The organism is Exilispira thermophila (genome assembly GCF_055389015.1).
This window is the reverse complement of record NZ_AP042476.1, coordinates 2,998,911-3,056,581: the sequence shown is the minus strand read 5'-3', so window position 1 is coordinate 3,056,581 and position 57,671 is coordinate 2,998,911. Positions and strand designations below refer to the sequence as shown.

The 57,671-nt window shown below is 23.7% G+C and carries 45 protein-coding genes (2 of these 45 cut by a window edge); 12 read left to right on the top strand and 33 right to left on the bottom strand.

The features are described 5' to 3' along the window. From ACZ5EC_RS12970 to ACZ5EC_RS12940, 7 genes are all read right to left on the bottom strand, one after another. Positions 1-372, bottom strand: the 5' end (the start) of a protein-coding gene (locus ACZ5EC_RS12970) for a hypothetical protein (protein WP_464302906.1). Its footprint begins 390 nt before the window's first position; only the first 372 of its 762 coding nucleotides appear in the window; the start codon lies at positions 370-372; its stop codon lies off the left edge, out of view. Positions 373-495: 123 nt separating this feature from the next. After that, entirely contained in the window at positions 496-1,563 is a 1,068-nt protein-coding gene (locus tag ACZ5EC_RS12965; RefSeq protein ID WP_464302905.1) for a DUF4097 family beta strand repeat-containing protein, read from the bottom strand. A 14-nt stretch (positions 1,564-1,577) separates the two neighbouring features. Then, positions 1,578-2,423, bottom strand: coding sequence for an ABC transporter ATP-binding protein (locus ACZ5EC_RS12960; protein ID WP_464302904.1), 846 nt, complete (start codon positions 2,421-2,423; stop codon positions 1,578-1,580). Between the two features lie 360 nt (positions 2,424-2,783). After that, complete coding sequence (locus tag ACZ5EC_RS12955; RefSeq protein ID WP_464302903.1) at positions 2,784-6,086, bottom strand: two-component regulator propeller domain-containing protein; 3,303 nt, start codon at positions 6,084-6,086, stop codon at positions 2,784-2,786. A 186-nt stretch (positions 6,087-6,272) separates the two neighbouring features. After that, complete coding sequence (locus ACZ5EC_RS12950) at positions 6,273-7,340, bottom strand: dipeptidase (protein WP_464302902.1); 1,068 nt, start codon at positions 7,338-7,340, stop codon at positions 6,273-6,275. An 83-nt stretch (positions 7,341-7,423) separates the two neighbouring features. Beyond that, positions 7,424-7,990 (bottom strand): transposase, encoded by a 567-nt coding sequence (locus tag ACZ5EC_RS12945; protein WP_464302901.1) that lies wholly within the window; start codon positions 7,988-7,990, stop codon positions 7,424-7,426. Between the two features lie 61 nt (positions 7,991-8,051). Beyond that, complete coding sequence (locus ACZ5EC_RS12940; protein ID WP_464301763.1) at positions 8,052-9,125, bottom strand: IS110 family RNA-guided transposase; 1,074 nt, start codon at positions 9,123-9,125, stop codon at positions 8,052-8,054. Positions 9,126-9,876: 751 nt separating this feature from the next. Between ACZ5EC_RS12940 and ACZ5EC_RS12935 the strand changes: the two genes are divergently transcribed. From ACZ5EC_RS12935 to ACZ5EC_RS12925, 3 genes are all read left to right on the top strand, one after another. Continuing rightward, positions 9,877-11,265: a TldD/PmbA family protein gene (locus ACZ5EC_RS12935; protein ID WP_464302900.1), complete on the top strand. Its 1,389-nt coding sequence runs from the start codon at positions 9,877-9,879 to the stop codon at positions 11,263-11,265. A gap of 84 nt (positions 11,266-11,349) precedes the next feature. Continuing rightward, positions 11,350-12,660 carry a metallopeptidase TldD-related protein gene (locus ACZ5EC_RS12930; RefSeq protein ID WP_464302899.1) on the top strand — a complete coding sequence of 437 codons (1,311 nt, stop codon included), beginning with the start codon at positions 11,350-11,352 and terminating at the stop codon, positions 12,658-12,660. A 164-nt stretch (positions 12,661-12,824) separates the two neighbouring features. Further along, positions 12,825-14,540, top strand: coding sequence for an ABC transporter ATP-binding protein (locus tag ACZ5EC_RS12925; RefSeq protein WP_464302898.1), 1,716 nt, complete (start codon positions 12,825-12,827; stop codon positions 14,538-14,540). A gap of 222 nt (positions 14,541-14,762) precedes the next feature. On the opposite strand, the gene ACZ5EC_RS12920 is transcribed toward ACZ5EC_RS12925, so the two are convergent. Further along, complete coding sequence (locus ACZ5EC_RS12920) at positions 14,763-14,900, bottom strand: hypothetical protein (RefSeq protein ID WP_464302897.1); 138 nt, start codon at positions 14,898-14,900, stop codon at positions 14,763-14,765. 48 nt (positions 14,901-14,948) lie between these two features. Between ACZ5EC_RS12920 and ACZ5EC_RS12915 the strand changes: the two genes are divergently transcribed. After that, the gene (locus tag ACZ5EC_RS12915) at positions 14,949-15,122 is read left to right on the top strand and encodes a hypothetical protein (RefSeq protein ID WP_464302896.1); all 174 of its coding nucleotides are present in this window, start codon (positions 14,949-14,951) and stop codon (positions 15,120-15,122) included. A gap of 45 nt (positions 15,123-15,167) precedes the next feature. Further along, complete coding sequence (locus ACZ5EC_RS12910; protein WP_464302895.1) at positions 15,168-15,386, top strand: hypothetical protein; 219 nt, start codon at positions 15,168-15,170, stop codon at positions 15,384-15,386. Between the two features lie 25 nt (positions 15,387-15,411). On the opposite strand, the gene ACZ5EC_RS12905 is transcribed toward ACZ5EC_RS12910, so the two are convergent. The 10 genes from ACZ5EC_RS12905 to add all read right to left on the bottom strand — a co-directional run bounded on the left by ACZ5EC_RS12905 (position 15,412) and on the right by add (position 27,012). Then, positions 15,412-16,620: an MFS transporter gene (locus ACZ5EC_RS12905; protein WP_464302894.1), complete on the bottom strand. Its 1,209-nt coding sequence runs from the start codon at positions 16,618-16,620 to the stop codon at positions 15,412-15,414. 105 nt (positions 16,621-16,725) lie between these two features. Continuing rightward, positions 16,726-17,163, bottom strand: a complete 438-nt coding sequence (locus ACZ5EC_RS12900) for a chromate resistance protein ChrB domain-containing protein (protein WP_464302893.1) — start codon at positions 17,161-17,163, stop codon at positions 16,726-16,728. A gap of 32 nt (positions 17,164-17,195) precedes the next feature. Continuing rightward, positions 17,196-18,317 (bottom strand): ROK family protein, encoded by a 1,122-nt coding sequence (locus ACZ5EC_RS12895; RefSeq protein ID WP_464302892.1) that lies wholly within the window; start codon positions 18,315-18,317, stop codon positions 17,196-17,198. A gap of 90 nt (positions 18,318-18,407) precedes the next feature. After that, positions 18,408-18,893, bottom strand: a complete 486-nt coding sequence (locus tag ACZ5EC_RS12890) for a hypothetical protein (RefSeq protein WP_464302891.1) — start codon at positions 18,891-18,893, stop codon at positions 18,408-18,410. Further along, a complete protein-coding gene (locus ACZ5EC_RS12885; protein WP_464302890.1) occupies positions 18,886-19,692 on the bottom strand; it encodes a hypothetical protein in 807 nt (268 codons plus the stop codon). Before ACZ5EC_RS12885 ends, ACZ5EC_RS12890 begins: the two co-directional genes overlap by 8 nt. A gap of 35 nt (positions 19,693-19,727) precedes the next feature. Next, complete coding sequence (locus tag ACZ5EC_RS12880) at positions 19,728-20,543, bottom strand: SDR family NAD(P)-dependent oxidoreductase (protein ID WP_464302889.1); 816 nt, start codon at positions 20,541-20,543, stop codon at positions 19,728-19,730. Between the two features lie 108 nt (positions 20,544-20,651). Continuing rightward, the gene (locus tag ACZ5EC_RS12875) at positions 20,652-21,422 is read right to left on the bottom strand and encodes a tRNA lysidine(34) synthetase (RefSeq protein WP_464302888.1); all 771 of its coding nucleotides are present in this window, start codon (positions 21,420-21,422) and stop codon (positions 20,652-20,654) included. Positions 21,423-21,485: 63 nt separating this feature from the next. Beyond that, entirely contained in the window at positions 21,486-23,828 is a 2,343-nt protein-coding gene (locus ACZ5EC_RS12870; protein WP_464302887.1) for a DEAD/DEAH box helicase, read from the bottom strand. Next, entirely contained in the window at positions 23,758-25,821 is a 2,064-nt protein-coding gene (locus ACZ5EC_RS12865; protein WP_464302886.1) for a FapA family protein, read from the bottom strand. Before ACZ5EC_RS12865 ends, ACZ5EC_RS12870 begins: the two co-directional genes overlap by 71 nt. Positions 25,822-25,947: 126 nt before the next feature. Continuing rightward, positions 25,948-27,012, bottom strand: a complete 1,065-nt coding sequence (gene add / locus ACZ5EC_RS12860; RefSeq protein ID WP_464302885.1) for an adenosine deaminase — start codon at positions 27,010-27,012, stop codon at positions 25,948-25,950. Between the two features lie 307 nt (positions 27,013-27,319). Here add and serS point away from each other — a divergent pair, with 307 nt between their 5' ends. Continuing rightward, positions 27,320-28,615, top strand: coding sequence for a serine--tRNA ligase (serS, locus tag ACZ5EC_RS12855; protein ID WP_464302884.1), 1,296 nt, complete (start codon positions 27,320-27,322; stop codon positions 28,613-28,615). A gap of 123 nt (positions 28,616-28,738) precedes the next feature. Here the strand turns inward: serS and ACZ5EC_RS12850 are convergent, their stop codons facing one another. From ACZ5EC_RS12850 to ACZ5EC_RS12830, 5 genes are all read right to left on the bottom strand, one after another. After that, complete coding sequence (locus ACZ5EC_RS12850; RefSeq protein ID WP_464302883.1) at positions 28,739-30,589, bottom strand: clostripain-related cysteine peptidase; 1,851 nt, start codon at positions 30,587-30,589, stop codon at positions 28,739-28,741. Positions 30,590-30,963: 374 nt separating this feature from the next. Continuing rightward, a complete protein-coding gene (locus ACZ5EC_RS12845; protein ID WP_464302882.1) occupies positions 30,964-32,172 on the bottom strand; it encodes an ornithine cyclodeaminase, nickel-pincer nucleotide-dependent in 1,209 nt (402 codons plus the stop codon). Between the two features lie 150 nt (positions 32,173-32,322). Next, on the bottom strand, positions 32,323-33,504 hold the full coding sequence (locus ACZ5EC_RS12840) for an LptF/LptG family permease (protein WP_464302881.1): 1,182 nt from the start codon (positions 33,502-33,504) through the stop codon (positions 32,323-32,325). 604 nt (positions 33,505-34,108) lie between these two features. Further along, complete coding sequence (locus ACZ5EC_RS12835) at positions 34,109-34,552, bottom strand: hypothetical protein (protein WP_464302880.1); 444 nt, start codon at positions 34,550-34,552, stop codon at positions 34,109-34,111. A 310-nt stretch (positions 34,553-34,862) separates the two neighbouring features. Continuing rightward, positions 34,863-35,693: a P-loop NTPase gene (locus ACZ5EC_RS12830; RefSeq protein WP_464302879.1), complete on the bottom strand. Its 831-nt coding sequence runs from the start codon at positions 35,691-35,693 to the stop codon at positions 34,863-34,865. 499 nt (positions 35,694-36,192) lie between these two features. Here ACZ5EC_RS12830 and ACZ5EC_RS12825 point away from each other — a divergent pair, with 499 nt between their 5' ends. Next, positions 36,193-36,846 (top strand): lysoplasmalogenase, encoded by a 654-nt coding sequence (locus tag ACZ5EC_RS12825; RefSeq protein ID WP_464302878.1) that lies wholly within the window; start codon positions 36,193-36,195, stop codon positions 36,844-36,846. Between the two features lie 208 nt (positions 36,847-37,054). On the opposite strand, the gene ACZ5EC_RS12820 is transcribed toward ACZ5EC_RS12825, so the two are convergent. The 7 genes from ACZ5EC_RS12820 to ACZ5EC_RS12790 all read right to left on the bottom strand — a co-directional run bounded on the left by ACZ5EC_RS12820 (position 37,055) and on the right by ACZ5EC_RS12790 (position 43,877). After that, a complete protein-coding gene (locus tag ACZ5EC_RS12820) occupies positions 37,055-37,909 on the bottom strand; it encodes an ABC transporter ATP-binding protein (protein WP_464302877.1) in 855 nt (284 codons plus the stop codon). A 50-nt stretch (positions 37,910-37,959) separates the two neighbouring features. After that, positions 37,960-39,066 (bottom strand): hypothetical protein, encoded by a 1,107-nt coding sequence (locus tag ACZ5EC_RS12815; RefSeq protein ID WP_464302876.1) that lies wholly within the window; start codon positions 39,064-39,066, stop codon positions 37,960-37,962. A gap of 87 nt (positions 39,067-39,153) precedes the next feature. Then, positions 39,154-40,422 carry a POTRA domain-containing protein gene (locus ACZ5EC_RS12810; RefSeq protein WP_464302875.1) on the bottom strand — a complete coding sequence of 423 codons (1,269 nt, stop codon included), beginning with the start codon at positions 40,420-40,422 and terminating at the stop codon, positions 39,154-39,156. Positions 40,423-40,448: 26 nt separating this feature from the next. Next, the gene (locus tag ACZ5EC_RS12805) at positions 40,449-41,711 is read right to left on the bottom strand and encodes an ABC transporter permease (RefSeq protein ID WP_464302874.1); all 1,263 of its coding nucleotides are present in this window, start codon (positions 41,709-41,711) and stop codon (positions 40,449-40,451) included. Further along, a complete protein-coding gene (locus tag ACZ5EC_RS12800) occupies positions 41,704-42,372 on the bottom strand; it encodes an ABC transporter ATP-binding protein (RefSeq protein WP_464302873.1) in 669 nt (222 codons plus the stop codon). The genes ACZ5EC_RS12805 and ACZ5EC_RS12800 overlap by 8 nt, the downstream gene beginning before the upstream one ends. Before the next feature lie 29 nt (positions 42,373-42,401). Further along, positions 42,402-43,301 (bottom strand): hypothetical protein, encoded by a 900-nt coding sequence (locus tag ACZ5EC_RS12795; RefSeq protein WP_464302872.1) that lies wholly within the window; start codon positions 43,299-43,301, stop codon positions 42,402-42,404. 156 nt (positions 43,302-43,457) lie between these two features. Next, positions 43,458-43,877: a hypothetical protein gene (locus tag ACZ5EC_RS12790; protein WP_464302871.1), complete on the bottom strand. Its 420-nt coding sequence runs from the start codon at positions 43,875-43,877 to the stop codon at positions 43,458-43,460. 550 nt (positions 43,878-44,427) lie between these two features. Here ACZ5EC_RS12790 and ACZ5EC_RS12785 point away from each other — a divergent pair. The 5 genes from ACZ5EC_RS12785 to ACZ5EC_RS12765 all read left to right on the top strand — a co-directional run bounded on the left by ACZ5EC_RS12785 (position 44,428) and on the right by ACZ5EC_RS12765 (position 53,998). After that, a complete protein-coding gene (locus tag ACZ5EC_RS12785) occupies positions 44,428-46,830 on the top strand; it encodes a hypothetical protein (protein WP_464302870.1) in 2,403 nt (800 codons plus the stop codon). Positions 46,831-47,225: 395 nt separating this feature from the next. Continuing rightward, a complete protein-coding gene (locus tag ACZ5EC_RS12780; protein WP_464302869.1) occupies positions 47,226-48,047 on the top strand; it encodes a choice-of-anchor X domain-containing protein in 822 nt (273 codons plus the stop codon). A gap of 19 nt (positions 48,048-48,066) precedes the next feature. Next, the gene (locus tag ACZ5EC_RS12775; protein WP_464302868.1) at positions 48,067-50,604 is read left to right on the top strand and encodes an alpha amylase N-terminal ig-like domain-containing protein; all 2,538 of its coding nucleotides are present in this window, start codon (positions 48,067-48,069) and stop codon (positions 50,602-50,604) included. Between the two features lie 269 nt (positions 50,605-50,873). Beyond that, positions 50,874-51,230 carry an MTH938/NDUFAF3 family protein gene (locus tag ACZ5EC_RS12770; protein ID WP_464302867.1) on the top strand — a complete coding sequence of 119 codons (357 nt, stop codon included), beginning with the start codon at positions 50,874-50,876 and terminating at the stop codon, positions 51,228-51,230. Between the two features lie 863 nt (positions 51,231-52,093). Next, positions 52,094-53,998: a vWA domain-containing protein gene (locus tag ACZ5EC_RS12765; RefSeq protein WP_464302866.1), complete on the top strand. Its 1,905-nt coding sequence runs from the start codon at positions 52,094-52,096 to the stop codon at positions 53,996-53,998. A gap of 32 nt (positions 53,999-54,030) precedes the next feature. On the opposite strand, the gene ACZ5EC_RS12760 is transcribed toward ACZ5EC_RS12765, so the two are convergent. The 3 genes from ACZ5EC_RS12760 to ACZ5EC_RS12750 all read right to left on the bottom strand — a co-directional run. Continuing rightward, a complete protein-coding gene (locus ACZ5EC_RS12760) occupies positions 54,031-55,818 on the bottom strand; it encodes a sugar phosphorylase (RefSeq protein ID WP_464302865.1) in 1,788 nt (595 codons plus the stop codon). 130 nt (positions 55,819-55,948) lie between these two features. After that, complete coding sequence (locus ACZ5EC_RS12755; protein WP_464302864.1) at positions 55,949-57,391, bottom strand: ATP-binding protein; 1,443 nt, start codon at positions 57,389-57,391, stop codon at positions 55,949-55,951. A gap of 51 nt (positions 57,392-57,442) precedes the next feature. Beyond that, positions 57,443-57,671, bottom strand: the end of a protein-coding gene (locus ACZ5EC_RS12750; protein WP_464302863.1) for a hypothetical protein. It continues 284 nt past the right edge of the window; only the last 229 of its 513 coding nucleotides appear in the window; its start codon lies beyond the right edge, outside the window; its stop codon occupies positions 57,443-57,445.

The window sequence follows — 57,671 nt, the reverse complement described above, 5'->3', positions numbered from 1 at the left end:
AAATAGAGAAGTTACTAGCATAAAAATGATATTAAATATGAAATATCCTAAAGATGTAAATAATAATTTTGAAATTACTTTTATTTCAGGATTAGAAGGTAAAGTAAAATAAAATACAGCCCATTTTTTTTCATATATCTCTGTAAATGAAGTAGCTGCAAATATTATTCCAATAAAAAGTGATATCCCATAAGCTGTATAAAAAATAGATGTAAAATCATATACTCTGATTCCAATATATACTACATATTTTGAAAACATTACTAAGAGGAAACTTAAAAGTCCAATACCATAAGATATCCCCATTGCTATTAATGATTTTGTATAATTTAATTTTGTTTCTATTTTTAAAAAATTAAATAAATTTTCCATTTTTCGCTCCTATATTTTTTTATTTTTTAAATATTTTTTATATCTCTCATACTATTTGTTTTTTAAATAGTTTTTATATCTTTATTAATATAAGACTTTTAGATAAATAATCTTTTAAGTTTCTTATCTAAAATTAATATTAACATCACCTGAAATAGTTTTAATATTCAGGTCAGTTTTTGCTTCTTCTCCATTAAAAATCACTTCATTTCCTTTTAATACCTTAAAGTCACCAGTATGTATATCCCCACTTGTTGATTTTATATATATTTTTAAAAATCTTTTTATTTCCAGAGGAAATGTAGAATTTATATTTCCTGAGATAGATGATAATTCTATTCTTTGAAGTTTTTCAAAATCTTTTACTGTTTCTGTATAAATATCCCCGGATATTGTTTTTATAAATACATTTTGAATATCACTCAGTTTATTAATTTTTATATCTCCACTTACAGTATCAATATTTAATTTTTCCCCTTTAAAATTATCTATTTTAACATCCCCTGAAACACCATGTGAATAACAATTTATGCTTTCAACCTTATCTATATTGATATTACCTGAAACAAAATTCAAATTTATTTCATCACTTGAAATATTTTTAATTGATATATTTCCCGAAACAATATTCAAATTTAAACTATCTGTTATTAGATTCTCATTTTCAATTGTTGTATTACCAGAAACAACATTAATATCAAGATCCTTTAATTTAAATGAAAAAGGAATTGATATTGTAATTTTACCCCTAGTTGCAGCATTATGTTTAAACTTATAATCATTCCTGATCTCTTCTGGTATTTTTACTTCAACCAATACTTTTCCAAAACTATAATCCGATTTTTTTATAACTTCCTTTTTAAATTGATCCAGAAGCTCCTGATCTTTTGCACCAAATTGTAAATCAAGTTTTACATGGATATTATCATCAGAAGAATCATTTAAATATATATCAAAGATGTCTGATTTAACTTCTATTCTATTAACTTTATTTTTCTTATAACTATATTCTTTAACATAATTTGCTCTATAATCAAAACTTGAAGGATCCAACATATAGGTTTCAATGTTAATATTTTTAGCAAAATCCCAATTAAAATTTTTATTTTTAATATTTGAAATCACAAAAAATAACATAATAGCTATTAAAATTGAAATAACTATTACAAAAATTTTTATAAATTTGAGCATATTTTACTCCTCAATTAAAATAAACTATTGAGTTTTTCATTTTCTAAAATGACAGCATTAAAAAGAACTTCCAGATCAATTGGCTTTTTATCATATTTACCATTTTTATTATTAAGAAGACAAATATTTCCACCAGTAATCTCTTCACAATAAATTAAGTCATCTTTGTATTCTTCAATATTTCCAAAAACAGGTAAAATTGTAAGGCTTTTTTCAATTTCTTCAATTGAGTTTTTAAATACAATCTTACCATTATTTATAATAATAACTTCATCCAGTAACATGTTAAAATCTTTAACCTGATGGGAAGAAATAACTACAGTTTTATCTTTGTTTATATTTTTAGCTATAAATTTTCTAAAATCTTTTTTAGAAGGGATATCCAACCCGGTTGTTGGTTCATCAAGAAGAAGATATTTGTTGTTAGTTGCCAACGCAAAAGCAAGAAAAAACTTCTTTGAAGTACCATATGAAAGCTGACTTATTTTTTTATTAATAGGTAACTCCATCTCATTAGCAAGAGAATAAAAAAGTTCCTTTTCACAATTTTTATACAAATCAAGAAACATTTCTACAAACTTGTTCACCGTCATATCAGGAAAGTTCATCTTTTCAGGATAATAAAAGATTTTATTATAAAGAATCTCACTTCTATCAATTGGGTTTAGATCATCTACCATTATATTACCTTGATTTGCAAATAAAAGACCTGAAATTAGTTTAAATAAAGTTGTTTTTCCTGCTCCATTTTTCCCTAAAAGCCCATAAATTTTCCCCTCTTCTAAAGTAAGGAAAAGGTCTGAAAATAAAAGATCTGAATTTTTCTTATAACCAAATTGTAATTCCTCAATTGTTATCATAATATATCCTTTACTATTATATTGGTGTATTAATACATTAATACAGTATTTAAATTTGTCAACTTTTTTTGAAAAAAATATATAAAATAAAATTATTTTTATATATTAGATAAAATCTTTTCAAAAAAATAATACATACTATTAAAATTTATAAGATAAAAAATTTAAAAAATATGCAAATATTAGAAGCTATGTAAAAAAATAATTTAAAGATTATGTAAATAAAAGATTATATAAAAATTAGAAATATATAATTCTAGAATTATAACTAATTTACACATTTTTATTGACATAACCATAAATATTGAAAACGATATAAATATTAGAAATTATATAAAATAATATTGAGTTAAAATTTTGTTAGTTTTCATCTTCCATACCAACAGGTATTGTTAAAATAAAAATGGAACCATTTGGTTTATTTTCTTTATATTCCAGTTTACTATCAAGTAATTCAACATATTTATTTACAATTGACAATCCCAATCCATATCCGATTTTATTTTTTACATTATCAGCTCTTTCCCATTCACTAAATAGTAATTTTTTAAATTCATCTGGAATTCCAATACCTGTATCCTTTATTGAAATTTTTATTGTATTTTCAAAAGATGGATAAACATCAATTTCTACTTTACCCTGTTCAGTATATTTTATTGCATTATCAACCAGATTTATTAAAATTCTTTTTAATTTTTCTTTATCGCTAAATATGAACTCTGGTAACCCTCTATTAAAAGTGATATTAAATCCTATATTTTTAATTTTTGCATTTGGAAAACTTATTTCATATATAAGGTTTAAAAAACTTTTTAAATTTATTTTTTGGTTTAAAACTCTAACTTTACCACTTTTAAGTTTTGATATTTCTAAAATATTATTAAGCATTGATGCTAATTCAAAAGTAACTTTTTCTATTTTTCCAGCTACTTCAATTAATTTTTCAGGTTTCATAGGTTGCCCATTTTTTGCAAGAATCCTTAACATTACAGCATAACTAACAATAGAATTTAAAGGATTTCTAATATCATGAGTTACATTTGCAAAAAATTCATCTTTTGCTTTATTTTTTGCTTCAAGAATTTTTCTTTGTTCTTCTTGAGTTAATAATTCATTTTTCAATTTAATTGTTTCTTTTTTCATTGCTTTATTCAACTTCAAATTGAATTGAAAAAAATAAACAAATATTAATAATGCTAGAATTAATATAGCATAAACTATTTTAGCCCAGATAGTTAAATACCATTCAGGAACAATAACAATGGAGATACTTAACCCTTTTTCGTTCCATAAGCCATTATTATTTGATCCCAGTATTTTTAAAATATATTTACCAGGATCAAGATTTGTATAACTAATAAAATGTCTATTATTGATATAATTCCAGTCCTTATCAAATCCTATTAATTTATAAGCATATTCATTTTTTTCTGGTTCAAAATAATCCAGACTTGAAAATTCAATTGAAAAGAATTTTTGGGAATGTTTTAGCTTTATTTCTTTAATTTTAGTTAATGGTAAATCAAATTTATAATCTTTGCCAAAAACCTTAAATTTGGTTATATAAATGTCAGGTATATGGTTATTAGTAACAATCTTTTCATATTTACCAATCAAAATCCCATTTTTTATACCAACAAAAAATTCATCTTTATTATCATATATACCTTTATAAAAATCTTTAAATATTATTCCATTAAATTTTGATAAAGATTTGCAATTACCATTTTCAAGTTCAATATAAGAAATCCCCTTTGCAGTTATCACCCATAAAAGATTATTTTTTTTATCTTCCAGTATCCCTTTTACTTCAGAATCTACAAGACCATTTTTTTCATTATATACTTTAACAACCCCTGTATCAGGATCAAATTTATCCAATCCACCTCCCCTTGTTCCTATCCATAGGAAGTGGTTTGAATCTTCATAAATAGTTAAAATAGAATTGGATGAAATGGATTGTCTATTATTTTTATTATAATAATATTTTATAAATTTATCATTCTCCTCATCATATAAATTTAAACCATTGTTTGTACCAACCCAAATTCTTCCTTTACTATCTTTAAATAATTTATAAATAAGATTATTACTAATAGAATTTTTATTTTCAGGTTCATAAAAGTAATGTTTCATTTTTTTTGTTCTGGGGTTATAAACTGAAATACCATTGTTATATGTACCAAACCATATATTTTTTTTATTATCCTCTATAATTGAAAAAACAATATCATCAGCAATTGTATCAGGGTTATTGAAGTCATGAAAAAATCTTTTAAAATTATTATGTTTTCTATTGTATAAATTTAAACCATGATTGGTTCCAATCCAGAGATTTTTGTAACTATCTTCAAAAATTACATTTATAATATCATTACTTAGTGACTTATTGTCATTAGAATTAAGTTTGTAATGCTCATATTTTTTTGTTTTAACATTATATTTAAACAAACCATTGTTATCAGTACCAATCCAGAAGTTTCCAAAACTATCTTTATACATACTTAGTACAGGACTTTTAAAATATTCAATAAATGAAAATTTATTTGAAGGAATTATAATTTTATTCAATCCACTACTAAATGTTCCTACCCATAATATATTTTGATTGTCTATAAAAATAGAATAAATAGTATTACCAGAAATTGAGTTATCATTATTTTTGATATTCCTTAATTCTTGATATTTTAAGGAATTGACATCAAAAACGTATAACCCTCCTCCCCAGGTACCTACAATAAAAAGGTTATTTTTTTTATCAAACCTTATTTTATATATTCTATTATCTGGTAACTTATAAGCAATAAATTTATTATTTTTTATATCATATTTAACCAATCCAATATACCAGGTCCCTATCCATAGATTACCTTCATTATCTTCTGAAATTGACATTCCAAAATCACCAGGAAATGACTCCTTATTATTTTCATTGTGACTATAATTTATAAATGAATCTGTTTTATAATCATACAATGATAACCCTTTATAAGTTCCAATCCATAATCTACCATTCGAATCAAGATAAATACTTCTAATTACATCATTTGAAATTGACTTTGAATTGCTGTCATTGTGAAAATACCTTATAAATCTATTATTCTTTTCATCATAACGATTTAAACCATGTAAAGTTCCTACCCATAACCTTCCATATTTATCTTTGCATATTGAAACAACTACATTATCAGATATTGAGAATTCATTATCTGGAGAATAAACAAAATTAGTAAAAGTTTCTGTATCAAGGTTAAATCTACTTAAACCACCATATGTACCTATCCATAAATCATTATTTTCTTTATCCATAAATAGTGTTTGGATAAGATTATGAGGAAGAGAGTTTTCATTGTAAGGTTGATAAAAATATTTTTTAAACTCATATCCATCATATCTATTTAATCCAGTTTTTGTCCCGATCCACAAAAAACCATATTTGTCCTGAACAATTGCAGATATTGCATTACCGCTTAATCCATCATCAGCAGTTAGGTGTGAAATGATATAGTTAATAGAATTCTTATCAGGAAGCTCAACCTCTGAATCTTGAGAATACACAGAAATAGGACAAAATAAAAAAAACAATGAAAATAAAATTATCAATAAATTATTTATTCGAAGATTTGAAAGATCTTTTTGAAATATTTTAAATTTAAAATACATTTTAACTACCTGTTTTTAATTTTTTAGATGATAAAATCAAACCATTCTTACAATTTTTTTTAAAATAATCGCATAAATAATTATACTTGTTCTAATTAAAAAGTCAAATATTTATTGTAAATTGTTAATATTTGTTAAAATGTATTTTTTTATTTATCCTTTTTTCTATTTTTTTAATTTAATTTTTTAATCTAAAATTTTTTTTAAAACCTTTAAAGTATTTTTGTAAAATATTTTTTCTATTTCATCAGTTGCTAATCCCATTTCACTCAAAAATTCTGCAAACTCTTGATAAAAAGAAGCATTCTCAACCCCCTGAGGATGAGTTCCAATACCATCAAAATCTGAACCAAAGGCTAAAATATCAAGATTAAATTTATTACCAATATAATCAATCAGATTATATATCCAGTAGAAACCTTCAGGATATTTTTTGTTTCTATCAACTACTTTTCCCTCTTTTTCATCATATGATAAATTGTATCTTTTTAAAAACTCATCATATTTATCAGGTTTTAAAAAAGGTGGATTAAAATTTATACCCATAACTCCACCTTTTTCAACTAAAACTTTTATTTGATCATCTGACAGATTTCTTTTATGCTTATTTACATTTTTGGCATTTGAATGGGTCGCAATTAAAGGGATATCAAATTTAGATGCATCAAAAAAACTTTTTTCTGACATATGGGAAGTATCTAAAATTAAATTTAAATTTTGCATCTTTTTTATTAAATCTTTACCTTTAGATAGTATTCCATATGGTTCTTCTACAGATGAGAAATATGGTAAAGCCCTATTCCAGGTTGGAGCAACAATTCTCACACCCAGTTCATAAAATACATCTAATAAATCAAGATCATTTTCAATTACTTCCAAACCTTCTATAGAGATTAAAATACCTGTTTTATTATTATTAAGATTACTTTCTATATCTTTAAAATTAAAAACCTGAAATATATTGTATTTTTCAATATCATTTTTTATTAATTGGAGAATGTTTAATGATATATGTAATGGGGTTTGTAAAAATATATCACTTATATAAAGTGATTGTGTTTGAACCTTTACACCACCCTTTTTCAAATATTTATCAGTTATATCAAAACTCTTATCCACTCTTTTATATTCATTTTTGTCATTTTTACCTTTTTGATTATTTCTAATATACAAATCTTTAAAATATGGGTATTTTGAAAGTAAAACTTTTTTCATATATGTATCTGCATGCAAATCAATAACAGGAATATTCATTTTTTTCTCCTATAAAAATCAATATTAAATATCAAAAAATCTGCTAATTTATCTAAACGAGGTAAAACCTCAAATCATTGCTTTCAGGCAACAGAATAATCTTTATCTAACAATATATCATTTGATTTTCCTGGATCATATTCACAACCATTTTTTAATAATGTCCATACCAATTTACTTAACTTTCTTGAAGTCGCTATTATTGCTTTTCCACTTCCTTTTATCTTTTTCATATTTCTATAAGATTTCATATATCTGTTTTCTCTTTCTCTTTTTACCCTTATCATACCCATTGTCATCTGTACAAATGCTGTTCTTAATTCACTAGAACCTCTTTTAGTTATATTCCCATATCTTTCCTTGTCTGCTGAATTTTGTACCCATGGTACCAATCCACAATAAGAAGAAAGCTTTTTATATGAACTAAATTTATTTATGTCATCTATGTAAGCCCTTAAAGTAATTGAAGTTATCAATCCACATCCTGGTATTGTCCTTAGTATTCTTACTGCTTCATCTTTTTCTGTCATCTTTGAAAGCTCTTTCTCTATTTCTGATATTAAACTTTCTATACTATTTATTGTTTTTATTATCCCTGATACTATACTTTTTTTTATTGGGTCCGATATTTGTTCTCCTATAAAAATCAATATTAAATATCAAAAAATCTGCTAATTTATCTAAACGAGGTAAAACCTCAAATCATTGCTTTCAGGCAACAGAATAATCTTTATCTAACAATATATCATTTGATTTTCCTGGATCATATTCACAACCATTTTTTAATAATGTCCATACCAATTTACTTAACTTTCTTGAAGTCGCTATTATTGCTTTTCCACTTCCTTTTATCTTTTTCATATTTCTATAAGATTTCATATATCTGTTTTCTCTTTCTCTTTTTACCCTTATCATACCCATTGTCATCTGTACAAATGCTGTTCTTAATTCACTAGAACCTCTTTTAGTTATATTCCCATATCTTTCCTTGTCTGCTGAATTTTGTACCCATGGTACCAATCCACAATAAGAAGAAAGCTTTTTATATGAACTAAATTTATTTATGTCATCTATGTAAGCCCTTAAAGTAATTGAAGTTATCAATCCACATCCTGGTATTGTCCTTAGTATTCTTACTGCTTCATCTTTTTCTGTCATCTTTGAAAGCTCTTTCTCTATTTCTGATATTAAACTTTCTATACTATTTATTGTTTTTATTATCCCTGATACTATACTTTTTTTTATTGGGTCCGATATTTGTTCTATAATTTTTACCCTTCCTGTTTTTGTGTTAAGCTGTCCATTCTTTGTTTCTATACCCATTTCTAACATTATTCCATGTATTTGATTCTTTAAACTTACATTGGTCTTTTTTAATACTGACCTATGCTTTAATAAATCTCTTAAATTTTTACTATCTTCTTTACATAAATTTACTTCTGGTATCATATCTTTTGATAAAAATTCTGCTAATGTCCTTGCATCATGTTTATCTGTTTTGTTTATTGATTCATTTATTACTTTAAACTTTAAGGTATTTACTACATGTACTTTAAATCCATAATTTTCCATTTCTCTTTTAAAATATCTTGTATTTCCTGTAGATTCTACTGCTATTTCAATTTCTTCTGGTTGGGATAATTTCTTTAACAATCTTACAAATTCCATATATCCTTCTTTTTTTGTAGAAAATTTCCAATTAATATCTGCAATCCTTTGTTCTAAATTTTTTATACATACTGTCATTTGATGCTTGTGTAAATCAACTCCCACTGATAGTTTCATCTGCCTCCTCCAATTATTTTTTTTAATTGAAAGCAGATTCTTTACGATATTTATTACAGAGAATAATCCATTCTCCTATTCAATCTGGATTGTTAAAATCCGATTATTATGTTGATTCGGCTGTAGGCTCTTCATTCTCCTAAACGGTCTTTTTGACCAAATTAAATGTCGAACCTAAGCCTATCTGCTTTCAGGTTTATTTTCGTTGCCTGAAAGCAGTTTCTTTATCCCCTGCTATTGATTTTTATCACATCTCCTAAAATTTTATTTTAATGTTTTCTAATTTTCCATTACTTTCACTTTTTAATTCAATTTTGTTAAATAATCATTTTTCTAATTTTTTAACTAAATTTTTTAAAATAATCCTTTTTTTAATCCATTTTTAATATGTTCTTGTAATTACAATATTTAATATTTACAATAAAATATATAATACAAAAAAGTTATAATGTAATACAAATATTTCTTTAAAATCCTAAAAATTTAAAATTCAAAAAATAACATTAAAATTTCTTGAGATTAATTTAATTTTAGTTAAGTTTTCTTAACAAATATAACAAATTGATAAAATTAAAAAATAAAAAAAATAATAATTTTATTGACTACATAAAAAAAATGATGATAGTAAATAAAAAACACTCTCAAAATTATAACACTATAAAATTAAATTAATTAATTTTTAAATTATAAAATAAATTATTACATAATAAATTAAATTTAATAAGTATCAAAATAAATAAAAGGAAGGGATATGGAAAGAATTATTGATTTAAAAGAAACAATAAAAAAATATGTTTCGAAAATTGAAGAATATTACCCTTATGCCTCAGCATTTTCTTCTGAAATCAATGGGTTAAGAATAATGTCAGGAACACATGAAGAAAACATTATATTTAAAACCCCTGAAACTGGAGTTACTTTTACAGCTTTTACAGGTGACCACTTTTTAGAATATTCTGTGGATAAACTTAATGAAAAAAGTTTTGACAATGCTTTAAAATATTTTTTAAAAAATCGAAACCTTGTTATTAAAAATACTAACATCAATATCGATCCTGGTGAAAAAATTGAAAAAGATTTTGAGCACAATGTTATGATTGACCCTTTAAAAATTTCTATTCAAGAAAAATTAAATAAAGCCAGAGAAAACAAAGAAGTTATTGAAAATAAAAATAAAAATATTGTTGCTGTTTATTCAATACTGGATGAAACACATACTAATGAACTCTTTATTAATAGAAATAAAACATTATATCAAAAATTACATAGATTTGATCTTATGTATATGATAATCTTTTCAAATGGGGAAAAAACAGTTAATACATTTGGGGGACATTCTAAATCTGGTGGATTTGAACATAGTAATCTTGATCTAAATAAACTTGAGAGATATATAAAAAATGGAGTTAAATTTCTAAATGCACCAAGGTTAAAACCAGGAACATATAAAGCAATTTTTTCTCCTGCTATGTCTGGAATGTTTGCTCATGAAGCTTTTGGTCATGGTACAGAAACAGATATGTTTTTGAAAAAAAGGTCTAAAGGGGAAGAATATCTTGGAAAACAAGTTGCATCTCCACTGGTAAACATGTTTGACTCTCCTGCTCTTGAAGGTGCTGCAGCAAGTTTCTTTTTTGATAATGAGGGATGTCTTTCAAAACTAACACAAATAATAAAAGATGGGATTTTAGTTTCTGGATTAACAGACCTTTATTCAGCTACAAAACTCAAATTTAAAAGAACACCAAATGGAAGAAGAGAAAGTTATTCTCATAAAGCTTATGCAAGAATGACAAATACTTATTTTGAGAAAGGAAATTCCAATTTGGATAATATGTTAAAAGAGATTGAATATGGTTTTTTAGTTGATTTTCCTACAAATGGAATGGAAGATCCAAAGGGTTGGGGAATTCAACTTGAAGCATTATTAGCTAGAGAAATTAAGGATGGGAAATTAACTGAAAATATTTTTTCTCCAGTTATTGTAACTGGATATGTTCCTGACCTATTAAAAAGTATAGATGCTGTTTCCAATGATTTTGAAATTGATGGACTAGGATTTTGTGGAAAAGGGTATAAGGAATGGGTAAAAGTAACTGATGGTGGCCCCTATTTGAGGTTAACAGCTCGATTAGCTTAATTATAATTTTGATTAAATAAAATAGGAAAAATTATAAACAATTTTTTATTTATTTTAATTGTTAAAAAAAATCAGGAGATTATTATGCATAATAAAATAAAAGAGATTATTAATGTACTAAATAGTAAAAAAGAAATTATTTTCTGGACAATTAATGCAAAAGCTACAAAAAGGAATGAAAAATATTTTATTTTTAATGATACTGAGTCTTATAGATTTGTTGAAAATACCAATTTTAACATAAACATCTATAAACTTATAAATGAAAAAGGGGAAAAATTTATTGGAGAAACATCTTTTACAATCCCTTTTAATTATGATTTAGGACAAATAAAAACAATTGTAGAAAATGCAAATTTTGCAGGACAATTTGTAAAAAATAAATTTTTTGAAATTCCTTCAAAAACATATAATTACAATATTATTAACAATCAGGATGCTTTGATATACAGTAACCCTGATGATGCAATTAACAAAATCAGGCAAACTATAGAAAATATTGTTTCAAAAGAAAATAAAATTAAACTTTCTGCAAATGAAATATTTGTAAGCAATAACCAAAAAATATATATTGATTCAAACAAAAATGAATATTCTTTTAATGATACAGATATACTACTTGAATTTGTGCTTTTAGGTGGAAATAATTTAGAAGTTGAAACACATTATCTAACACGTGAAAAGTTTATTGAAAACTTAAACCTTGAAGAGACTATTGAACAATACATTAAATATACTCTTGATAATCAAATTGCAAAACTTCCTGAATCTGGAAAATTTGATGTTGTTTTTTCAGGTGATGCTTTAGTTAACTTTTTTGATTTTCATCTTTTTCATTCATCAGCACAAAGTTTTTATAACAAAGCATCAATTTTTAAAATAGGGAAACCAATTGATGAAAATGTAACTGGTGACAAATTATCATTATATTCTGACCCCTTTTTAAAAGGAGGAACAAAAACAAAAATCTCAGATAACTTTGGTACTCCTTTAAAAAAATTTACACTTATTGAAGAAAATGTTTTAAAAAATATAGCTTCTGATACCAGATATAGCTATTATCTCAATTGTAAAAATACAGGTCCAATTACAAATATTGTTGTAAAAAATGGTAATACCTCATTAAACGACTTGAAAATGCAAGAAAATACATTTTATCTAACTAGATTTAGTACCTTCTCTCCAAACAGTATGACAGGCGCATTCTCTGGAGAAATTAGAAGTGGATATTTTTATAAAAATGGAAAATTCTATCCAGTAAAAGGTGGATCAGTAACAGGATCCATCCAAGAAGTTTTTAAAAATATCCTTTTTTCAAAAGAAACTATAAAAAAAGGTTCATATTCAGGACCAAAAGGGATTAAAGTATTTAATGTTGATGTTGCTGGAAATTAAAACTCTTAATACAATTAACTTTAATGAACATAACTTTTTAAAATAAAATTGATGAAATTAAATTACCCTAGAAAAGTTAAAATTAAGATCTTTAACATAATAAACATCTCTTTAAGATAATAGATTTTAAATAATAAATTTCAAATAACATTTCAGGGAAAAATATGCTAAAACGATTTATTAAATATTACAAACCACATTTACCATTATTTATACTTGATATGACCGCTGCAATGTTAGCTTCTATATTGGCTATCTTTTTCCCATTTTTAACAAGAATGCTGCTTAAAACTTACATCCCACAAAAAAATTTAAACATGATTTTTACCCTTTTAAGCATAATGATAATTATTTATATGTTTAAAGCTTTACTAAATTTTATCAGAGTAAAATGGGGTCATATTTTAGGTGTGAGAATGGAATATGATATGCGAGAAGATATTTTCAGACATATACAGAAACTTTCATTTACCTATTTTGATAACACAAAAACTGGTCATATAATGTCTCGTATTTCAAATGACTTAAATCAAATAGCAGAAGTTGCTCACCATGCTCCAGAAGATTTGTTAATTTCCATTTTTGTTATAATTGGAGCTTTTATTTTTATGTTTATTTTCAACAAATCTTTAGCCCTTGTTTCATTAATCCCATTACCTCTTATGGTTTTATGGGGAATTCTCTATGGAGGAAAAATGCGTCAGGGTTTTAGAAATGTAAGAAAAAAAATAGCAGATATAAATAGTTCAGTTGAAAATTCTGTACAGGGAATAAGGGAAGTTAAAGCATATACAAATGAACAACTTGAAATTGATAAATTTCACAATGTTAACAACCTTTTTAAACTTGCAAAAGAAAAAATGTATACAATAATGGCCTTTTTCTTTACAGGAATGAATTTTTTAAGAGATTTCTATTACTGGACAGTTATTGCTGGTGGAATTTATCTTATTTATAATAAAGTTATTGATGTATCAGATCTTCTATCATTTATTTTGTATATTGGAATTATTCTTCCACCTATTGATAGGTTAATAAATTTTATAGAACAGTTTCAACAGGGAGCTGCAGCATTTGAAAGGTTTATTGAAATAATGGATATCGAACCAGATATAAAAGATAAAAAAAATTCCTATTCATTAAAGTCAATACAGGGCTCAATTAAATTTGAAAATGTATGGTTTAAATATTCAACTTCAACAGAATGGATTTTGAAAAACCTTAATTTTGAAATTTATCCTGAGGAAAAAGTTGCTTTTGTTGGAGAATCTGGTGCTGGAAAATCAACTATAGTCTCTTTAATACCAAGGTTTTATGAACCTCAAAAAGGAAATATTTATATAGATAATCACTATATAAATCATTTAAAGCAAAACTTTTTAAGAAAAAACATTGGAATTGTCCAGCAAAATGTATTTCTTTTTGATGGTACTATTAGAGAAAATATAATGTATGGAAATCCCGACTCAACTGAAAATGAGATGATAGAAGCTGCAAAAATGGCTAATATTCTTGATTTTATTAATACTTTACCTGATAAATTTGATTCATATGTGGGTGAAAGAGGAGTTAAATTATCTGGTGGCCAAAAACAGAGGATTTCAATAGCCCGTGTATTTTTAAAAAATCCTAAAATTTTGATTTTTGATGAAGCAACTTCATCCCTTGATACAGAATCAGAAAGTTTAATTCAGCAAGCAATGCTTAAACTATCAAAAAATAGAACTACAATTATTATTGCACACAGATTGTCAACAGTAAAAAATGTTGATAAAATATTTGTTGTACAAAAAAGAACAATTGTTGAAACAGGTAATCACAAAAGTTTAATAGATTCTAAAGGGATTTACTATAATCTTTATATGAAAAATTTAATTTAAATAAAATTACTTTTTTAATTAATACAATTTAAAATATAATTTTATTTTAATTATTAATAATTTTTTATAATAAATTTTATATCATAGGACTTGAAATATATAAATATAATATATAAAAAAATGAAAATACTCATTTTACAAAATTTAATGAATAGAAATTTTATAGAATATATTCATGAAATTTAATAGTTTAAAAAAATATCTTAATTTACCTTTTAATATTTATATACTATTTATTGCTGGTATAATTACTGCTTCAGGAAACTTTGTTTTCCCTTTTCTAACTTTATTTTTAACAAAAATTTTAGGATTAAATAAATCTATTTCAGGATTAATTATTGCTCTTATATTCCACTGCATCTTACATGGCTTTTTGGTGAAAAAGGACCTTCTTATTTTGGAATTATAATGTCTGTAAATGCTTTTACAGTTATATTTTTTACCGTTATTGTTACAGGTTTAACTGACAAATTAAAACCTATTGATAATATAATTATAGCAGGTTTTTTCTATCTTATTGGTTTTGGAGCAATGGTATTTTATAAATCATTTTACCCTTTTCTAATTTCAACTATTTTATGATCAATAGGAGAAATACTCGAAGTTACAAACTTTTCTGTTTTTGTAATGAAACATGCTCCAATTTCACATAGATCAAGATTCTCTTCAGTAATTGATATTGTTGCAAATTCTGGATTTGCTTTAGGCCCACTAATAATGGGAAAAATAATTGATTTATATGGTATTTTAAGTGTATGGAAATTATCAATCTTATTTATGATTGTTGGAATTTCAATAATTGTTTATTTAAAATTTGTTGAAAATAAACTTGCTAAAAAAGACTAAATAAGTTTATAATCTATGTTTTCCCTTAATTTTGATAAATATGTTTTTTTTCATCTTCTTTTCCAAAAATTGCAAAGAATATTGTCCCTATAACTCCAAAGCCAAATGCAACTAAAAAATTTACAATAGGTGAAATTTTCCATAAAAACGCAGCTGAAAATGCAGCAATTGAAACAACTATATCTCTTATTAGATAATATACTCCAAATGTGCCAGCTTTTAAATCTTCAGGTGCCAAATCTAAAATCAATGCTTTTCTTGTAGGTTCTCCAAATTCTTTCATTCCACGAATAATAAAAGCAATAATAAGCATTTCAAATGACCTTGAAAAAATTAAAATCAAAGGGAATAATGAAAAAAAGATAAAAGTTGTAACAACAAATGGTTTCTTTCTCCCTTTATCTGCAAAATATGCTACAGGAAGATAAATAAACATAGCTGTAACCATTTCAATTGTCGTTAAAAACCCGAATTGCAAAGCAGAAAACTTATTAATATTCACAACCCACACTACAACAAATGCATAAGGTATTTGTTCTGCAAATCTTATTAAAATATCTGAAATTAAAAGAGTTAATAATGAACCTTTAATGTTTCTAACAGTATCCTGAAATTTTAAAGACTTTTTCTTTTTAATTTCAACATCTGGCATAAAATAATAAACAAAAATAATTGAAAATACAGCTAAAATAGATGCTATTATAAAAGCTATTTTTACACCATTTATCTTACCATAAATCTTAATTAAAAAACCACCTGCAATAGGACCTAATGCCATTGGAATCCTTCTAACAAATGAATGAATTGTTACCCCTGTAACTCTTTTCTTTTTTGAAACTGTTTTTGACACTAAACTCATTACAGCAGGTAGTGTTATTGCGGTCCAGGAAATAAAGAAAAATGCACCTATTATAACAGCTTGCCAGATTGGAATAAAGATAACAATTAGATATCCTATAAGAGCAATTATGGTAAAAATTATCAGTGCTTTTTTATGCCCAAATTTATCAGCTATATATCCTCCAGGATAGGAATATAATGCGCTTAAAAGGTTATCAAGTGAATTTAATAAAGCAACAGCTATAGCCCCTCCCCCTAATGCAATAATATAAAGGGGGAGAAACCTTTCAGCCATTTTTTCTCCAAATCCTATAAATATAACCAATACAACCATTGAAATAATACTTGAATTTGTAAAAACATTTTCAGAAGGGTTATTTCTTATATTTTTCATTTTATATTCTTTTATTTATATTCTTTTTATTTATATCTTTTTATTTATACTTTCTTATTTGTATTTTCTTATTTATATTTATTTTTTTTAGTGTATTATTAAATTTTATCTTTTAGCATTTGTTTTTAATTTAAAATAATTATATAAAGCATCATAAACAGCAAATTGATTTCCAATATTTTCATAATCATCAGGAAACCTCAAACCAAAACCAACAGCAATTGCTTCTAATCCTCTTGCATATGGATTCTCATCCATCTTTCCTGTATCTGCTGCATTAACAACCTCTGCAAGTGCATTTAATGCTGGATCTTTTGTCAATCCATATTTTTCCATTATTGTAACAAATGTACAATGACCATTTTTATGCCCAAGTTCTACATCATTTGTATCAAAAGGGATTGCTCCCTCTTTCTCGGCAATCTCATGTACCAACTCTCTTGTTACAAAGATGAACTCAGCTTTTGTATCAACAAATCTTTTAATAAGCCATGGACATGCAACTCTATCAACATGTACTTTTGATCTTGTAATCCATTTCATAAATTTCTCCTTATTTTTTATTTTTTTTATTTTTATTTTTCATTTTTTTGAGCAAATAAAATTGCACCAATAATACCAGAATAGTTAGTATTTTTAGCAGCAATAAACTTTACTTCCATATAAAGATTGTTAAAAGAAAATTTTGATGAAATATTTTTTATATATTCAACAATTTCAGGTCTATTCCCTATTATACCTCCTGAATAAATAATTGCTTCTGGATTGAAAATATTTATCAAAGAACCAGATAAAGCACCCAGGCTTTTTAACCAGTTTTCTACAACTTTTTTTATATGCTCTTTTTTATCAACATTTTTTATAATAGAAAAACCTCTAACCTTTTTATCTTCATTTAGATAATTTAAATATTCATCCCATAATTCTTCACCAGTAATGTTTTCTAATTCACTGTTTTTAATAAGGCTTCTAACTGATCCATACATTTCGGAACATCCACCAATACTTCCACAATTACATACTTTATTAGTATCAAAATTAATTGCTATATGTCCAAGTTCAGCAGCCCATCCATTTTTCCCTTCATAAACTTCATTATTAATAATTATTGATCCGCCTATTCCTGTTCCCAATCCCAATACAACAAAATTTTTATATTTTTTACCCTCCCCTATAGTATTAAAATAAAAACCTTGAGCATTAGCATCATTAATTATATGTATTTTATATGGGAGATGATCTTTAAAATTTCCCAAAACAAGATTTTTTAAATTTGGTGCCCCTCCTACAATTTTTTTCTCTTTGTTATCAGGGAAACCTGGAGTAGCTATACCAATCACCTGTAATTCTCCTTCAAGCTTTCCATTGATTTTTAAATAACTTTCTAAAAGTCTATTATAAATATTGTCATACTTTACAGTTTTAAACCCATTTTTAAGTTTTAAATACCCTCTATTTTCATAAAAATTATTAACAATGTTATTAATAATTTCATTTTCATTTTTATTTAAAATATTTTCATAATTATTATTTATATAATTAACAACAAACTCAAAAAAAACAATTAACATGGATAATATTTGGGGTGTATCATCTTCATAAACTTTGATTTTAAAAAAAACCTTTACATCATAATTCTCATCAACAGCTCCCATTTTTACAAAAGTCCCACCAATATCAACACCAATTGAATACATATAATTTACCCCTTTTACAAATAAATCAATAAAATAATTTCTTTTAAAATAATATCAATTTAATATAAATCAATTATTTTAACAAAACTATTATTGAGAAATTATCTTAACAAATTCATCTATTAGTAAATTAAAGTCTCGAAACAAATCAAAATTATTAGGATCTGGATACATTTTCAATCCTAATTCTTTATAAACACCAAAAAGATTTTCAGATTGGTAATTAATAATTTTATTTAATATAAAATTATCTAAAGAATCAGAATCTCTAAAACAAACAGTATAAAAAGGATATTCTGTATCTGATTCATACCAATTAATTTCTATTCTTATTAAACATTTTTTACTATTTATAGTGCCATAAATTTCAGCATTTAATAAAGGATATTCACTCCAATATCTTGTACTTCTTGTTTTTTTGGTCTTTTGAGGTACAAAGATTCCCCAATTTTTTCTTTTTTCAAGTATTTCTTGCAAAATTTTTTCAATGATATTACCAAACAAAAACATTAATCTTGATGCTTCTTTATATTTTTTCATTCCTTCTTCTAGAAATTTAGTTAATTCATCATTCATTTTTTAATCCCTCCATAAGAATATAAATTTCATTATCTAATTCAAATAGATCACTTATTTTATATTCTCTTTTTAAATTAAATAATTTTTCCTCAATTGCACCTATAAAAGAATAAGCCCATACTTTCCATACAATGCTTTCTTTAGAATAAATTATGCTTTTTCTTAACGATATGTCTATATTTTTCCATGTAATATATTTTATTTTTTTATTCTTTCTTTTACTAATTGATAACCAGTTTTCAACTTGATTATCTAAAAGAAGAATGAAGTCATACCATTTATGTTCTTTTCCTGAAAAATGGTCATACATTTTTGCTGCAGTTGTGAAAGTTTTATCTAAATTTGGATCTCCTATTTTTACATCAATATGAGTAAAAATATCATGTTTCCATTGAATAATTATATCTGATCTATATCCTTCAAAAAATACCTCTCTTTTATAATTTATAGGAAACATAAAATCTTCTTTTTTAAAATTATATAGTTTTAACAAATTATAAGGGAAATAACCACTTTTTGATTCTGTTAATAAATAAATTAACCAGTCAGACCAATCTTCTTCTCTTGATAATCTTAATGGCCTAAAATTATTCCAATTATAATTAAATGGATTCCCCCCAAATTGTGATAGTTTGTTATTCCATATATCTCTCAATTTTTTCAAAACACTTAATTTTTGATTAAAAGTAGATTTTAATAATTGTATCCACTGATCAAAAATAATCCAATTATCTTTTATAAGACCATTTTTATCTATATAGTTCCAATCGTTAAATATATACCATAAATTTTTCATATAATTTCCATTATTTATAAAATAAATTGATAAAATTACAATCTATAATATTTTGATATTATTTTATCAAATATAAGAGGAGGTAGAATTCTTTTAGCAGTAACTGATAATTTTTGAATAAAATTTGCTACAATATAATATGATTTAGGATTTTTGTTTTTAATTATTTTTAAAATTGTTTTTGCAATAATTTCAGGATCTAACCCATTTGATTCTTCATATTCAATTATTTTTAAAGTTTTCAAATATTGTTGTTTAAATAAAGTGTCTTCCTGAATCTTTTCATATTTTATTCTATTTTGAACAACAGAAGTTTTCACATCACCTGGTCTTATAACAACTACTTTTATATTAAATTTATTCAATTCAAGTCTTAAACTTTCTGAATACCCTTCAATTGCAAATTTTGAGGCACTATATGCACCTTGAAAAGGCAATCCCATTACTCCTCCTATTGAACTAATATTTATTATCAACCCGGAGCCATTTTTTTTCATTATTGGAAATATTTTATTAACCATATTTACCATGCCAAAAAAATTAACATCAAATTGTGATTTTAATTCATAAAGAGAATGCATAACTAATGGACCTGAATATACAATGCCAGCATTATTTATTAAAACATCAATTTTACCCTCTTTATTTTGAACATGGGAAATAGCACTATTAATAGAATTAGGATCTGTAACATCCATTTTTAAAACTGTGTACCCATCAACCTCTATAGGGTCAGTAACTTTTCTAGATGTTCCATAAACAATATATCCATCTTTTGTTAATATTTTTGCACAGGCTTTTCCAATTCCAGAAGAAACTCCAGTGATAAAGATAACTTTTTTATCTTTCATATAAAATCCTTTACATTATTTTTTTGTACATTTATTGTTTATTTATTATATACATTTTTTGTTTGTTTATTAATTTCTTTCAACTTAAAAATAAATAATACAATATTTTTATGGTCTATATTTTTTCCCTTTATGATCAACAGGATTAAAATCCCTATCTAGAAAAAAGTTATATGAGGGATTTCTAAAACTTGCAAAAATATTATTTTTAAGATTTGGAATCTCTTTTGATAGATTCTCAATAAGATTTTGAACATATTTTCTTCTTTTATTATCTCCAATTGTGCAATGTGATTTAAAAACAGGTAATCTATATTTTTTGGAATAATTAACTAATACTTTTTCTTCAATATAAGCTAATGGTCTAATAATTGTAAATTTTCCATTTAATATTTCAAGATTTGGTACTTCTGAAGCTAAACTTCTATGATAAAATATATTCATTAATGAAGTAGTTACAATATCATCTAAAGTATGCCCCAATGCTATCTTTTTAATTTTTAAATTATTAGCAACTTCAAAAAGCCATTTTCTTCTTATTTGTGAACATAAATAGCATGGATTTTTTTTCTGTTTAGCAATAAATTCAATTAAATTGCTATCTTTATGATAAAAAGGGATATTTCTTTCTTCACAATAATTTCTTAATATTTCCCAATCTTGATTTGGTACAATAGAAAGATGAAATACATATAGACTATATTTTATAGGTAATACTCTTATTTTTAAATTTTCATATAGAAGATCAATAAGAGATACTGAATCTTTTCCCCCAGATACAGCAACAAGTATTTTTTCGTTTTCTTCGATCATATTGTAATCTAAAATTGCTCTTCCCATTTTTTTAATTATTTCAACTTTATATTTATCCTGTTTCATATAACCCTTTTCTTTTTTTTAATTTAATTGTTTTAGTTTATACTCTTAAAATATTTATATAACTTAATCAATAAAATTACTTAAAAAATTAAGAACATCTTTTTTATTTATTACTTGGTAACCTGTCCCTATACATGAAGGACATCCATTTTTACAACTACAACTTTTAATTCTATTTACAAAATCCCTAAAAATATCAGGAAAAAAATTTGAAGCTTCTTTTGCTAAATTAATACCTCCAGGTATTTTATCATAGATAAAAAATCCAGGCATTTCATAGTATTCAGATTTTAATGTATCAGCTACTCCAATATCACCTCTGTCACAATACAAAAATAATGGTAATATAGATTTTGACATATAACTTATTGAGCTAATTATCTCAGCAAGATAATCACTAAATGTTGCTTTTTCTTTACTATTTTGGTTTTCTGAGTTATCAAGTTCTATTTGAATAAATTTTGAATTATCAAGTTTATCAATATAAAAACCGACAAATAAAGCTTCACTGTGCATTTCAATGGGGGGAAGATTAACATCTCCCCACCCTATATTTTCATTTGTAAAAAATTTTAATTTTTTAAATTTAGTAACAGTGCTCCTTACAAGTACATCTGCAATTTGCATAAATATTTTATCTTTTTCTTTTGTCTCTTTTTGAGCTAAAACTTTAATATCAGTTTTAACCAGAGAATCTGTATAGTAATTAGCTGAAGTTTCATTAATATAGGCTTTAGATGTTTTTAAATCCAATTTTTTAACAGTATATATATTTCCTCTATGCAGATAAATAGCATGAGGATAAAGCATAGTAAAAGCAGAGTATCTATCCATATATCCAACTATCTCATTTTTCCCATAAGTAGTATTTACAATAACAAAGATCTCATTTGTTGCTGTTCTTAATGAAATATTTTCTGCAGGATAAGAGGTATCAGAATAATAATATTTTCCATTATTGAAAGCTGCTACTTTATTGTTAACAAATTTTTCTAAAAAATTATCAACATTTATCCTATAAAATTTTTCCCCTTTAGAAAATGGAATCTCAAAAAGGGAACATTTAAGATGAGACATAAAAATAAAAACATTGTATGGATTGATAAATGCACTTTCAGGATTATTCATAAAAAAATATTCTGGATTCGTCACCAAATATTGATCAATGGGTGAATTGGAAGCTATAAAAAAAACTATGGATTCCCCTTTTCTTCCCGCTCTACCAGCTCTCTGGAAAAAAGCTGAGATTGAACCAGGAAATCCAGCCAAAATTGCAACTTCAAAAGTTCCAATGTCTATTCCGAGTTCTAAAGCATTGGTTGAAACTACAAAATTTACTTCTTTATTTTTTAACTTTTTTTCTATCTCTCTCCTTTCATTTGGGAGGTAACCTCCTCTATAAGAAACAATTTTATTTTTATATTCTTCGTTCTTCTTAACAAGTTGTGAATAAACTAACTCAACATACAACCTTGAAGGCATAAAATTAATAACCTGTAAATCCTCTTTTACCATTTTTTTAGCAATTTTAATAGTTTCAAGTACAAGCCCTCTTCTGACATTTGCTTCTTTTATAAATGGAGGATTATAAAAAACATAATTTTTTTTATATTTGGGAGCACCACTTTTTTCAATTAATTCTACATGATCCCCAATTATTGACTCTGCATGTTCCTTTGCATTGGAAATAGTTGCTGAAAGTAAGATAAATTGCAAGTTGGTGTTATAAAATCTTGCTATCCTTTTTAACCTCTCAATTACCAATGCAAAATGTGACCCAAAAACCCCCTTATAAATATGTACCTCATCAATAACAACATATTTTAAATTCAAAAAAAATTTAACCCATTTGGTATGGTTTGGTAAAATTCCTGTATGCAGCATATCAGGATTAGTAAGAATAATATCACCCTTAACTTTAATAGCCTGTCTGATTGATTGGGGAGTATCACCATCATATTTATAAACATTAAACTTATTATTTAATTCTTTTGATAATTTTAAAACTCCAACTTTCTGATCTTCTGAAAGAGCTTTTGTTGGAAATATGTAGATTGCTTTTTCCTGTTTTTTATTTTTCTTTGCTTTTAAAATCTTATCAACAACATATAGATTATAACATAATGATTTTCCTGATGCTGTTGGTGTAGTTACAACAATATTCTTCCCATTTTGAAGATATTCATAAGCTTTGGTTTGATGGGAATAAAGTTTTTCTATTCCCTGTTTTTTATAAACATCAACTAAACTTTTATCAATCGACTCAGGAAAATGGGTAAAAGAAGGTGGTATCTCATCAGAAACTATTAAGTTAGTAATAAATTTAGAAATCTTTTCATCTGAAAGAACCCCACTTATCTTTGAAGGTAATGTTTTTATCATTTTTTGAAGCTGATTTTTTTGCATCTTTTATCTCTACTTTTTTTTGGTCTATATTATTTTCAAAATTTTTCAATTTATAAAATCGTTCTAATTCGTTTTTTAGATTTATAATATTCTTACTAGAAATCTTGGAAAAAACAATTTTATAGTCTTCATTGTAAAATATTATTGGATTTGATATAGAATTCTCTATAATCTCTTTACCTCTTTTTCCAATTATTTTATTTCCAGCATAAGCCATATTCATTACAACAATTTTTGAAAATATATTGTATAATTTATCCTTTGAACGTTTAAGCAATTTATATAATATTTTTCTTTTCAATTTTATATTTTCAAAAGTAAGATTATCAAAATTTATATTATCTTTAATATTATCTATATTAATTCCTCCATTAACCAAATTTAGATTTTTTTTATTATAATCTTTTTTAATATTTTTAATATTATTAGTGAGTTTAGATTCTTTTAATTTACTATAATTTTTTTCTAAGTAAGTATATTTTTCATATTCCGACTCTAAAAATTTAAGATTTCTTTCAGCTAAAAAGGAATGTCCTAAAAATGAGTTATTACCTGCTCCATGAGAAGTTCCTGCAAATTTTAACAGGAAATGTCCTCCAAAATGTAATTCTGAGCCAATTACTACACCGTTACTAAAAGTTGCAATAATATTTTTACCAGCAAATAATCTGGAACGAACAATCTCTTTATCAATACAAATATTTCCTTTTACTTCTATATATGCATTTTCAACAAAATTTGCATATAAAGAGGATTCAACAATATATTTTTTGTTTCTATCTCCTATTATTCCTCCTTTACATATTAGATTTCCTTTAACAATCAAAGAGTTAGGATGTGAAATATTTCCATATACTATAAGATCACCATTAACTTCTAAAGTAATATTTTCAAGTACACTTCCTGTTACTATTAATGAAGAATTACAATGGATATTTCCAGTATAAACTGAAACATCACCATCAATTTTATATAAATCAAAAACATTTATAGTATTTTTTTTAAAAGATATAACCCCATCAATTTTAGAAATAAGCAAATTATTGTTTCTCTCAACATTATCTCCAGGAAGAAAAAATGGTTTGTTATCATAAGAAGCAGGAATAATATTTCCATAAACATCATATCCATCTTCTGACTTAATTTCAGGTAAAATTTTTGCTAAAGCATCCCCTTTTCTAACACTTTTTAAAAAATCTCTTTCAAAAAAATTTATTCTATTCTTTGAATCAAGTTTTCCAGGAATGACCTTATCTTCTATTAATGGAATAATCTTTTCACATCTACCATTTTTAGGAAGTTTCCCAATTGCTATTAAATAAAAACCTGGTTTATATTTATTAAAATAAGATTTATCATTTATAATATTCTTAAAAAAAACATCTTTAAAATTGTAAAAATTTTTTTGTTTTATTAATTCATATTGAGTTTTTATGAAATTATTAAATTTTATCTCTAAATTTTCGTTTATTTCAAAATCATCTTTTTTTTGTATATCCTGTTCTTTCTGATTATTATATACTTCATCGTATTTTGAATTTTTAAATGATTGTTCTAAATCCAGAAATACAGTTTTTGTTTCAACATATCTTTCTTTGAAAAAATATTTAAATGTTTTATCCTGAATTTTAGATTTAATCTCATCTTTTATATCTGGAAAAATTAAATAAGCTTCCATATTATCTTTAGTAACAAAAAAAGGATCAAAAATTTTGATTAAATCAGAGTTTCTATATAAAAAACCACTTTTAGAAGCTCTAAATACCATATCCTCCTGGTCATAATATAGATCACCATCAAACCATTTATTAAAATCTTCACCTTTTACAGTTATTATTGAAGTATCTTTTTTTTTCTCAATTTTTATTATAGGATCATTTTCAAAAACAAAATTAGCAGAAACTTTTTGAAGATTATAATCATCTAATTGCTTTTCACTAAAATAAGAAAAAATTTGTTGTATGTCTAAACCAGACTTAAAAAAAAATTTCATACATTTTGCTTAAATATATTTTTTTATATAATCTTGATTGTTAATTATTTTGAAACAATTATAATAGATTTATTAAAGAATTGCAAAAAAAAGTTATTCTTGATTTAATTTAAATTAATGAATTGTCTATTCAAACCCATATTTTTTTTTAAATTTTTCAACTTCTTTTAAATATTTAACCTCAAGTTCTTTTTTCTCTTTATCAGATAAAAAAGCAGCTTTTATAGATTGCAAATTAAGCTTTATAAGTTCATCTAAAGATAAATTAAAATACTTTATAGCTTTTATATAATCATCAGTTAAATCAGTCCCCTGAATAATTGGGTCATCAGAATTTAAAGTCACAGGAACACCCATTTTGAAAAGTCTCCCAAAGGGGTGATGCTCCTCATCTGTCCATGCACCTGTTTGAAAATTTGAAGTAATACATTGTTCAAGATAGATCTGATTATCCTTTAAAAAATATTGCAGTTCTCTATCTTTTATTGTTGAAACACCATGCCCTATTCTATTTGCATATAGATAAAAAATTGATTCCCAGATCTGAGAGGAAGGTGAAACCTCACCTGCATGAATAGTAGATTTATAAATTCCATCATGATAAACTTCAGAAAAAAATCGTGAAAAAAGTTTTGGAGGAAAGTTTGTTTCATCACCTGCAAGATCAATCCCAACAATATCTTTTAAATCTAATTTTTTTATTTGATTATATAATTCCAGCATTTCATCCTGATTTTGTTTAGCTCTATTAAATGTAATTAAATATTTAACATTAATGGAAATGTCTTTAGCTGCTTTATTTCCATATTCAACAATCAATTTTGTAACTTCACTTCTGTTAAAATCATTTTGTAGTGCATAGTGCTCAGGTGAAAATCTTAATTCTATATAAAATATACCATCATTTTTAAGGTCTTTAACTGATTCGTAAGTTACATCAGCAACATCTTCAAGACTTCCATACCAATCATTTTTAAATTTTGATAAAAAAAGCAAAAAATCTGAATCAGAATCTTTAGGAAATTGAATCTCTTTTTTAAATTCTTCAAAATCTTTTGGTAGGTCTAAATTGTTTTTTAAAGAAAGTTCAAAGAGTTTCTTTACAGGCATTGTTCCTTCAAGATGCCTGTGTAATTCAACCTTTGGAAAATGCTTTATAATATTTTTGTCTAATAATTTATTATCAATCATAATTCTCCTTTGATTAAAATAATTTAAAAGATAATTCTAATCAGTCAATAATTAACAAATTTATAAAAAATATAATTTTGATTAATTTTCTTATTTGCCACTATAGTATTTTTTTATTTTTCGGTTGATTTACTTAGAAAAATTATTTTTAATTTCTCTACTATATATATTAATTTGTAAAAAAAAATTGACAACTATTATTTTCAGAATAAATTCACTAAAAATATTATTTATTAATTATAAGAAGCTTACTAGTAGAAAATTATGATATTTTACTAAATATTCATTATAAAATAAGGAGAAAGTTGTGCTTGATATTAAATTTATAGAAAATAACATCGAACTTGTTAAAAAAGGGGCTAAAGATAAAAATTTTAATTTAGATATTGATAAATTGTTAGAACTAAATAAAAAAAGAAAATCGATTTTAAAAGATTTAGAAAATCTAAAAGCCATTAAAAATAGAATTTCTAAAGAGATCCCTAAAAAAAGTAATGAAGAAAAGGCTAAATTAATCTCGCAGATGAAAAAAGTAAAGGAAGATGAATTAAAGCTTTCTTCAGAATTAAAAAACATTGAAAAAGAATTCAATGAATTACTTTTAATGGTTCCAAACCCTGCATTAGAAGAGGTACCTGTTGGAAAAGATGATAGTGATAATGTTGAAGTAGAAAAATGGGGTAAAATACCAGAGTTTTCATTCAAATTTAAAGATCATATAACACTTGGAATTGAGCTTGATATTCTTGATTTTAAAAGAGCTTCAAAAATTGCAGGGACAAGAACATATTTTTTAAAAAATGAAGGAGTATTGTTGCACAATGCTCTTTTAAAATATACAATGGATTTTCTTTATTCAAAAGGATTTTCTCCAATGTTACCTCCTTATCTTGTTAGAGAAGAAGCTATGGTTGGAACTGGATATTTCCCTTATGGTAAAGAGCAAGCATATGAAATTGAAAAAGACAATTTATTTTTAATTGGAACTTCTGAAGTTTCTCTAGTTTCATATCACAGCAACGAAACTTTAGAGGAAGATTCTTTACCTTTATTATATGCAGGCCAATCTGCATGTTTTAGAAGAGAAGCTGGAACATATGGAAAAGATACAAAAGGATTATATAGAATTCATCAATTTGATAAAATAGAACAGGTTGTTATATGTAAAAACTCAAAAGAAGAATCAATGAAATTGCATAAATTCCTTCTAGAAAATTCAAAAGAAATTGTAAAATCCCTTGGACTTCCTTTTAGGGTTGTAAAAGTTTGTACTGGTGATATTGGGATGGGGCAGGTTTTAAAACATGATATAGAAGTATGGATGCCTTCAAGAAATTCTTATGGAGAAACTCATTCCTGCTCATCTTTTTTTGATTTCCAAGCAAGAAGGTCAAATATAAAAGTAAAAACCAAAAATGGGAAATCATATTATCCTTATACTTTAAACAATACAGCAATTGCATCCCCTAGAATATTAATACCTATTTTAGAATTATACCAGCAGGAAGATGGTTCTATAAAAATACCTGAAGTTTTGATTCCATATATGAACGGTATAAAATATATTAAAAGAAAAGAAAAAAAACAAAATAAAATAAATTAAATTAAAGAAAAAGATTAAAGAAAATATAATATAAATTAAAAAAATAGAATAAAAGATATCAGAATAAAGAAGATAATATAAAAAATTTAAAAAATTTAATCTTGTAAATTACAAATGTAAAATTTAATAAGTATCATTAGTATATTGATTATCAGGATCATACCATGCTTCGAAAAGTTCTTTCCATGTTTCTATAATACCATCGTTATCAAAATCACAAAAATCTATATTTCCATACAAATATTGTGGTCCATATACACTTTCAGTATCAATTGATGTGTACCACCATTGATAAGCATAGTGGGTTAAAGGACCACTGCCAGCATTATATATTTTATTACCTCTTGATATAAATATTGACAAACCTCTTTTTACATCATTACCCGATCCATAATAATTACCATAATTACTTCCTCCATAAGCAGCAATTACAGAGGACGAAAGAGCAATAATTACATCCTGTGCAGCTAGTTTTAAATTATTACTAAATGTAATGTCATTATAATTAATAATTTGCTGTGCAAAGTCATTTAAATCATAAAATGGAAAGTCTAAGGAGCTATCATCAGTATCATAATAATGATATGTAACATCTCTTATATTTTCAAATAATTGTTTTTGATTTTCATTGTATAATGCTGCTGCAAAACTATCAATTACAGTTTTTAATGAAGAAATATTTGTTAAATCAACACTAACCATTGTTTGGTCAGTTAAACCTGCAGAAACAATATAATCATGATAAGATTTTACAATAAGTTTTCCAAGTTCTACAGGATCATCACTATTTGTTCCACTCATATTTGAAAAGATAGATTGATAATCCCATCCATTTCCCTGTTCCTCTGCAGGAGATGCAGAGAATACTTTTACATAATCTTTAAATTCATAAGCAACTTCAACCATGCCCATTAAGCATGCATCAAAACCCAGAAAATCAAGTTTTGATGAACTATTGAAATTATTGTTGTTGCTGCTTATTGCCTGTTGAACCTCATCAAGATAAAGCGCATCAGAACCTGAACTATCAGTTGATGAGTCATCCCAGCAAATTGCTTTTGAAATACCTGAAGAATCTATGTTATAATCTTGTTTAGAACGTGTTCCACCACCATGATTCCACAAAATTAAAGCATAATGAGTAGCAGAATAGTTTGTTTTACAATAGTTTATAAAATTATCAAGCGTTAAAGGATCCCCCATATTTATCTCATCTCCATCTTGAAACCACCATTTACTTGAATCAGTTTTTGAATAGCTTCCATACTGATTTATCTCAAAAATCTTTGCACCAGTCCAATCAGAACCTTCTCCTAAATCACTTGTATCATCATACCCAGGAATCCTATCAAGCAAAACAACAACCTTAATATTTGGTTTATTTAAACCATTTAACCCGGAAACCATTTCATTAAAATCATCTATTGCATATGGTTCAAGATTGTTATCACCATCTAAATAAATCATAAAAGTCCAGGTTTCTGTCGGACCAAAGTTAGAAGTTAATCCTGTTTGAATATCATCATAAATATTATCAGACCTTTGAAATGGGATATCATACTTTATTGCAAATGTTCCAGTAGAATTATCATCATAAGGAATAATAGCTAAATAAATTTTCTCATCAGAAGTTGCTGTTATTTTAAAAGGAGAATTATATGCTGAATCTTCTAATTCAAAAATCAGACTTGTTTTATCCTGATGGTAAGCTGAAACTAAAATATCTGCTGTGTATTTACCTGAACCGTCATAACTATCATCCCAGTAAATATCATAACTTACACCTTTTTGTGCATTAAAATAATACCATAAAGTTTCATTATTAGAAATTGTACCTTCAACCCAGTTCCCCTGAGTTAATAAATTATTGTTACTTGAAGATAATGAACAGCTATATGAAAACAAAATTAATAAAAGTAAAATTAAAAATAATACTCTTGATTTTAAATTATTAGAATTATTTTTTAAAAACATAAAATAACCTCTCTTTAAAATTATAAGAACTTTAAATAATTTTTATTATGTTCAAGTATGTATAAAAAATCAGGTATAACATAATAATATGGTTCTCAAAATCTAACAATACTATCTTTTATACTTAATAAATCAATTTTACATTTTATCTCTTTATTTTTAAGAAAATTTTAAAAAGAATTTATTACATTTATTTATTATTATATTCTCATTATAATACATTCATTAATAAACTTTTCAGCTATTAACTTTCTTTTATCTTTATTTTTATTTTTGTTACTTTTTGTTATTATTTATCATTATATTATTTTTTCTTCTTCACAATGATAATCTATTATGATTATACAAATATTATTTAATTTACTTTTTTAAAATCACAGGATATTTAACTTATTTGCTAATGTATTTAAAAATAGTCCCACATCTGTTACTAATCCTATTGTTTGATTTGAACCTCTATCAAGAAGTTTTGTTATAACTGAGGGATTAATATCAACACATATTGTTTTAACATAAGAAGGCAACATATTTCCTGTTCCAATTGCATGAAGCATTGTTGAAAGCATTAAAACTATATCAGCATCTTGAATAATTTTAAAATAATGTTCTTGAGCATAAATTAAATCAGTTTCTGTTTCTGGTAAAGGACCATCATCCCTTATTGAGGATGCTAAACTAAAAGGAATTTTGTTTTTTATTAGTTCATACATAACACCAGAAGTTAATGCTCCTTCTTTAATTGCATTTTCAATTGAACCAAAAGAATAAATTTTATTTATTGCTCTCAAATGATTTCTATTTCCTTGATCAGTAGGTTTTCCGGTTTTTAAATCAATCCCTAAAGAAGTACCAAAAAAAGAATATTCAAGATCATGAACAGCTATTGCATTACCACCCAGAAGACCCTGAACATAGCCATTTTTTATAAGTGCAGCTAAAGCATCTCGACCACCAGTATGAATAACAACAGGACCAGCTACAACAACGATTTTCCCATTTTTCTGTCTTATTTTTTTAAGATCATTTGCTATTCTGTCAATAATTGGATGTGAAGACCTTTCAGAAGAGACTTCATTTGTCATAAATCCAAATATATCTGCTTCTCTTTTTCTTGAAGGGGGAAATAATCTTATAGCATCAGAACCACATACAACTTTATCCCCTTTTTTTAAATCCCTTAATTTTTTACATATCGCTCTATCACCATCGATTACAATTACTCCATCCATCCTTATCTTTTCAACTTTTAACCATTTATTATTAAAAAATACTTCTGTTCTATGGTTTGTTGTTGAATAAAAATCATCAGGAGCAACTTTGTTATTAATTACTTCTTTTAAAATAGCATTTTTATGCTTTTTTTCATAACATCCTATATTTATTAACTCTCTAGTGATTCTTGAAAAAATTTCTTCATCATCACTTTTTACTTCAAGTTCTATTGATGAGGGTTCTAAATTATTTTTCCCAATTTTAAAATCAATTATTTCATAATCTCCACCTTCAGAAATTATAAGATTTAAAATTTTTGTAAGAATACCTGAATCTATTAAATGACCTTTTGATATAAATCTTTTCTTCATATATCCCCCTTTGAGTTGAAATGTTTATTATAAATATAAACTGAAATTTATAACTAAATTTAAACTATTATAACATCAAAATTATTATAATAAAAATTATTACAATAAAATGTAAATCATTATATCTAAATTAAATATTATAAAAGCATTTTAATAATGTAATCCTTTTACATAAAAACCAATACCAACTAATAAAAGGATACCTAAACTGGAATAGTATGTTAATGGAATTGAAAGATTTGTCTTTGTCATAATATAATTTGTAAATATCATAAATACAATATAGAAAAACATAATTACAAGAATTGAAACAAATAATGCTTTTCCAACATTAAGATCTTTTATCCCTTTAACAAGTGAAAATCCAGTAAATGCAAATATAAAAGTTGAAATTAAAATTCCAATTTTAAAATGAATGCTTTTTTCATATATTCTTGTACTTTTAATTTTATACTTGCTTCTATCCTTAACACTAAGTTTGTAATAATCTATCCCTTTTGATTTTAAATTATCTAAAATCTTTTGATTTTCAACTTTTACCTGTTCATACTCTTTAAAAATCTCTTTTAAAGGTTTTTCATTGATCTGTAAATATGAATTCAATTTTGGAAAAGAGAAAAAAAGCTCCATAACCTCGAAGTTAGTCTCAACAAAATTTTTTGAGTTTTTTGAACTTACTTCCTGTTTTATATATCCATTAAGTAATTTTAATCCCACATATCCCTTTTGTTTATAATCCTGATCAATAAATCCAGTTTTTGCAAAAATTGTTTTTTGTTCACCCTTTTTTTGGTCAAAAATATATAAATTGATAAATTTTTTTGTTCCCCCTGAATCTATTATTTTTTCTGCATATAATTTATATGTTTGATATCTTGAAACTTTTTTTTCAACAATGCTTGACTCAATACTTTTTACCCTGTATTTGTTAATCTGTTCTCTCCACATTAAAGTTGTTTCTGGATAAATTATTTCCATATCAACATAAGTTAAAATCAAAACAATAATAGCAAATATGAATACAGGTTTCAAAAACACATCAACTTTAACACCAAAACTTCTGATAGCAAGAATTTCAGAAGTTGATGAAAGATTTCCAAATACCAGAGCATTTGCTAAAATTAATGCTACAGGTAATGAAACAAAAATATGCATTGGAAGAGTTAACATTAGTAATTTAAAAATAACAAAAAAAGAAACATTAGTTGCTAAAATTGAATCGATAATTATTCTTATTTGACCAAGAAGAAATAACATTATAAAAAAAGTTGCAGATCCAGTATAATATATAAGCATTAATTTAAAATAGTATTTATCAAATTTGTTAAGCATAAACATTTTCAACTAAAGATTTTAATTAAAATATTATATATTTTCTGATAGTCAAGAATTCAAACTTATTTGTTAATAATAAAATTGAAATTATTGAGATATTTAAAAAATAAGAAATAATTCTATCATTATTAAAATTTTTCTCATTAGGTCAGTTATGTAATTCTATTAATTTAACCTTTTTAAACATTAATAAAAAATAAAAAATATTATCTTTTTAGCCTTTGGCAACTGACATTCACTCGAAAAATTTTAATAATGATAGACATTTAACTTTTAATTATTTAAGTAAATATTATAATTTCATATTTTTTAAATATCTGTTCCTGCCATGAAGTCATTGTACATCTCTCTTATTTGACAACTACAATCAAGTCGAAAAATTTCAATTATGATATATATTGTTTTAATTTTATTTAATCAAATATAATAATTTCAATTTTATTATTAACTGTACCAACCACGAAAAAATATATTTTCTTTTAGGTTTTTGACAACTAATAATCGTTCAAAAAATTTTAATAATGATAGAGATATAGCTCTAATTTATTTTGATTAAAGATTTACAAATATAACAATTTCTAATTTTATTCTTTTCTTAAAATTATTGGACTAAATATAAATCAGAGTTAAAAACATGTATTTCTGTCCATGTATAACCAGCTAGCACTTCTCCAAAAATTGTAGCTTCATAATCTCCAGAATTTTTTGTTCCAGAATCATCCATATCAATATAAATATCTAAAAAATATCTAGCATTTGAATCAATTTCTGAAATTGTAGTAAGTTCAACATGATAATGAGTTGAATTTGGAAATTCAGTAATGACTCCATGCATCGTTTCAATATAATTAGTAAGCTGATCATTAGTTATGTTTGAATAAATATCAGCATAACAAGTTTTTCCATTCCATGTATTATCTTCAAACACAATATCAAATGTCATTCTTCCTTTTGAAGCATTAACAGGAGATAATTTAAAAATATCGCATCCTGTTAAAATTAGAAAAATGAATAAAATAGAAAGAAACAAAATTTTTTTTCTCATGACCTTATCCTTTTTTATTATTTTAAAACTGGATAATTAAGAAAAATTAAAATGAAAAAAAATATAAAAATTTATAATTAGTAAATAATGGGGAAAAAAATTGAATACAAAGGCGAATAATTGAATTTAACAATAGATTAACTTTTTTAAATCCAATAATTTAAGCTAATAAATAATATTAATATAAAATATTATAACACTATTTTTTCTGTAATCAACACAATTTAATTGACTATGTAAATTAAAAAAAAGATTAATAAAAAAAGAAGCTACCTTTTAAGATAGCTTCATTTTTTATTTTGTTATTTTATTATTTTGTTTTTTCAATTATTTTATCAACAATTTCTTCATAAATTTTGCCACCTTCAGTTTTTGAATAATGATAAACATATGGTTTTCCTTTATCACTACTCTCTACAATATTTGGATCAATTGGAATTTTACCTAAAACATCAATATTGTGGTTTTTCGCAATTATCTCTGCTCCAACTCCTTTAAAAATATCAATTGGTTTTCCACAATGAGGACATTTAAATGCAGACATATTTTCAACTATACCAAGAATCGGTATTTTCAACTCTTCACAAAATCTTACAGTTCTTCTTGCATCAATTAAAGCAACATCTTGAGGAGTAGCAACAACAATTGCTCCATCAAGACCTTTAAGTTCTCTATTAATTGTAAGATGTTCATCACCTGTTCCTGGAGGTGAATCAATAATTAAATAATCAAGTTCTGGCCATGCAATATCACCTAAAAACTGTTTTATTGCACCACTTTTTAATGGCCCCATCCATATAATAGGGTCATCTTCATTTTTAAGTAATGATGCAATTGTCATAGCCCAGACATTTTCTACAACTTTAATAGGCATTGGCCTTCCATCTTCAGAAAAATCACTTAACCTTTTACCTTCTATACCTACCATCTTAGCAATTGATGGACCATGAATATCAATATCCAGTATTCCAACTTTAAATCCTTTTAAAGCAAGACCAAAAGCAATGTTAACAGCAACTGTTGATTTCCCTACACCACCTTTTCCAGAAAGAACTAACAATTTCTTCTTAATTTTAGAAATTGTGTTTTTAATGTTAAGCTCTCTCATAGAAGCTTCAACATTCATTTTCTCATTTTTCATCTTTTCTGTCCTTTAATTTATTATTTTTTTATTATATTTAAAACTTTTATTGTATTTTAAACTTTAAACAATATCCAATTTTAAAAATTTTAAATTACTGATTTTATGAATCAAGTCTAATCTATTTATTTTATTTTATTTTCTTTTAAATTAATTTTTTTTAAATTATATTTTTATCTATAAGGAGGAAAAAGAAAAAAAATTACATTTTTTAGCTTAAAACATTAATTATTTTAAAAAAATCTCATATTAAAAAATTTAACATTAATAAGATATTGAAAAACATACCACCCTGTCAATAAAAAAATAAAAAAAATCTTGCCATATCTATAAATTATCTGCATAAATATTTTTGTTAATATTTAAAATGACAATAATATTAAAAATCTGTTAATTGAAAAAATTTATATATATATTATAAAGAATATAAAAGTAACATTACTATAAAAATTAAGATTTTTTACTTAATTTAACTAAAATAATAAATTAAAGGATTTTTATGATTTTGATAATCCCAATCTTAATAGTTTTTATTCTTGTTATATTGATGCTTTATTATAAAAAAAAGGACAGAAAAAAATATTATACCCCTTTTAAAACTGCTTTTTCAATATCCATTTTTCTTTTTGCTTTATTTATCTCTTTTTATACTAAAAAATTGACAAATAATTATCCTTTTTACATAATTTTAGGGTTATTCTTTTCAATTCTCGGAGATTTTTTCTTATCAATTGAAGAAAAATATTTTATATATGGTGTAATATCATTTTTTATAACTCATATATTTTATATAATTGCTTTTTTAAATATCAAATTTTCCTTTAATTTATATTTATTATCTATTCTTCTTTTTATTGGGATAACAACTTATTTAATGATGTTTAAAAATTTAGGTAATTTAAAACTACCCATCTTGCTATATACTTTTATAATTATTATAATGTTATATTTTTCACTTATGATACTTTTATCATCAAATTTTGGTTATTTATTTCGATACACTTTATTTTCTGGAGCTTTATTATTCTTTATTTCTGATTCAATTTTATCCACTAATAAATATATGTTTAAAATAAGATATAGAGATTACCTGGTTGGATTAACATATTTTATTGGCCAGATTTTAATAGCAATTTCAATTTTTTATTTGTAGCTATTTTTATTTAGTATATTGAGATTATACCTCTATATTATTCTTTTAAACATTATTTTTGAATCTCAATACTTGTTTTTAACTATTTCCTTATCCATTTAAAATAAATGGTTTTATTTAAAAAAGCATATTAAAGCTTTAAAAAAATAAATAAAATATCATTATTTGCTAAATTTTCTTTAATAATTATTAATTAAAGATTTTGTAATCAAGTAGTATATATCCTATTATATATATCATTTAAAGAAATTTTGTTCTCATTGATTATTAAAATCTTAGCACCTAATTTTTCTAGATGATGTAAAGTATTAATTAATTCTTCTTCACTTAAAACAGAAACATCTTGTGTATTTCCATTGAGAAGATAATTGATTTTAAAACTTTTCTCAATTTTATATTTCTGGAAAAGTGTTTCTAAAGAATCACTTAAAATTGTACTTCCTGATTTTATTATGGTAACATAATTTGCAACCTGTTCTATCTCAGAAAGATTATGAGAAGATATTATAAAAGTTGTTTTTTTTTGTTGATTATAAAATTTTATTAAATGAGAAATTTTTTTTAGCATTACAGGATCTACACCTGCAAATGGTTCATCTAAAAATACAATTTCAGGATCTCCTATTAAAGAGATAGCTATTATTGTTTTTTTATACATACCAGTTGATAGATTTTTAATTTTTTTATTAATAAATTCTGATAATTCAAAATCTTCTATTATTGAATTTAAAACTTTTTTCTGAGGTCTAATTCCATAAATATTGATAAAAAATAATAAGGTTTCTTTTACTGTTAAATCTTCATAAAGTTTAAATTTATCTGTTATAAGGCCTATTTTTTTCATTTCCTTTTTACCAATATTTGAAATTTCTTTACCCTTTAAAAATATTTTACCATGATTAAATGGGGTAAACTTATTGGCAACCATAAAAGCTGTAGTTTTACCTGCACCATTATGCCCTAAAAGAGCATGAATACTCCCTTGTTGAACATGCATATTAAATCTATTTAAAGCAATTGTTTTTTTGTTATAAATTTTTGTAACATCATAAAACTTTAACATTTTATTCTCCTGACTTTAATCATTTTTCTAAATTACTTTTCCTAAATTTGTTAAATTGCTTTTTTTAATGTTTTAGATAAAAAATAAGTAGTTAACAATGTAAAAATAATTAAAATAACTATGTTAAAATATATAAGATTAAAATCTATTTTATTTATTAATGCTTTTTTTAAAGTTAGTACTGACAATGTTAAAGGATCTAAATAAAATAATATTTTTGTTCTTAGAGATATTGAATCTTCAATTAAAGGAAAAAACATTGTTGGAATCCAGAAAACAAGATATATAAATGAATGGATTTCTCTTTCTTTAAATAAACTTACAATAAAAAGACCAATTATAGCTGAATTTAATGTTATCAAGGGAATTACTAAAAAAATATTTCCACCTAAATTTTGGGATTTGACTAAATTAAAAACAAAAATAAATATTAGAAAAAAGATGTATTCTATTATTAGAACAAATATCAATTTTTCTATAACAATTGTAAAATTATTAAAACCAATTTTTTTTAAGAGAAAGATAGTTTTATTTTCAATTTCCTGATGTAATGAATTTATAGAAAATGTTAATGCTCCAAATATAATCAGCATATTTATAATTAGAGATAACATCATTTGATTTTCATTTTTTAAAATTTTCACATTAAGATTCAAATTTTTAGCAAAATAAATATTTAATAAATTATAAATCATTGTAGATTTTTGATTTGAAGGGTTAACATAAAGAATATAATCAAAATTATTTATTTTAATATTTTTTTTATCAATATTGGTTATATTTCTTGAATTAGTAGTATTTTCAGTATTATCTTTATTGTTTTGATATGTTTCATTGTTTATATTATCTATACTATTCCCTATCAATACAGAAGGATATTTAAAATCATAAAAAGAATTAACCAGTTTATTTTTCTCAATATAATTTAGATATATTTTAATTTCTTTATCCATATAATTTACTTTTATGTATTTTTTGTTGGAGAATTGATTTTTTAAGTTCTTATCAACATACAAAGTTAAATTTTCCATTGAAGAATTATTAATAAAAGAAATAATGAAAATATAAAAAAGAGGTATAATTAAAATGATAAATATCAATAAAGGTTTTTTAAAAACAAGTTTTAAATCTTTAAAAATAACAGTAAGAAATCCCATTTTAAACTCCATAAAAATAAAATACTAATTATTATTTTTATTAATAAAATATTTTATTATCAATAATATATTTTATTTTTTTAACTATTACATACCAAAAAGAAAACTCCCTTTTTTTGAATAATAATTATATGAATAATATATTTTAAAAGGAAAATTAAAAAAATTAATTTCTATCCCTGCTCCATAAAAATTCAAATAATTACCATCAAAATCATTAATCTCATTTACAATTTTGTTCTGATATAATACAAAATCTACAAAAACAAATGGAGAAATTTCAAGGTCGATAATTTGAAATAAAGATATATTAAAAAATTGTAAAATTTTAATCTCATTTAAAAATTGAATAACACTTTGATTATTTGACAAAATAACTAATTTCAAACTATCTCTTAAATTTTTAAAATAATTAATAATATCAGTAAATTGGTTATTATAAAAATTTGTAATTACACCTTTAGTTGTAAACTCTAAAAAAGAAAATGGCTTAAATTTTAAAACTGATCTGGAAGAAATAATTTTAAAATCTGAATTATTTATGCTATCTTCAAAATAAAATTCCTGATAAAACCCAATTTTGTAAATATCTTTAAGATATAATTTATCAATATTTAAATCAAATCCTGTAGAAATATAGTTATAAAAAGAATAATCAATAAAGTAAATATAGTTTAAAAATAAATTAATATTGATTCCTGAAGAAAGTTGTGAAAAAACACTAATTAACCCTTTAAATACATTATCTAAATTTTCCCATTTTTGATAACCTGCACCTAAAATAATTTTACCAACAGGTAGGTCATATAAAAACAAGGATCCTAAAAATTCATATGGAAAATCAGAGCCAATAGTCAATCCTAAATTTAAGGAATTTCTTTTAAATAAAGAAAAAGCAATAGATTTACTTTCAGGAAATTCAATAAAATAAATGAAAGAAGGCATATATTCAAGACTTATATATAATGTAATTGTTTTATTCTCTTCATCAAGATCATAAAATACTTCAACATAAGAAAATTCACCTGTATTTTCAAACCACTTTGAAAGTATTTCACATTTTTTATCTATTTTATCTTTTTCTACTTTATCTCCTTTTTTTACAGGCATTAAAACAGTTAACTTTTCAACAGGAATATTAACTGTCTCTGTAAAAATTATTTCTTTAACTATATATTTTTCTGAATTCGAAGCATAAATTTTAATATTAGCAAAGATATTAGTTAATGAAAAAAGTATAGTAATTGTAACAATAAAAATAATTATTTTATGTGTTTTTATTCTATTACTTTTTAATTTATTAATTTTTAATTTATTAATTTTTAGCATATTACTTTCTATTTTATTTCTTTTCATTTGATTATTCCTATTTCTTATTTTTTTTATTCACGAATTTCTCTGCCAATATTTATTTTTAATGTTTTTAAAGCAGGCAAAATTGAGGAAAAAAGTGTTATTATTATCATATATAAAACATTATGAAATGTTACAACTGGATTGTTCATTATATATAATTTCATAGGTTCAATCGATGCAATTCCAGCTGGAATTGTTATACCAATTTTATTTATAATATTAATTGTAAATGTTGTTAACAAACCTGCAATAGTAGCTCCTATAATGCCAATAATCAATCCTTCTATTATAAATTGAATAATAATAAGAAATTTTGAATTGCCTATAGCTATTAAAATTGCAATTTCCTTTGTTCTATTAAAAATTACAATTGTCAATGTATTAAAAATAAAAAATATTGTCAAAATCCATAAAATTATTTTAAAAACCATTGATTGAGTGTTATTCATTTTTGCAATTCCTTTATAAAAAACTGCAAGTTCATTTACACTTTTAACTTCTATATTTGGATTTCCTGTATCTTTTATAATTAAATTTTGTAAAGCAGTTTTTAATGAAGATTCAAATTTTTTATTATTAATATAATTATTATTATTAACCTTTATTATAATAGTATCAAAATATCTTTTTTTAGAAGTTTTCCAGATTGCATTTATTGGGATTATAACAATATTTTTTTGCTCAAATAAAGGATTAAAATAAGTACCCACAACTTTAAATTTAATTGTTTTATTGTTAAATTCTGGAGAGCTAATTTCAACATAATCATTTAAATTACATCCCAGTTTCTTAAACAGATCTTTACCTATTACAACATTAAAGGGATTATTTGCAGAAATAAAATTTCCAGAATTTATTGATGGAGAAATAAAAATTTCATTTTCTGGAAGTCCAGCTCTTGCATTCACAAATTGATACCTATCACCTTTTTTGATTGTTCCAGTAAAATAAATTCTTGGAGTTACAATTTCTATTTCATCCAATTCGAGAATATCATCAAATAAATTTTCAAAATTATTATAATCAAGCTTATGTTCTATTTTTGAATTTGATTTTAAAAGATAATTTTTAAAAAAATTGTCTGTAGATATTTGAAAATCCCCTATATCCCAACTACTAGCCACAAATGAACTCCCCTTAACTGACATATCAGTATAAATTGAATAGATAATTATTATTAAAGTAGCAAAAAAAACTCCTAAAATTGTTAAAATACTAATTTTCCGTTCTCTCCAAACATTTCTTATACATATAAGAATAAAGTTTAAAATATCAACAAAACTATTCATTACTTATCCTTCCATCCTTTAATTTATAAATAGTTTCAGATTTGTTAATCACCGTATCATCATGGCTAGCTACAATCACAGTAATATTTTTTTCTTTAGAAATCTTTTTAAGCAATTCTATAATATTTTGAGAATTTTTAGAATCAAGATTCGCTGTAGGTTCATCTGCAATAACAAGAGTGGGAGAATGAACAATAGCTCTTGCTATTCCAACTCTTTGTTTTTCACCTCCAGAAAGTTCAGAGGGAAAATGATTTTTAAGTTTTTCAATTTTTAAATCAAACAAAATTTTTTTAACTATTTCTTTCCTTTTTTTATAAGGAACTGACGAAAATAAGAGAGGGTATAAAACATTTTCATAACAGGTTAAATTAGGAATTAATGAAAAATTTTGAAATACTATTCCTATATTGTTTTTTCTGTAATATGTTATCATTCTTGAAGAAAATTCATTTACTTTTTTCCCATTAAATAAAATTTCTCCACTTGTTGGTTTTTCTATTAATCCTAAAATATGTAATAAAGTTGTTTTCCCACTTCCTGAATCACCGGTAATACAAATAAAATCACCTTTATTTATTTCTAAATTAATCCCATTTAGAGCATTTGTTTTGAGTTTTCCATTGATAAATTGTTTTGTTATATTTTTTAATTCAATCATATACTCCCTCTCTAATACAAAAAACTATCTTATTTAATTTTTAATTTCTTTTTCATATCATCATAAATATCAGAATAAATCTTTACTTTAAGTAAGTTACTTTGAACTTTTAAAAAACAGGATCTGGCTTCATCTTTTCTTTTATTGTCATACAGGATCATACTTTTTATTAAATAAATAAAGTTCAATTGAACTCTATATTCTTCAATATCTTTTTCATCTATGTATTTAAAATTTTTTATAAATATATCAGCATCTTTAAGAATCTGTTCATCTGGTCTCATCCCAACATCTTTAGGCATTTTAAAAGTAATAGAAATTCTAAAAAATCTTAAATCAATATTTTCTGGTAATTTCATTATTGATAAGTTTACTAAATTTTTAGCTTTAAAATAAATATTTTGAATTTTATTTAATGAAATTTTTTTTATCTTAAATTGATAGATATAACCAACATATGACATTAAACATTGAGCATAAAGATAATTTAAAAAAGGATCACTTTTATCCTTTTTCCATTTTTTTTCAAAATAATTTAATGCTTTATCAATATAATTGAAACCAATTTCCTTTTTTAGTTCATTTTCATTTATTTCATATAATCTTTTTGAATCATCACTCTTTTTATAAGAATTATCTTTATTATTGGAATCACTATTATTATTTTCTATAAAATTATTTGTTAATTTTGCAAAAATAATACTACCCTTATAGTAAAATAATATTGCTTCTTTGAATTTGAATGCATCATCATTTATTGATTTTTCTTCCAGATACTGGTTATAAGAATTAAATGGTTTTAATAAACCTTTAAAATAATATTTTGAAGATTCAGTAGAATTTGCAAAAATAGATATATAATTAATAGAAATTAATAAAATTAAAAATAATATAGAAAAAACAAAAGTAGATTTTTTATTCATTTTCATTTATCTTCCCTTTATATAGATTTGTTTTGTAACTGCTCAATACTTTTTCAAAATACTAATATAAGTTTTATTATTTTTTATATCTAATCTTCATTTTTTATTTTCAATAACTACATTATATTAATTTTTCTATATTTATTTATTTCTATATCTATTTCATGAAATACTAAGTTTGTTCAACTTAATATAGTTTTTAAGATCACTTTCTTTAGTTAAAAGGTTAGTTATTAAATGAATTATTAATACTATAGTAGAATAAAGAAAAAATAATTTTAATTTTAATATATAACTTATTATTATTAATAATACAGAAAATAAAAATGCTGACATAAAACCTGAAATATAAAATTTTTTCAATATATTTTTATCTTTTATTTTTTCTATTGATATAAAAAATAATATTTTAATTCTAAATAACTTAAAATCATAACAATAGTAACCAAAAGAGGATTTTAATTTTAATTTAGTAGCATAAAAAAAATGACCTATTTCATCAAAGAAAATTAAAAAAAAGATTAATGTAATTGGCCAGGAAAAAAAACCAAATAATTTATTAAGTTTTTTATGCTGCTGCATAAGCAGTTGAAGGATCTCCATGTGCTTCAACTTTCTTAGCTAATAATTTAGATTTTAATAATTTCATTAAACAACCTCCTTTTTTATTAATATACATAAATAGGCATGCTTTACATATTGACAATAATTTTTATTAAAAACCAAATCATTTCATATTTTTAAACATTGATTAGCACTAATTAATATTTAATTATTATTTTAGTCAACTAATAAAATAGTGTAATTATAAGGGGGGGTAATAGGTCATTTAAATTTTAAGGTTTATTTGATACCCTATCAATAAATAAAATACTTATAACATCATAATTACTATTTTAAAAAATATAAATACAGTTTTGTACTTGACTTTAAAAATATTTCATTTTATAAGTTATTAAAAAATATTATTATTAAAAATTATTTAAAAATTAAACTAAAAGTTAACTTACAATAATTTGTATAATAAAGTAAAAAAATAATATAAAGTTTTTTCTATATTAATTTGAAATTTTAAAATTAATAGTAAACACACTGCAAAATTTTTGACAAACTTAAGTAGCAGGATTTAAAAATGATTAAAAAGTTTGAAGTTGATAAATATAAAAAAGAGATCAATTTAATAAAAAAGTATATTAAAAAAAACAATTTAACTATTAAAGATTTTTCTCATCAAACAGGATACAAATATGAAACTTTGAGAAAAGTACTTTGTTTTAAAAGAAAATATACTAATATCAATATTCCGCTGCTACTCCAAGTATTAAATAAAAAAAATGAAGATTTTATAAATAATAATTTTTCCATTTACACATTATTTTCTAATCTTAATTTACATCAAATTACAAGAAGGTACATTATAAATTTAGTGTATATATTAAATTTATGTAATAAAATTGAAGAACCATTTATTTCTTTAAGAAAAATTTTTTTTATATATCCAAAATATGAAAAATATTTTTTAAAAGCGCTTGAGGTTTTAAAAACTAACAATTTGATTAAATATAATAAAAATTTTATTTTATTAGAAAAAAGAATAATTCCTATAAAAATACCAAAGAAAAAAGAATCAAGAATTTTAAATAATTTATTAAATTACTATTATAATAAAAAGGAATATACAAAATGTTTTAAATTATCATTATTAATAAAAAATTTAACTATGAAACAAAGAGAATTTTATCTTTTTAATATATTAGATTTTTATTATAAGAAAAATGATATAGATAATATTTTTAATTATCTCAATTTGTTTTTTAATTGGTTAAAAAAGAATAAAAAAAATAAATCGAAAAAATTTAAAATTTTTTATAATGCTTTAATGATTAATATTCATTTTCAAAATCAACAGTTATTAAAAGGTTTCCATTTTTTAAACAATTTGTTGATTAATTTACATAAAAATTCTATTTTTTTATTAAAAAATCTTAGCAAACCAATTTCACTAAATCTATACAATTATTTTTGTTTTACCCATAAACACCAAAAAAAATGTTTTAAATCATATATAATAAAAAGTTTTAATTTCATGATGAGTATTTTTATCGAATTTAGAATGTACGATTATTTTTTTTACTTTTATAATTTTTTTATTGAAAAGTTTATAAAAATTGATCATAATTATAATTCTTATCTTTTAGAATCAATTTCAGAACTTGCAAATTACTATGGTAATAGTTCAACTTTTAACTATTTCATTAAATTTTATTATAAAAGTGATAAATTTAATAAAAGTAAATTAATTGAAAATATTGATGTAGACAATATTTATATTAATAAAGTTAATATAAAATATTATTTAATTAACTTAATTTTAGAAAAAGATAAGAAAAAAATATCCTATTTTTTTTCAAATCATTTGATTAAAATTAATAAAATTATCCTGAAAAATAACAATATATTTATAATTAACTCATTTATCAAAAAATATATTGAAATGAATATCGTAATAGGAAACTTTGAAAAAGCATTTTTTTTTACTTTGTACTTGATGGTGAATAATAATATCTGGTATAATTTATATGAAGGATATACATTAATTAACATAATATTGATAAATATTTTGAAAGAAAATAGATTTGAAATTTTAAATTACAAAATGGGACAACTTTGTGATAAATATAATAAAGAAGATTTATTTCAAAATAAGAATTTTTTAAATAATTTTGTAAATTTATTTTTTAATAGACTAAATCCTGAAATTTTAAATAAAACAAATTTCACTGTTTTTGAATATGTTAAAAGTTTAACTTTACTAGAAATAATTTTATTTATTTCAGATATCTTTTTAGAAAAAATTATTAAGTTAAAGCAGGATATAATAGAAAATTATAAAAAATTTAACAGCATAAAAATTACCATATTTAAAAAAATATATAATAACTTAAAAAATAATAATGGACAAATACATACTACAACCTTTATAAAATCTTTAAAAGAAAAGAATCAAGTTTTTCTAAATCATGAACTTAATTATAAAGATTTTCTCTATTTTAATAGAATAAGCAAACTTACTTTTGGCTTACTAAAAAAAATTTCATATTATAAAGAATTTGAGGTATTCAATTTATTTTTTCAAAATCTGCAAAAAATTTTATCTAAAAATAAAAACAATATAAAATATAAAATTATAGAAAATCAAAAAACAAAATTTTTCTATTTTAAAACTAAATCAGATCATGAAAATTATTTAAAATCCTTTTTCTTATCATTTAATTTTAAATCTCAAACTAAATTTAAAACCTATATTATAGATTATATATATAAGTATTTTAATTATTACCATTATCAATTATTGGAAGAAAACAAAAAAATTAATGATATTCTATATAATAATTCTATTTTTGATAAGAAAGCTTCTTTTAAATTAAAACTATTTTTAAAAAAAAGGGACTTTATTTCTGATTATATAAACTTTATCAAAATTGATCCTTTTAACCCATTTTTAAAATATTCAAGAATCAATCTTATAATTTAAAATTATCCACTTCACTTAATTATATATATTCTTATACTATTATTTAAATTATAATATTCTTTAAATTAAATCATATTTTAAATAATAAATATTTTTTTTATTTTTTAAATTAAACAAGCTTTAATAATTTTTAATAGTTTTCTTTTTAAAAAATCAATATTTTTTATCTTTGCTTATAAAAAATCAAATATCTAAAAGTGTTAATTTTTTATTGACAAATATTAAAAGTAAATTAAAGTTAATTATGCAAACGGTTGCATTATTTATAAAACCATTCTATAATGCTATCTCAATACGATAAATTAAATACTTTTTAACATTTTAATATTTTTATTATTAAATAAATTGATTTTATTAAAACATTAAAATGCAAACGGTTGCACAGGAGGTTTATTGTGAATAAAAATTTAAAAACTCAAATTTTTGTTTTTTTATTACTTCTTCTTCTATTTTCACTTTATTCTTGCAATGATAAAATAAAAATAGAACTTGTTGCTCAATCAAAAGAAGTAGAAGTAAACAAAAGTTTACCTATTTCCCTCAAATACGAAGGACCAGAATTACTAATTCCTGTTGAAATTACCTGGAAAGTTCAAAATGGAGGAAAAATAGAGAAAACTAACATTTTAGGTGAAGTTAATTTTATTGCACCATCAAAAACTGGAACATCTACAATTATTGCTACTATTAAAATCAAAGATAAAACTATCACTAAAAAATTAGATATAAAAATTTTACCTGAAGGTGCTTTAAAAAAGACTGCAACTATTATTATTGAAGTTGATACTAATACATTAAAAAATGTATGGGTTAATAAGGAACACCCTTCAGAAAAATTTACACCACCTTTAAAAATAAAAGGAACATTTACATATGATCCAGATACAGAGCATGCTGAAGCAGGTGGAAATTGGCCAACTTACAATATGTATGACGATGGAACACATGGTGATAAAGTCGCAAATGATGGGATATGGACAATTAGGATGATATTTGATAAAACAGATTCAAAAGTATATTTTGCATTTGATGATGCCAGTCCTTATAGAGTTGAGTGGGAAAGTGGTGTTACCTGGAGATTAAAAATTGCATGGATAGATCTTGATGAATTTCCTGATGACCATTCCAATCCTGCTTTTATTCCAGATAAAGATAAAACTTTAATATGGGACAAAAGCATGGCTGAAAAAGGAAAAATCTATGAACCTTTAAAATAGAAGAGAAGGAGTTTTATAAATGAAAAATAAAATATTAAGTTCAAAAATATCAAAAAAAACATTTTTTGTATTGATTGTTTTTTTAATTACAATTAATCTTGTTAATTTAGGATTTTCTAAAAAACAACAAAGATTACAATCTAAATACATTTATTCTGATGCAACAATTAATTATAGAATGCCAGAAAATCCCAAAACAGGAGAAAGGGTTACAGTAAAAATAAGAACATTAAAAAATAATCCAACAAAAGTACTACTTCATTTTATTGATGGAAATACAATAGAAATGAAAAAACTATCTTCAGATAAAACTTTTGATTATTATTTTGCTGAATTTAAGATGGGGAATAATCTCACTTACTATTATTTTGAAATAATTAAAGATGATGTTAATATTTTTTACTCCAGAAGAGGAGTTGAATTAAAAGAACCAGGAAAATCTTTTTCCTTTAAAATTATTCCTAATTTTATAAATCCAGAATGGATGAAAGGTGCTGTTATTTATCAGATTTTTGTTGATCGTTTCTATAATGGCGATAAAACAAATGATGTTGTTGATAATGAATATATGTACGATAACTGGCCTGCTGTAAAAGTTGATGATTGGTATCAATATCCAGATAGCAGTATTCCATATGCAAAAGGTAGTAACAGAACCAGAGAATTTTATGGAGGTGATTTAGAAGGGATAATCCAAAAACTTGATTATTTAAAACAAATTGGTATAGATGTAATCTATTTAAATCCAATTTTTGTTTCACCTTCCAATCATAAATATGACTCCCAGGATTATGATTATGTTGATCCACACTATGGTGTTATTGTTAAAGATGGCGGAAAAACGATTGACCCTACTCTAGATCCAAATTATAAAAGTTCTGACTTTTCAAAAGCTTCTAAAATTAACAAAGTTGCAACAAAATATATTATTAGAACAACTGATATTGAAAATCTTGAAAAGTCAAATCTAAAATTAAAGGAATTAATTGACAAAGCTCATTCAAAAGGGATAAAAGTTATACTTGATGGTGTTTTTAATCATAGTGGTTCTTTCAATAAATGGTTTGATAGGGAACATATTTATGATAATAATAAATTTCCATTGGGTGCATATGAATCAGATAAGTCTCCATATAAAAATTTTTATCTATTCAGTAAAAATAACTGGCCAGATAATGAAAATTACGAATCCTGGTGGGGTATCAGAACTCTACCTAAATTAAATTATGAAGGATCTAAAAAACTTGTACAGAAAATACTTGAAATAGGAGCTAAATGGGTTTCAGCTCCCTTTAATGCTGATGGTTGGAGACTGGATGTTGCTGCAGATTTAGGCCATTCACCAAAATTTAATCACTATTTCTGGCAATTATTTAGAAAATCTGTAAAAACAGCCAATAAAAATGCTGTAATTTTAGCAGAAGTTTATGGTGATTCTTCAAGCTGGTTAAAAGGGAATGAATGGGATACTATAATGAATTATGATGCCTTTTTTGAACCAATTAGTTACTTTTTGACAGGTATGGAAAAACATAGCTATGGATATCGAGCAGATCTACATAATAATGTTTTAAATTTTGATCATGAATTAAAAGAAAAAATGGCAAAACTTCCATATCAATCTTTAGCTATTGCTATGAATGAACTTGATAATCACGACCATTCAAGATTTATTACAAGAACAAATTCAACAATTGATAAATTTAAAGCAAGCAAAGATTATTCAAACCCTGAACTTGCTAACAAAAACTTAAATAAAGGGATATTAAAAGAAGCAGTTGTATTACAAATGACTTTACCTGGAGCACCAACTTTATACTATGGTGATGAAGTAGGTCTTTCAGGATGGACAGATCCTGATTGTAGAAGAACTTACCCATGGGGAAAAGAAGATAAAGAACTTTTAGATTTTTATAAACAAATCATAAAAATTCACAAAGAAAACAAAACATTAATTGATGGTTCTCTAGTAACACTTTATACAAGTAATAGTAAAAAAGTATATTCTTATGCAAGATGGGATTCAGATAATATATTTATTATTGGAATAAACAACAGCAACAAGATAAACAATATTAAAATCCCGCTATGGAAATTTGGAAACCTGAATAATAAATTTGAATTAATTTTCAAATCAGATAAAAATTCCCATCAACTTACTAAAGAACAGCTGAAAATCGAAAAAGGTTCTTTACTTGTAACCATTCCAGCTTATGGTTCTGTAATTATTAAATCTGACAAAGGTACTTTAGAACCTGAAGCTAAAATAACAAAAAGACCTGGAATTACATCATTCAAAGTTTTATTTAACAAAGATTTAAACAAACATGTATTAAAAATTGTATTTTCTGAAAAAATGAATAGACGAGAAATTATAAACTCATTTTCAATAAATAATAATATAAATGGAAAATTTTTATGGAATGGTAATATCCTTTACTTTATTCCAGAAAAAGATTTTGATAAAAACAAAAAATACGAAGTTACTATTAATGACGATATTGCTTCCTTAATTGGAAACATCTATTTAGATAAAAGCTATTCTTTTGATTTTTAATTAAGTAAAATATTTCTTTGATTTTCCATAACTCTAATTTAATGAAATAGGGCTATCCTGAAATTTGAAGGATAGCCTCTTTTTTCCTATTTTAAACCTTCTTTTACTTAAAACATTTTCATTTTTTTTAACTTTATTCTACAATTTTTAATGTTTTCCCTTTACTTATTTTATCACTTTTATATAATAGCATTGTTAAAAAAAAGAATTTAATTTTCAAATTACTATTTAAAAAAAAAAAATAAATACAAAAAATAAAGGATATGCTTATGAAAGTTGATCATTTTTCATTTGGAACTATTACACTTGATGGAAAAACTTTTAAAGAAGATATTGTAATAATTAATAAAAAGGGGAAAAGTAAAATTCTTTTAAGAAACAAGGAACCTTCAAGAATATATAAAGAAAAATTTGGACATACCCCTTTAACAATATTTGAAAATATTGATTTGAGTGTAGATACTATAATTGTAGGAACAGGTGTTTATGGTTCACTTCCTGTTACAAAAGAATTTATTAGAGAAGCAGAACTTAAAAATATAAAACTTCATATTTTTAAAACTGATTATGCTTTAAATTTTATAAACACTGAAAATTCTTGTATTATTCTACACATTACCTATTAAACTAAGTTCATTTTTTTTAACCAATTTATTCTTATTTTAATCACTTTATTTGTTTTAGTTTTTTATTAAATATTTAAATCTTCTATTTTTAGGCTGTCTCAAAACTTATAAGATGGCTTCATTTTTATTGAAAATATTACTTATAAATATAAAAAATAAGCTATTTATTAAATTTCAGAACATCCTTTTTAAAAAAAATTTAATAATCATAAAATTTTATTGATTTAATATAAAATTGTAATATATTTTTATATGTAGATAATTAATATAGTAATAATTATAAATATTTTTTAAAATTTTCTTAACCCATTTTTCAATTTTATCCCAATATTTTATAAAATATTTAAAATCGATTTTTTATTATTATAATATTTGATGGTTCAATTTCAAAATGTGTGGATAAAAAAAATTTTTAGTTTTTTTTAACAAAATATACACATTAAAAAAAAAATTAAAAATGCTATTAAATTTGTTTAATATGTTTTGTTAAGTGAATATAAAAATTTAAAAATATTTGTAAAAAAGATATATCCAATATCTAATAGTAAAGCAACAAGGTTTAAATAATATAATAAAAAAATTAATGAAAACAATAATAAAAGCATAACTAAAAAAAGATAAAGGTTTAAAGATAATGGTTAGGTTATGTTAAAAACATAACAAATTGCAAATGGCTTAAAATAACTATCCATACATTATTAAAGAGAACCTATTTGATTATATTAAAAAAGAATAATATGCTGATATTATGTAATATTTAAATATAACTTATAAATATTACAATAATTATAAAAAATATAATATTATTATTATTTTATCAATAAATTATTTTTAATTAAACTAATTAAATTCAGGAGCTAATTATGAAATCTTTGAATTTATTAAAAACCAATAAAATGGTTAAACTTTTATTTTTCTTCCTGCTAATAATTGTATTTGCTATTTTTTCATCTATATCCACAAATATTATATTTGCAGATGATCCTGTTAAAATAAATATTGAAAACATCGATTCATCTAATTTCCCTCTTATTTATCTTTATTATTCTACACTTGATAGCAGTGGAAATTTTGGTGATTCTATCAGTCCAGATGATGTTCAAATAGGAGAAAATCAAATTTTGCAAAAAGTTTGGGGGGATGGTGATTATGACCATGTCCCTTCAAATATTGTTCTGGTTATTGATTCAAGTGGAAGCATGAAAGGATCTATGGATAATGTACTTAATTCTGCAAAAACTATTATTAATAAAATGGATAATGGAGATAGTATTGAAATTCTTGATTTTGATTCCACAATAAAAAAAATTATTAGTTTCACTAAAGACAAAGATAATCTTTTAGATTCTCTTAATAAAATTAAAGCAGATGGGGGTACAGCATTATATGATGCAATAAATTCGGGATTAGAAGATCTGAAAGACAAAACTGGTTTAAAAATAGTTATAGTTTTAACTGATGGGAAAGATGAGAATGCTAAAGGAAATGGACCTGGTAGCAAATTAACTTTTAATAAGCTTGTTAACTCAATCTCCAATTTTAAAATTCCTGTCTATACTATTGGATTTGGAAAAGATAGTGACATGAAAACATTGCAAAACATTGCTTCAATTTCAAAGGGGAAATCTTTCAATGCTAAAGACCCTGAAGAACTTTCAAATATTTATGATAACATTATAACTTATGTACATTCATTGCATAGTTTTTCATATATAACTGACAATGGGAAGTGGGATAGTACTAAAAGAGAAATTATTTTAAAAATAGACAATTTAAATTATTTTAAAAAATTTTACTACAATGCTCCTGAATCTAAATTCTGGAGTTATTGTGTTAATAATGATGGAAGCTTTGATGCCACTAACCTTGCTATAAGTCCTGATGGTAAATATATCATTGATGCTGATTTATTTATGGTTTTGAACAACCTTGGTGAACGGGTATTTATTTTAAATGATGATTGGAGTACTACAGATGCTTTTAATATTTTTTATTCAGGTAATTTTATGGTCTATACCCATGGATATGGATTTTATGGTGAATTATATAAACTTGATATAAAAAATAATCAAATTTTACATTTTAATCCAGAAGCTATACAGAGTGCACAGGGTGATTTTCATAAAAATTACAATTATCAACCTATCAGTCTTTCTTTAAATGGAAAATATGTTTTGTTTACTGCAAGAGAAGACCGCAATGATGAGAGTCTTAAAAGTTACTTTTTCATTTTATATGATATAGCACAAAACAAAGTTATATGGGAAAATACTTTTTTAAATTCTATGGAAGATTGGGATGAACCTGGAGATTGCAATATAGCAAACAATGGGGAAGTTATAATCAATCAGGATCATAATCTTTTTATTGTCAATTCTAAAGGGGAAGAAACAACTAAACTAATGTGGGAAAAAACAAATATACGATTTAATAAAAATTTAATCTCATCTGATGGTAAATTTTTCTTTGCCAGGTTTGGAAATAATGTAGCACTTTTTACAATCGATGGAAAATTATTATGGAAAAAAGTTGTTGAAGCAAACGAAAAAGGTGGGCAAATTTCTATTTCTCCGAATGCTCAATTATTTGCAACTTCAGGAATAAATGGACCTGTAGTTTTTGATGTAAAAGGAAATATTGTATTTAAATTATCCACTTCTAAAATATATGGATCATACACAGGAGGGAATGGAGTGGCAATACTGGATGATGGGACAATTGTTTATTCTTCAGGAAATCGAATCTATTATAGAAAAATTTCAAAATAGGCAGATATTTAAATAAAAAGAAGCAGATAATTTTATTTAAGCCAGTATATTCCATAAGGCTCTATTTGCATTATATTGTTTTTAACAATGTTATTTTTTGTTATAATATCATATTTATAATCATTAAGCCCTATTTCTTTAAGATTAATTTCAAACTTTTCAGAAGTTATATTTACAATTACAAGAACTTTAGATGATTTACCATTTTTAGAATATTCTCTTAAAATAGAAAATACTCTTTTATCAATATTAAAAATTTTAAAATTACCATTTGGATGAAAAGCAATATCTTTTCTTCTTATTCTTATCAATTTTGTTATTTCATTAAAAACTTCATATCTAAAAGATTTTTTATCCTGTAGTTGTTTTTCAATTTTTTCAAAATTAAGTTTTTCTCTGTTTATTGCTCTGTTATACCCTAATTTTTCAACACCTTCATTCCAATTATGACTGCCTAATAAACTATGAATATAAAAAGCAGGAACACCTGGCAATACCAGTGCTATTGATTGTCCAGCAATAAATCTTTTTGCATGTAATGAATCATTTTCTCCAAATTTGAATGCATCAACATATGTAATATTTAACTCATATGCACTTTTACTACCATCAGAATTGGTTTTATATGATACTCTTCCATTATTTCTTTTTACATGTTCTATTATTTTATTTAACCCTTTTTCATCTACTATCCCTTCAAGTGGTCTAACACCGATACCATCATGTGATGCTGTAAAATTAAAAAATGTTGTTTCAGATGAAGGTAATCTTAATGTTTCTACCCATTTTGAAAATAGAGTCGAATCCTTTTCAATAAAAGTATAAAGTAAAAGAGGTGGTAATGTAAAATTATAAACCATTTGTGCTTCATCATGTCCATTACCAAAATAACTTATATTTTCTTTATGTGGAACATTTGTTTCCGTAATAATAATAGTTTCAGGATTAATAGAATTAACAATAATTCTAAATAATTTAACCATATAATGAACTTGATGTAAATGTATGCATGATGTTCCTATCTCTTTCCATAAATATGCTATAGCATCAAGTCTGATTACCTGTGCACCTTTTTTAACATAGTAAATTAAAACTTCAATCATCTTTTTAAATGTATCTAAATCTTTAAAATTAACATCAATCTGATCAGCACTAAAAGTTGTCCATAACCAGACTTCTTTACCATTTTTTTTAATAAATTTAGTTAAAAGTGGTAAAGCTCTTGGCCGTACAACAGAAGTTAAATCTTCATCAGGATCAACTTCTATTGCAAGTTTTTTAAATCCCTCTTTTTCTTCAAGATAATTTTGAAACCATTCACTTTTAGAGGAGACATGATTTAAAACAAAATCAAACATTAATTTAAAATTTTCATTTATTCTTTTTACATCCTGCCAATCTCCTAATTCTGGATTAACTTTATAATAATCAATTACTGAAAAACCATCATCTGAAGAATATGGAAAAAATGGCAATATATGAACATGAGATATTATCCCTTTCAAGTACTTTTTTAAAAATTTTTCAAGCGTTATGAGAGGTTTCTCACTTTTTTCTTTCAGAGTATCTCCATAAGTAATCATATAAATATCATCATTCGAAAAATAGGAAGTTTTTTTAATCTTGTTACTTTCAATATTTTTATTCTTCTCATTATAATTAGTATCCCTATTTATATTGTTCAAATTATATTCCAGTTTATTTTCTTCAATTAGCTTTTTAACAATTTCAAATGCCTTCTTTCCCTTAGATTTACCATAAATCTTTTCAGTTAAATATTGAATAAATACATCATTTGTTTCAATTTCTTTTTTTTCCATTATTCTTCCCTCTATAAAACTATTTATATAATAATATTTTAAGAAAAAATTTTCAGATGTCAAAATATTTTTGTTTTCATTTCAAATGAAAATTTTGATAAACTTTTTATTTGAACAACTTTTTTTAAAATTAATTGTTTTTAAAATACAATTTAAAAGAAGTTAATTCCTTATCTGTATTAACAATTAAATTTCCATTAAGTTTTTTTAATGTATTTACAACAAAATTCATACCCTGACCAGTCCCATATTCTTTTGATGTATATTCTGATGTAAAATAGGGACAATTAAGACAGGATTTTTTATTAAAATTACAACCTTTACAAAACTCTATAGAAGGACCATTATTTGCAATTGTAACACAAACATAATTTCCAGTTATAGAAGATTTAATAATTATAAATTTTTTATTATGTTTATTTACATCTGTCTTTTGGTCCATACTTAAAGAATTATAAGAAATAGTATTTTTATCAAAATTAGCATCGTTTAGTTTTAAATTTTTTTCCCGATTATAATCAGGATTTATAGCTTCAATTGCATTTAAAACAATATTTTCTATTATTTGAACAAAAAAAGCAGGGATTATCTTTAAATAAATTTTCTCAAAATCACTTTCAAAATTAATTTGGACATCTAAAATTAAATCATTTAATTCTTTAAAAGATGAAATTACATTTTTTATAATTTTATTTACCTCAATTTTTTCAAAATCCAATCTTTTTTTATGATTAATAATTTCCCTGTTTGTATTCATTTTAAAAATAATATTTTGAAGATATTTTTCCTGTATACCTAGATATTGTTTCAATTTTTCTAAAATAGATGAATTATTATTTTCATTTTTTTTATTAAAATTATTAATTTGAATTTGCATTATCTTGATTGTTGAATAAATAGTATTTAAGTCATTTTTCATGTTGTGTATTAGATAAGAGTAATTCTTTCCAATATTAATAAATTGTATGTTTTCTAATATATATTTTTGAAGTTGCTTTTTCTTACTGATAATATCTTTAATTTCATCATAATATAAAACAGATACAAAAAAAATAGAAAAAATTATAAATAACATAGGTGTGAGAGATACACCCAGACTCATTTTTAAATCACCTGTTAATTGATATGCTTTAAAATAATTTGCTAAAAGAATAATAACTATATATATAAAAGTTTTTACAACAAATTTTCTTTTTAAAAAACCATATTTTAAAGCTATTAGATAAGTAAAAATAAAAAGAATAATTGAGTATATATATTCGGTCCCAATTGGACTTTCAGATTTTGAAAATAATGCTAAAACTGATGTTAAAAAAAAGATAATAATGTGTATAGATTTAAAAAATCTATTTTCATAAAAAAATGAAACTGCAATGATTATTATAAAAAGGAATAATACAGAAATAGATGGGTTTTTTACCAGTTTAAAAAAATCACCTTTATAAATTTGTATTAAAAAAATAAAATTACTTATTAAAGCTATAAATCCAATAACTATAACAAGTAATGAAATTTTCTTAAATACTGAGAGTTTTTTAATTCCTGCATTGTCAATAATTTTTTTATTCTTCATTTTTTTATATTTCATATTTGTAATTCGCTAAACTATTAACTTGATTAAATTTTACCATCCCCAGAAAGAATTTACTGCTTCTTCAGGTTTAATAATTGAATCCATTTCTGGTGACTCTATTTTAGATATTTTTTCCATATAATATTTTTTATTAGTTTCATAATCTATATCCCCCTCAGATATGGGATTATATTTACCCTCTTTTTTATCAATATCAATATCTTTTTTATGATCTTCAAGAGAAATTAAAGATAGTAAATATTTAGCTCTCTCAATTAAT

Coding starts and splice junctions, on each gene's coding strand:
- ACZ5EC_RS12965 (WP_464302905.1), bottom strand. CDS start 1,563: ATGCTCAAATTTATAAAAATTTTTGTAATAGTTATTTCAATTTTAATA.
- ACZ5EC_RS12960 (WP_464302904.1), bottom strand. CDS start 2,423: ATGATAACAATTGAGGAATTACAATTTGGTTATAAGAAAAATTCAGAT.
- ACZ5EC_RS12955 (WP_464302903.1), bottom strand. CDS start 6,086: ATGTATTTTAAATTTAAAATATTTCAAAAAGATCTTTCAAATCTTCGA.
- ACZ5EC_RS12950 (WP_464302902.1), bottom strand. CDS start 7,340: ATGAATATTCCTGTTATTGATTTGCATGCAGATACATATATGAAAAAA.
- ACZ5EC_RS12940 (WP_464301763.1), bottom strand. CDS start 9,125: ATGAAACTATCAGTGGGAGTTGATTTACACAAGCATCAAATGACAGTA.
- ACZ5EC_RS12935 (WP_464302900.1), top strand. CDS start 9,877: ATGGAAAGAATTATTGATTTAAAAGAAACAATAAAAAAATATGTTTCG.
- ACZ5EC_RS12930 (WP_464302899.1), top strand. CDS start 11,350: ATGCATAATAAAATAAAAGAGATTATTAATGTACTAAATAGTAAAAAA.
- ACZ5EC_RS12925 (WP_464302898.1), top strand. CDS start 12,825: ATGCTAAAACGATTTATTAAATATTACAAACCACATTTACCATTATTT.
- ACZ5EC_RS12920 (WP_464302897.1), bottom strand. CDS start 14,900: ATGCAGTGGAATATAAGAGCAATAATTAATCCTGAAATAGATTTATTT.
- ACZ5EC_RS12915 (WP_464302896.1), top strand. CDS start 14,949: ATGTCTGTAAATGCTTTTACAGTTATATTTTTTACCGTTATTGTTACA.
- ACZ5EC_RS12910 (WP_464302895.1), top strand. CDS start 15,168: ATGAAACATGCTCCAATTTCACATAGATCAAGATTCTCTTCAGTAATT.
- ACZ5EC_RS12905 (WP_464302894.1), bottom strand. CDS start 16,620: ATGAAAAATATAAGAAATAACCCTTCTGAAAATGTTTTTACAAATTCA.
- ACZ5EC_RS12900 (WP_464302893.1), bottom strand. CDS start 17,163: ATGAAATGGATTACAAGATCAAAAGTACATGTTGATAGAGTTGCATGT.
- ACZ5EC_RS12895 (WP_464302892.1), bottom strand. CDS start 18,317: ATGTATTCAATTGGTGTTGATATTGGTGGGACTTTTGTAAAAATGGGA.
- ACZ5EC_RS12890 (WP_464302891.1), bottom strand. CDS start 18,893: ATGAATGATGAATTAACTAAATTTCTAGAAGAAGGAATGAAAAAATAT.
- ACZ5EC_RS12885 (WP_464302890.1), bottom strand. CDS start 19,692: ATGAAAAATTTATGGTATATATTTAACGATTGGAACTATATAGATAAA.
- ACZ5EC_RS12880 (WP_464302889.1), bottom strand. CDS start 20,543: ATGAAAGATAAAAAAGTTATCTTTATCACTGGAGTTTCTTCTGGAATT.
- ACZ5EC_RS12875 (WP_464302888.1), bottom strand. CDS start 21,422: ATGAAACAGGATAAATATAAAGTTGAAATAATTAAAAAAATGGGAAGA.
- ACZ5EC_RS12870 (WP_464302887.1), bottom strand. CDS start 23,828: ATGCAAAAAAATCAGCTTCAAAAAATGATAAAAACATTACCTTCAAAG.
- ACZ5EC_RS12865 (WP_464302886.1), bottom strand. CDS start 25,821: ATGAAATTTTTTTTTAAGTCTGGTTTAGACATACAACAAATTTTTTCT.
- add (WP_464302885.1), bottom strand. CDS start 27,012: ATGATTGATAATAAATTATTAGACAAAAATATTATAAAGCATTTTCCA.
- ACZ5EC_RS12850 (WP_464302883.1), bottom strand. CDS start 30,589: ATGTTTTTAAAAAATAATTCTAATAATTTAAAATCAAGAGTATTATTT.
- ACZ5EC_RS12845 (WP_464302882.1), bottom strand. CDS start 32,172: ATGAAGAAAAGATTTATATCAAAAGGTCATTTAATAGATTCAGGTATT.
- ACZ5EC_RS12840 (WP_464302881.1), bottom strand. CDS start 33,504: ATGCTTAACAAATTTGATAAATACTATTTTAAATTAATGCTTATATAT.
- ACZ5EC_RS12835 (WP_464302880.1), bottom strand. CDS start 34,552: ATGAGAAAAAAAATTTTGTTTCTTTCTATTTTATTCATTTTTCTAATT.
- ACZ5EC_RS12830 (WP_464302879.1), bottom strand. CDS start 35,693: ATGAAAAATGAGAAAATGAATGTTGAAGCTTCTATGAGAGAGCTTAAC.
- ACZ5EC_RS12825 (WP_464302878.1), top strand. CDS start 36,193: ATGATTTTGATAATCCCAATCTTAATAGTTTTTATTCTTGTTATATTG.
- ACZ5EC_RS12820 (WP_464302877.1), bottom strand. CDS start 37,909: ATGTTAAAGTTTTATGATGTTACAAAAATTTATAACAAAAAAACAATT.
- ACZ5EC_RS12815 (WP_464302876.1), bottom strand. CDS start 39,066: ATGGGATTTCTTACTGTTATTTTTAAAGATTTAAAACTTGTTTTTAAA.
- ACZ5EC_RS12810 (WP_464302875.1), bottom strand. CDS start 40,422: ATGAAAAGAAATAAAATAGAAAGTAATATGCTAAAAATTAATAAATTA.
- ACZ5EC_RS12805 (WP_464302874.1), bottom strand. CDS start 41,711: ATGAATAGTTTTGTTGATATTTTAAACTTTATTCTTATATGTATAAGA.
- ACZ5EC_RS12800 (WP_464302873.1), bottom strand. CDS start 42,372: ATGATTGAATTAAAAAATATAACAAAACAATTTATCAATGGAAAACTC.
- ACZ5EC_RS12795 (WP_464302872.1), bottom strand. CDS start 43,301: ATGAAAATGAATAAAAAATCTACTTTTGTTTTTTCTATATTATTTTTA.
- ACZ5EC_RS12790 (WP_464302871.1), bottom strand. CDS start 43,877: ATGCAGCAGCATAAAAAACTTAATAAATTATTTGGTTTTTTTTCCTGG.
- ACZ5EC_RS12785 (WP_464302870.1), top strand. CDS start 44,428: ATGATTAAAAAGTTTGAAGTTGATAAATATAAAAAAGAGATCAATTTA.
- ACZ5EC_RS12775 (WP_464302868.1), top strand. CDS start 48,067: ATGAAAAATAAAATATTAAGTTCAAAAATATCAAAAAAAACATTTTTT.
- ACZ5EC_RS12770 (WP_464302867.1), top strand. CDS start 50,874: ATGAAAGTTGATCATTTTTCATTTGGAACTATTACACTTGATGGAAAA.
- ACZ5EC_RS12765 (WP_464302866.1), top strand. CDS start 52,094: ATGAAATCTTTGAATTTATTAAAAACCAATAAAATGGTTAAACTTTTA.
- ACZ5EC_RS12760 (WP_464302865.1), bottom strand. CDS start 55,818: ATGGAAAAAAAAGAAATTGAAACAAATGATGTATTTATTCAATATTTA.
- ACZ5EC_RS12755 (WP_464302864.1), bottom strand. CDS start 57,391: ATGAAGAATAAAAAAATTATTGACAATGCAGGAATTAAAAAACTCTCA.